At 70.5% G+C, this 57,417-nt stretch carries 51 protein-coding genes, 1 tRNA gene and 1 riboswitch (2 of these 53 only partly in view); of the genes, 26 read left to right on the top strand and 26 right to left on the bottom strand.

Features of this window, described 5'->3' with window-relative positions; genetic code table 11:
• Positions 1-29, bottom strand: the 5' end (the start) of a protein-coding gene (locus EDF40_RS16670; RefSeq protein WP_123340930.1) for a DUF2017 family protein. 448 nt of this gene lie to the left of the window's left edge; 29 of the gene's 477 nt are visible here — the first part of the coding sequence; the start codon lies at positions 27-29; its stop codon lies beyond the left edge, outside the window.
• Complete coding sequence (gene clpS, locus EDF40_RS16665) at positions 26-331, bottom strand: ATP-dependent Clp protease adapter ClpS (RefSeq protein ID WP_185003162.1); 306 nt, start codon at positions 329-331, stop codon at positions 26-28. Before clpS ends, EDF40_RS16670 begins: the two co-directional genes overlap by 4 nt.
• A 37-nt stretch (positions 332-368) precedes the next feature.
• A riboswitch (ZMP/ZTP riboswitch) is annotated at positions 369-454 on the top strand.
• Between the two features lie 53 nt (positions 455-507).
• Here clpS and glyA point away from each other — a divergent pair.
• The 3 genes from glyA (at position 508) to EDF40_RS16650 (ending at position 3,462) form a co-directional block, all read left to right on the top strand.
• Entirely contained in the window at positions 508-1,812 is a 1,305-nt protein-coding gene (gene glyA, locus EDF40_RS16660) for a serine hydroxymethyltransferase (RefSeq protein WP_395862915.1), read from the top strand.
• Positions 1,809-2,741: a bifunctional 5,10-methylenetetrahydrofolate dehydrogenase/5,10-methenyltetrahydrofolate cyclohydrolase gene (locus EDF40_RS16655; protein WP_243837126.1), complete on the top strand. Its 933-nt coding sequence runs from the start codon at positions 1,809-1,811 to the stop codon at positions 2,739-2,741. The genes glyA and EDF40_RS16655 overlap by 4 nt, the downstream gene beginning before the upstream one ends.
• 217 nt (positions 2,742-2,958) lie before the next feature.
• On the top strand, positions 2,959-3,462 hold the full coding sequence (locus EDF40_RS16650; RefSeq protein ID WP_123340929.1) for a hypothetical protein: 504 nt from the start codon (positions 2,959-2,961) through the stop codon (positions 3,460-3,462).
• A gap of 123 nt (positions 3,463-3,585) precedes the next feature.
• Here the strand turns inward: EDF40_RS16650 and galK are convergent, their stop codons facing one another.
• On the bottom strand, positions 3,586-4,722 hold the full coding sequence (gene galK, locus EDF40_RS16645) for a galactokinase (protein ID WP_123340928.1): 1,137 nt from the start codon (positions 4,720-4,722) through the stop codon (positions 3,586-3,588).
• Positions 4,719-5,816, bottom strand: a complete 1,098-nt coding sequence (galT, locus tag EDF40_RS16640) for a galactose-1-phosphate uridylyltransferase (RefSeq protein ID WP_123340927.1) — start codon at positions 5,814-5,816, stop codon at positions 4,719-4,721. Before galT ends, galK begins: the two co-directional genes overlap by 4 nt.
• Positions 5,817-5,880: 64 nt before the next feature.
• Between galT and EDF40_RS16635 the strand changes: the two genes are divergently transcribed.
• Positions 5,881-6,726, top strand: a complete 846-nt coding sequence (locus EDF40_RS16635) for a DeoR/GlpR family DNA-binding transcription regulator (RefSeq protein WP_185003156.1) — start codon at positions 5,881-5,883, stop codon at positions 6,724-6,726.
• On the top strand, positions 6,723-7,655 hold the full coding sequence (locus tag EDF40_RS16630) for an aldose 1-epimerase family protein (protein WP_123340926.1): 933 nt from the start codon (positions 6,723-6,725) through the stop codon (positions 7,653-7,655). Before EDF40_RS16635 ends, EDF40_RS16630 begins: the two co-directional genes overlap by 4 nt.
• A gap of 189 nt (positions 7,656-7,844) precedes the next feature.
• Here the strand turns inward: EDF40_RS16630 and EDF40_RS16625 are convergent, their stop codons facing one another.
• Together EDF40_RS16625 and EDF40_RS16620 are read right to left on the bottom strand one after the other, a co-directional pair.
• Positions 7,845-8,165, bottom strand: coding sequence for a hypothetical protein (locus EDF40_RS16625; RefSeq protein WP_111085292.1), 321 nt, complete (start codon positions 8,163-8,165; stop codon positions 7,845-7,847).
• Between the two features lie 187 nt (positions 8,166-8,352).
• Positions 8,353-9,168 carry an SGNH/GDSL hydrolase family protein gene (locus EDF40_RS16620; RefSeq protein WP_148053892.1) on the bottom strand — a complete coding sequence of 272 codons (816 nt, stop codon included), beginning with the start codon at positions 9,166-9,168 and terminating at the stop codon, positions 8,353-8,355.
• 143 nt (positions 9,169-9,311) lie between these two features.
• Here EDF40_RS16620 and EDF40_RS16615 point away from each other — a divergent pair, with 143 nt between their 5' ends.
• A complete protein-coding gene (locus EDF40_RS16615; protein ID WP_185003154.1) occupies positions 9,312-9,866 on the top strand; it encodes a GDSL-type esterase/lipase family protein in 555 nt (184 codons plus the stop codon).
• Positions 9,867-9,984: 118 nt separating this feature from the next.
• On the opposite strand, the gene EDF40_RS16610 is transcribed toward EDF40_RS16615, so the two are convergent.
• Positions 9,985-10,057, bottom strand: a tRNA-Lys gene (locus EDF40_RS16610).
• A gap of 53 nt (positions 10,058-10,110) precedes the next feature.
• Complete coding sequence (locus EDF40_RS18970; protein WP_146249745.1) at positions 10,111-10,272, bottom strand: DUF2207 domain-containing protein; 162 nt, start codon at positions 10,270-10,272, stop codon at positions 10,111-10,113.
• A gap of 126 nt (positions 10,273-10,398) precedes the next feature.
• Between EDF40_RS18970 and EDF40_RS16605 the strand changes: the two genes are divergently transcribed.
• The 3 genes from EDF40_RS16605 (at position 10,399) to EDF40_RS16595 (ending at position 13,128) form a co-directional block, all read left to right on the top strand.
• Positions 10,399-11,028: a DNA-directed RNA polymerase subunit beta gene (locus EDF40_RS16605; protein WP_111085288.1), complete on the top strand. Its 630-nt coding sequence runs from the start codon at positions 10,399-10,401 to the stop codon at positions 11,026-11,028.
• A 634-nt stretch (positions 11,029-11,662) separates the two neighbouring features.
• Positions 11,663-12,262, top strand: coding sequence for an ECF RNA polymerase sigma factor SigK (gene sigK / locus EDF40_RS16600; protein ID WP_123340923.1), 600 nt, complete (start codon positions 11,663-11,665; stop codon positions 12,260-12,262).
• Positions 12,259-13,128, top strand: a complete 870-nt coding sequence (locus EDF40_RS16595; protein WP_123340922.1) for an anti-sigma factor domain-containing protein — start codon at positions 12,259-12,261, stop codon at positions 13,126-13,128. Before sigK ends, EDF40_RS16595 begins: the two co-directional genes overlap by 4 nt.
• A 265-nt stretch (positions 13,129-13,393) precedes the next feature.
• On the opposite strand, the gene pstB is transcribed toward EDF40_RS16595, so the two are convergent.
• The 7 genes from pstB to EDF40_RS16560 form a co-directional block, all read right to left on the bottom strand.
• Positions 13,394-14,173, bottom strand: coding sequence for a phosphate ABC transporter ATP-binding protein PstB (pstB, locus tag EDF40_RS16590; protein ID WP_123340921.1), 780 nt, complete (start codon positions 14,171-14,173; stop codon positions 13,394-13,396).
• 34 nt (positions 14,174-14,207) lie between these two features.
• A complete protein-coding gene (pstA, locus tag EDF40_RS16585; protein ID WP_123340920.1) occupies positions 14,208-15,293 on the bottom strand; it encodes a phosphate ABC transporter permease PstA in 1,086 nt (361 codons plus the stop codon).
• A gap of 12 nt (positions 15,294-15,305) precedes the next feature.
• The gene (gene pstC, locus EDF40_RS16580; protein WP_123340919.1) at positions 15,306-16,256 is read right to left on the bottom strand and encodes a phosphate ABC transporter permease subunit PstC; all 951 of its coding nucleotides are present in this window, start codon (positions 16,254-16,256) and stop codon (positions 15,306-15,308) included.
• A gap of 173 nt (positions 16,257-16,429) precedes the next feature.
• Positions 16,430-17,533 (bottom strand): phosphate ABC transporter substrate-binding protein PstS, encoded by a 1,104-nt coding sequence (pstS, locus tag EDF40_RS16575; protein WP_123340918.1) that lies wholly within the window; start codon positions 17,531-17,533, stop codon positions 16,430-16,432.
• Positions 17,534-17,743: 210 nt separating this feature from the next.
• Entirely contained in the window at positions 17,744-18,691 is a 948-nt protein-coding gene (locus tag EDF40_RS16570; RefSeq protein WP_123340917.1) for an NUDIX domain-containing protein, read from the bottom strand.
• A complete protein-coding gene (locus EDF40_RS16565) occupies positions 18,688-20,853 on the bottom strand; it encodes an RNA degradosome polyphosphate kinase (RefSeq protein WP_123293277.1) in 2,166 nt (721 codons plus the stop codon). The genes EDF40_RS16570 and EDF40_RS16565 overlap by 4 nt, the downstream gene beginning before the upstream one ends.
• A gap of 75 nt (positions 20,854-20,928) precedes the next feature.
• Positions 20,929-21,924: a DUF418 domain-containing protein gene (locus EDF40_RS16560; RefSeq protein ID WP_123340916.1), complete on the bottom strand. Its 996-nt coding sequence runs from the start codon at positions 21,922-21,924 to the stop codon at positions 20,929-20,931.
• Between the two features lie 214 nt (positions 21,925-22,138).
• Here EDF40_RS16560 and EDF40_RS16555 point away from each other — a divergent pair, with 214 nt between their 5' ends.
• From EDF40_RS16555 to EDF40_RS18965, 3 genes are all read left to right on the top strand, one after another.
• On the top strand, positions 22,139-22,420 hold the full coding sequence (locus tag EDF40_RS16555) for a hypothetical protein (protein ID WP_027466625.1): 282 nt from the start codon (positions 22,139-22,141) through the stop codon (positions 22,418-22,420).
• A gap of 106 nt (positions 22,421-22,526) precedes the next feature.
• Positions 22,527-27,920 carry a DUF6531 domain-containing protein gene (locus EDF40_RS16550; protein ID WP_123340915.1) on the top strand — a complete coding sequence of 1,798 codons (5,394 nt, stop codon included), beginning with the start codon at positions 22,527-22,529 and terminating at the stop codon, positions 27,918-27,920.
• Between the two features lie 20 nt (positions 27,921-27,940).
• Complete coding sequence (locus tag EDF40_RS18965; RefSeq protein WP_148053891.1) at positions 27,941-28,309, top strand: hypothetical protein; 369 nt, start codon at positions 27,941-27,943, stop codon at positions 28,307-28,309.
• A 66-nt stretch (positions 28,310-28,375) separates the two neighbouring features.
• On the opposite strand, the gene EDF40_RS16540 is transcribed toward EDF40_RS18965, so the two are convergent.
• On the bottom strand, positions 28,376-28,789 hold the full coding sequence (locus EDF40_RS16540) for a hypothetical protein (protein WP_123340913.1): 414 nt from the start codon (positions 28,787-28,789) through the stop codon (positions 28,376-28,378).
• 258 nt (positions 28,790-29,047) lie between these two features.
• Between EDF40_RS16540 and EDF40_RS16535 the strand changes: the two genes are divergently transcribed.
• Positions 29,048-29,488: a hypothetical protein gene (locus EDF40_RS16535; protein WP_148053890.1), complete on the top strand. Its 441-nt coding sequence runs from the start codon at positions 29,048-29,050 to the stop codon at positions 29,486-29,488.
• Positions 29,489-29,506: 18 nt separating this feature from the next.
• On the opposite strand, the gene EDF40_RS16530 is transcribed toward EDF40_RS16535, so the two are convergent.
• Positions 29,507-30,100, bottom strand: a complete 594-nt coding sequence (locus EDF40_RS16530) for a hypothetical protein (RefSeq protein WP_123340911.1) — start codon at positions 30,098-30,100, stop codon at positions 29,507-29,509.
• Positions 30,101-30,352: 252 nt separating this feature from the next.
• On the opposite strand from EDF40_RS16530, the gene EDF40_RS16525 reads away from it, so the two are divergent.
• From EDF40_RS16525 to EDF40_RS16515, 3 genes are read left to right on the top strand one after another with little or no spacing between them, the layout of a single operon-like run.
• Positions 30,353-33,109 carry a hypothetical protein gene (locus EDF40_RS16525; RefSeq protein WP_123340910.1) on the top strand — a complete coding sequence of 919 codons (2,757 nt, stop codon included), beginning with the start codon at positions 30,353-30,355 and terminating at the stop codon, positions 33,107-33,109.
• Positions 33,106-34,512: a hypothetical protein gene (locus tag EDF40_RS16520; RefSeq protein WP_123340909.1), complete on the top strand. Its 1,407-nt coding sequence runs from the start codon at positions 33,106-33,108 to the stop codon at positions 34,510-34,512. The genes EDF40_RS16525 and EDF40_RS16520 overlap by 4 nt, the downstream gene beginning before the upstream one ends.
• Before the next feature lie 36 nt (positions 34,513-34,548).
• Complete coding sequence (locus EDF40_RS16515) at positions 34,549-38,802, top strand: FtsK/SpoIIIE domain-containing protein (RefSeq protein ID WP_123340908.1); 4,254 nt, start codon at positions 34,549-34,551, stop codon at positions 38,800-38,802.
• 88 nt (positions 38,803-38,890) lie between these two features.
• Here EDF40_RS16515 and EDF40_RS16510 read toward each other — a convergent pair whose 3' ends face one another.
• From EDF40_RS16510 to EDF40_RS16500, 3 genes are read right to left on the bottom strand one after another with little or no spacing between them, the layout of a single operon-like run.
• Complete coding sequence (locus EDF40_RS16510; protein ID WP_123340907.1) at positions 38,891-40,897, bottom strand: serine/threonine-protein kinase; 2,007 nt, start codon at positions 40,895-40,897, stop codon at positions 38,891-38,893.
• A gap of 56 nt (positions 40,898-40,953) precedes the next feature.
• Positions 40,954-41,793, bottom strand: a complete 840-nt coding sequence (mshD, locus tag EDF40_RS16505) for a mycothiol synthase (RefSeq protein WP_123340906.1) — start codon at positions 41,791-41,793, stop codon at positions 40,954-40,956.
• On the bottom strand, positions 41,793-42,476 hold the full coding sequence (locus EDF40_RS16500; RefSeq protein WP_123293289.1) for a winged helix-turn-helix domain-containing protein: 684 nt from the start codon (positions 42,474-42,476) through the stop codon (positions 41,793-41,795). The genes mshD and EDF40_RS16500 overlap by 1 nt, the downstream gene beginning before the upstream one ends.
• A gap of 157 nt (positions 42,477-42,633) precedes the next feature.
• Between EDF40_RS16500 and EDF40_RS16495 the strand changes: the two genes are divergently transcribed.
• The 3 genes from EDF40_RS16495 to EDF40_RS16485 all read left to right on the top strand — a co-directional run bounded on the left by EDF40_RS16495 (position 42,634) and on the right by EDF40_RS16485 (position 44,749).
• The gene (locus EDF40_RS16495; RefSeq protein ID WP_123936868.1) at positions 42,634-42,915 is read left to right on the top strand and encodes a hypothetical protein; all 282 of its coding nucleotides are present in this window, start codon (positions 42,634-42,636) and stop codon (positions 42,913-42,915) included.
• A gap of 137 nt (positions 42,916-43,052) precedes the next feature.
• Complete coding sequence (locus EDF40_RS16490; RefSeq protein ID WP_123293291.1) at positions 43,053-43,655, top strand: FABP family protein; 603 nt, start codon at positions 43,053-43,055, stop codon at positions 43,653-43,655.
• Positions 43,655-44,749: a folate-binding protein YgfZ gene (locus EDF40_RS16485; protein ID WP_123340905.1), complete on the top strand. Its 1,095-nt coding sequence runs from the start codon at positions 43,655-43,657 to the stop codon at positions 44,747-44,749. Before EDF40_RS16490 ends, EDF40_RS16485 begins: the two co-directional genes overlap by 1 nt.
• A 99-nt stretch (positions 44,750-44,848) precedes the next feature.
• Here the strand turns inward: EDF40_RS16485 and EDF40_RS16480 are convergent, their stop codons facing one another.
• Positions 44,849-45,625 (bottom strand): class I SAM-dependent methyltransferase, encoded by a 777-nt coding sequence (locus tag EDF40_RS16480; RefSeq protein WP_123340904.1) that lies wholly within the window; start codon positions 45,623-45,625, stop codon positions 44,849-44,851.
• 45 nt (positions 45,626-45,670) lie between these two features.
• Between EDF40_RS16480 and EDF40_RS16475 the strand changes: the two genes are divergently transcribed.
• The gene (locus EDF40_RS16475) at positions 45,671-46,417 is read left to right on the top strand and encodes a phosphoglyceromutase (protein WP_123340903.1); all 747 of its coding nucleotides are present in this window, start codon (positions 45,671-45,673) and stop codon (positions 46,415-46,417) included.
• A gap of 192 nt (positions 46,418-46,609) precedes the next feature.
• On the opposite strand, the gene EDF40_RS16470 is transcribed toward EDF40_RS16475, so the two are convergent.
• On the bottom strand, positions 46,610-47,149 hold the full coding sequence (locus EDF40_RS16470) for an AAA family ATPase (RefSeq protein WP_123340902.1): 540 nt from the start codon (positions 47,147-47,149) through the stop codon (positions 46,610-46,612).
• A 45-nt stretch (positions 47,150-47,194) separates the two neighbouring features.
• A complete protein-coding gene (gene phoU, locus EDF40_RS16465; RefSeq protein ID WP_123293296.1) occupies positions 47,195-47,863 on the bottom strand; it encodes a phosphate signaling complex protein PhoU in 669 nt (222 codons plus the stop codon).
• A gap of 146 nt (positions 47,864-48,009) precedes the next feature.
• On the opposite strand from phoU, the gene EDF40_RS16460 reads away from it, so the two are divergent.
• On the top strand, positions 48,010-49,176 hold the full coding sequence (locus EDF40_RS16460; protein ID WP_111085243.1) for a cell wall metabolism sensor histidine kinase WalK: 1,167 nt from the start codon (positions 48,010-48,012) through the stop codon (positions 49,174-49,176).
• Positions 49,173-49,853 carry a response regulator transcription factor gene (locus EDF40_RS16455; RefSeq protein ID WP_123340901.1) on the top strand — a complete coding sequence of 227 codons (681 nt, stop codon included), beginning with the start codon at positions 49,173-49,175 and terminating at the stop codon, positions 49,851-49,853. The genes EDF40_RS16460 and EDF40_RS16455 overlap by 4 nt, the downstream gene beginning before the upstream one ends.
• A 107-nt stretch (positions 49,854-49,960) precedes the next feature.
• On the opposite strand, the gene EDF40_RS16450 is transcribed toward EDF40_RS16455, so the two are convergent.
• Positions 49,961-50,479 (bottom strand): DNA modification methylase, encoded by a 519-nt coding sequence (locus EDF40_RS16450; RefSeq protein WP_123293297.1) that lies wholly within the window; start codon positions 50,477-50,479, stop codon positions 49,961-49,963.
• 155 nt (positions 50,480-50,634) lie between these two features.
• Between EDF40_RS16450 and EDF40_RS16445 the strand changes: the two genes are divergently transcribed.
• Genes EDF40_RS16445 through rlmB form a run of 4 tightly spaced genes read left to right on the top strand, consistent with a single transcriptional unit; the run spans position 50,635 to position 54,816 of the window.
• Entirely contained in the window at positions 50,635-51,117 is a 483-nt protein-coding gene (locus EDF40_RS16445) for a CarD family transcriptional regulator (RefSeq protein WP_017888066.1), read from the top strand.
• A 41-nt stretch (positions 51,118-51,158) separates the two neighbouring features.
• Positions 51,159-52,349 carry a 2-C-methyl-D-erythritol 4-phosphate cytidylyltransferase gene (ispD, locus tag EDF40_RS16440; RefSeq protein ID WP_123340900.1) on the top strand — a complete coding sequence of 397 codons (1,191 nt, stop codon included), beginning with the start codon at positions 51,159-51,161 and terminating at the stop codon, positions 52,347-52,349.
• Positions 52,350-52,367: 18 nt separating this feature from the next.
• Complete coding sequence (gene cysS / locus EDF40_RS16435; protein ID WP_123340899.1) at positions 52,368-53,777, top strand: cysteine--tRNA ligase; 1,410 nt, start codon at positions 52,368-52,370, stop codon at positions 53,775-53,777.
• Positions 53,778-53,805: 28 nt separating this feature from the next.
• Positions 53,806-54,816, top strand: a complete 1,011-nt coding sequence (gene rlmB / locus EDF40_RS16430) for a 23S rRNA (guanosine(2251)-2'-O)-methyltransferase RlmB (RefSeq protein WP_111085235.1) — start codon at positions 53,806-53,808, stop codon at positions 54,814-54,816.
• 263 nt (positions 54,817-55,079) lie between these two features.
• On the opposite strand, the gene EDF40_RS16425 is transcribed toward rlmB, so the two are convergent.
• Positions 55,080-56,390 (bottom strand): DUF4032 domain-containing protein, encoded by a 1,311-nt coding sequence (locus tag EDF40_RS16425; protein ID WP_123340898.1) that lies wholly within the window; start codon positions 56,388-56,390, stop codon positions 55,080-55,082.
• Positions 56,391-56,478: 88 nt separating this feature from the next.
• On the bottom strand, positions 56,479-57,417 hold the 3' portion of the coding sequence (locus tag EDF40_RS16420) for an ABC transporter ATP-binding protein (RefSeq protein ID WP_123293301.1). 162 nt of this gene lie beyond the right edge of the window; the window shows 939 of its 1,101 coding nt (coding positions 163-1,101); the start codon falls outside the window, past its right edge; the stop codon is at positions 56,479-56,481.

Here is a 57,417-nt window from a genome sequence, read left to right as displayed (position 1 = left end):
CCGTCGGCCCGGCGGACGAAGGGGATCACGCTTCGGGGGCCTTGTCGACGGTCGCCTGCAGGCCGTAGCCGTGCATCGACTGGACGTGGGCCTCCATCGCCTCGCGCGGACCCGTCGCCACGATGGCCCGACCCTCCGTGTCCACTTGGTGCATGAGCCGCTCCGCCTGCGCGCGACCGAAACCGAAGTGCCGCTGGAAGACGTAGGTGACGTACGACATCAGGTTCACCGGGTCGTCCCACACGACGGTGACCCACGGGGTGTCCGCGCGCGCACTGGTCCGTTCGTCCGGGGTGGTCCGTTCGTCCACGTCGGGCGAGGTCAGGGTCATGCATCCAGGGTGACACAGGGCGGGCGGCTCGGTACGATCGTCACGTCGCGACTGGCGTTGGATGGGTCACCATCGGGGAGCGACACCTGACACGGTGCGCGGCCGTACGCCTGGGCTGCACCGACCGATCGTCCGTGCGCGACCCACCGGTCGTCGCCAACCCACGTAGGAGAACCGTGTCCATCACCGATCTGCCCGCCGTCGACGGCTCCGTCGACACCGACCGCACAGCCTTCAACGCCCCGCTCACCGAGGTCGACCCCGAGATCGCCGCCGTCCTGCAGCAGGAGCTCGGCCGTCAGCGCGACACCCTCGAGATGATCGCGTCCGAGAACTTCGTGCCGCGCGCCGTGCTCGAGTCCCAGGGCTCCGTCCTCACCAACAAGTACGCCGAGGGCTACCCCGGCAAGCGCTACTACGGCGGCTGCGAGTACGTCGACGTCGCCGAGCAGCTCGCCATCGACCGTGCCAAGGCGCTGTTCGGGGCCGAGTACGCCAACGTCCAGCCGCACTCGGGCGCCACGGCCAACGCCGCTGTCCTGCACGCCATCGCCTCGGCCGGTGACACCATCCTCGGCCTCGAGCTCGCGCACGGCGGTCACCTGACCCACGGCATGAAGCTCAACTTCTCCGGCCGCATCTACAACGCCGTGGCGTACGGCGTCGACCCCGAGACGTTCGAGGTCGACTACGACGACATCCGCGCCAAGGCCATCGAGCACCAGCCGAAGGTCCTCATCGCCGGCTGGTCCGCGTACCCGCGCCAGCTCGACTTCGCGAAGTTCCGTGAGATCGCGGACGAGGTCGGCGCGAAGCTCTGGGTCGACATGGCGCACTTCGCCGGCCTGGTCGCCGCCGGTCTGCACCCGTCCCCGGTCCCGCACGCCCACGTCGTCTCGTCGACCGTGCACAAGACCCTCGGCGGCCCCCGCTCGGGCATCATCCTGTCCAACGACGAGACCCTGTTCAAGAAGCTGAACTCCGCGGTCTTCCCGGGTCAGCAGGGCGGCCCGCTCATGCACGTGATCGCCGCCAAGGCCACCGCGTTCCTGCTCGCCGGCACCCCCGAGTTCAAGGCCCGCCAGGAGCGCACCATCCGCGGCGCCCGCTTGCTCGCGGATCGGCTCACGCATCCGGACGCCCGCGCTGCCGGCGTCGACGTCCTCACCGGTGGCACCGACGTGCACCTGGTGCTCGTCGACCTGCGCACCTCCGAGGTCGACGGCAAGCAGGCCGAAGACCTGCTGCACGAGGTCGGCATCACCGTGAACCGCAACTCCGTGCCGTTCGACCCGCGTCCGCCGATGGTCACCTCGGGCGTCCGTATCGGCACGTCGGCGCTCGCCACGCGTGGCTTCGGCGACGCCGAGTTCACCGAGGTCGCGGACATCATCGCGCTCACCCTCATGCCGAACCCGGACATCGCAGCGCTCTCGGCCCGGGTGAAGACCCTGACCGACGCGTTCCCCCTCTACGCGTGAGCGACGCCCTGAGCCCCCTGCCCGTCGAGCGATGGGCGGGGGAGGGCACTGCCGTCCGCATCGACGGCACCGCCCTCGCCGCCCGGACCCTCGACGAACTGCGGGTCCGCATCGACCGGTTGCACGAGCACGGCATCCGTCCGGGGCTCGGCACGATCCTCGTCGGCGAGAACCCGGGCTCGCTGTCCTACGTCGCGGGCAAGCACCGCGACTCGGCGCAGATCGGGCTCGACTCGCACCGCATCGACCTGCCCGCGACGGCGTCCGCCGCGGACATCCGCGCCGCGATCCTGCAGATGAACGACGACCCCCGGGTCACCGCGTTCATCGTGCAGCTCCCGCTGCCGGAGGGCATCGACCCGACGCCGATGCTCGAGCTGATGGACCCGTCGAAGGACGCCGACGGCCTGCACCCGACGAACCTCGGTGAGCTCGTGCTCGCCGTGCCCGGTGGTGCCGGCACGATCGACGCCCCGCTGCCGTGCACCCCGCGGGGCATCGTCGCGATGCTCGAGGCATACGACATCCCGATCCGGGGCGCGCACGTCACGATCATCGGGCAGGGCCTCACCGTCGGGCGTCCGCTCGGCCTGTTGCTGACCCGCCTCGAGGCAACGGCGACGCTCACACACTCCCTGACGGCGGACGTCGCCGCGGAGTGCCGTCGCGCCGACATCGTCATCGCGGCCGCCGGGGTCGCCGGGCTCGTCAAGCCGGACTGGGTCCAGCCTGGTGCGGCCGTGATCGACGTGGGCATCACCCGCGTGGTGAACGAGGAGACGGGGAAGGCCAAGCTGCACGGTGACGTCGACCCCGCCGTCGCGTCCGTCGCGGGCTTCATGTCGCCGGTGCCCGGCGGCGTCGGCCCGATGACCCGCGCGATGCTCATGAAGAACGTGGTCGAGGCGGCGGAGCGCCACCTGAAGTAGGCGCGCGGCGGTCGGTTCGTCCGTCCGTGCCGCGGTTCGTGCCGCGGTTCGTGCCGCTGTCCGTGCCGCGAAAGCGACAGAATCCCGCGAACAGTTCGCGGGATTCTGTCGCTTTGCGGGGCCGTTGCGTCCAGATGCGGCCGGGAGGCGCGGCTCGCCCCCGCCCCGCGCGTTCGGGGGACGGGTGCGGAGCCAGTCCCAGTGCTACGGTCACCGCATGGGGGAGAACGTCCAGACCGCGCCCGTGATGGCGCATGCCGGTCGGAAGCTGCGTCCGCGTGCGTGGGGACTCGCACTCGTCGGGATCGTCGCACTGGTGCTGTCCCCGAACTTGGTGCTCTGGAGCACGTCGTCGGGGTACGGCGGGGTCGACGCAGACGACAACTGGATCGACAACGGCGGCAAGGTCCTCGAGACCGCGCCGGTCACGGTGCAGGTCGAAGGGCACGTCGCCCCGGCCGCACTCGCACTGCTGCTGCTCGTGGTCGTCGTCGGGATCGTCCTGCCGCCGACGCTCGCGCGCTCCGGGCACCGCACCCTCGGCGACATCGTGCGGTACTCGGCGTACCTGGCCGTCCCGGTGTGCATCGTCGTCGGCGTGCTGGTCTACACGGTGTGGCAGGGCCACGTCGTGATGGACCAGGTGCAGCACGAGGTGCTGCACCCGCACGGCTTCCCGTGGGGCGGCGTCACCGTCACCACGGGACACATGACCCGCTGACGCCCGAGTCTCGGCCGCGCGGCCCCGAGTCTCGCGGTGAGCGACCGTTCTCGGGGGCGGCACCGCGAGAACGGTCGCCCAGCCCGAGTCTCGCCCGTACTGGCCCGAGACTCGGCGAGGGGCTCAGTCGCGGCGGGCGCCCTGCGCGGCGTGCACCGTGAAGACGTTCGGTTCGCGGTACCCGGCGGCTGCGAAGGCGGCGGTGACGGCCTCGGTGATCGCACCACGGGCCTCCCGGCCGACCAACGCGATCGCCGCACCACCGAACCCACCACCGGTCATCCGCGCACCGACCGCACCGTGCTCGACCGCGGCCGCGACGGCCAGGTCGAGTTCCGGAACGGAGATTTCGAAGTCGTCGCGCATCGACTCGTGCGACGCGACGAGCAGCGAACCGATCGCCCGCGGGCCCTGTTCGCGCAGCGTCCGGACGGTGTCGAGGACGCGCTGGTCCTCGGTCACGACGTGGCGCACGCGGCGGAAGGTCTCGTCGTCGAGCAGCTCCTGCGCACGGGGCAGGTCGTCGACGCTCAGGTCACGCAGGGCCTCGACACCGAGCACCTGCGCACCCTTCTCGCACGAGGCCCGACGAGCTGCGTACCCACCGGTGGCGTGGGCGTGCTCGACCCGGGTGTCGATGACCAGGACCTCGAGCCCGTTCGCCTCGAGCGCCAGGTCGACCACGGCGGTGTCGAGCGTGCGGCAGTCCAGGAACACGACGGCGTCCTGCTCGCCGAGCAGGGAGGCGGACTGGTCCATGATCCCCGTGGGGGCACCGACGGCGTGGTTCTCGGAGTACTGGCCGACGCGCGCCAGGGTCTTGCGGTCGAGGCCGAGCTCCCACAGGTCGTTGAAGGCGAGTGCGACACCGCACTCGATCGCGGCGCTGGAGGACAGGCCCGCACCGACGGGGACGTCGGACTCGATGAAGACGTCGAACCCGGTCTTGTCGGACAGGTCCGCGCCGGCCTGCTCGCGGAGCGCCCAGGCGATGCCGAAGACGTACGCCGACCATCCGGTCATGTTCGACGGGTCGAGGTCGTCGAGCGACAGCTCGAGCACCGTGTCGGCGTCGAACGCAGACGAGACGCGCAGCAGACGGTCCGGCCGCGGGGCGATCGACGCGGTGGTGCGCCGGTCGATCGCGAACGGCAGGACGTACCCGTCGTTGTAGTCGGTGTGCTCACCGATCAGGTTGACCCGACCGGGGGCGGAGTACCGCACCGCCGGCTCGTACCCGTAGACCTGCTGGAACGTCATGCTCGCTCGATTCCCTGTCGGATGAACTCGGCGGCCTTCTCGGGCACGAGGTCCCCGATCCAGGCGCCCATGGCGGCTTCACTGCCGGCCAGGAACTTCAACTTGTCCGCCGCCCGACGCGGCGACGTGATCTGCAGCATGAGCCGCACGGTGTCCCGCCCGACGTGCACCGGTGCCTGGTGCCAGGCGGCGATGTACGGGGTCGGGTCGCCGTAGAGTTCGTCGATGCCCCGCGTCAGGCGCAGGTGCATGTGGGCCAGTTCGTCCTTCTCGGCCTCGGTCAGACCGGCGAAGTCGGGGACGTGGCGGTGCGGCAGCATGTGGATCTCGATGGGCCAGCGTGCGGCGAACGGCACGAAGGCCGTGAAGTGCTCGCCCTGCAGGACGACCCGGTCCGAGGCCCGCTCGTTCGCAAGATGCTGTTCGAACAGGTCCGGCCCGAAGCGCTCGATGGAGTCGAGCAAGCGCTGCGTGCGGGGCGTGACGTACGGGTACGAGTAGATCTGCCCGTGCGGGTGGTGCAGCGTGACGCCGATCGCTTCGCCGCGGTTCTCGAACGGGAACACCTGCTGGATGCCGGGCATGGCGGAGAGCGCGGCGGTCCGGTCCGCCCAGGCCTCGACCACGGTGCGGGCACGCGACTCGGAGATCGACGCGAAGGACCCCTCGGTCGCGGGCGAGAAGCACACGACCTCGCACCGGCCGACGCTGCGGAGCTGCCGGTTCAGGCCGACGTCGGACAAGGACTGGAGCGAGGACGGAGCGTCATCGGCCTCGAGCAGGGGGCCGAACGACGGCGACCGGTTCTCGAACACGGCGACGTCGTAGGTGCTCGGGATCTCGGACGGGTTCTGCGGTGTCTGCGGCGCGAGCGGGTCCTGGTCGGCCGGCGGCAGGAACGCACGGTTCTGCCGGCTCGCTGCGATGGAGACCCACTCGCCGGTCAGGACGTCCTGGCGCATCCGCGCGGTCTCGGGCCGAGGGTCGAGCGCGCGCTCGTCGATGGCACGCTCAGCGGGCAGGGTGCTGTCCGCATCGTCGAAGTAGAACAGGTCGCGGCCGTCCGCGAGCTTCGTCACGCGCTTGGTGATCACCGGAACAGCCTAGCGTCGATCCGAAGCGTTGCGAAAGCCTTCGGAAGCAAGCGAAACTAGAGCCGTGACCGACGACGACCTCTCCTTCCTGGCCGGATCGCTGCCAGCGCCGCTGCGGCAGGACCGCATCGTCTCCATCGTCGAGGGTGCACCCGGCATGGTCCGGACCGCCGCGCTGGCCGCGTCGCTCGGCACGAGTGAGGTGACGGTCCGGCAGGACCTCGCGGTCCTCGACCAGGAGGCCCGGATCCGCCGGGTGCACGGCGGAGCGGTCCGCCTCGGGGCCGGGTCCACCGAGCGCCCCTTCGAGGAGACCGCCGTCGAGCACCAGGTGGCCAAGGCCGCCATCGGCCGTGCGGCCGCAGCGCTCGTGCGGTCCGGCGAGTGCGTCGTGCTCGACGTCGGCACCACCCCGGCCGCGGTCGCCGAGGCGCTCGTCGCCCGCACGGAGCTGTCCGACGTCACCGTCGTCACGAACTCGCTGACGACCGCACTGGCCCTCGAACGCGCCGTGCCGCGGTTCACCGTGATCGTCACCGGCGGCACCCTCCGGCCGCTCCAGCACTCGCTCGTCGCACCGTTCAACAACACCCTGTTGCCGATGATCGCCGCCGACATCGTGTTCCTCGGTGGCACCGGTGTAGACGTCGCGCACGGTCTGACCAACGTCAACCTGCCCGAGACCGAGGCCAAGCGGGTGCTCGCGGCCACGGCTCGGCGTACCGTCGTCGTCGCGGACGGGTCGAAGTTCGGCCGGGCCCACATCGGGGTCGTCCGCGCGCTCGAGGACATCGACGTCGTCGTCACCGCCGAGGCCGAGGCGGACGCGGTCGCCACGATCCGGGCGGCCGGCGTCGAGGTCGTCGTCGCGGACGGCGAGGACACATCCGGAAGGAACCACACCCCATGACCGCAGCACCCACCGGTGGCCAGTACCGCCTGCACCACGCCGGACCGGACGGCGTCGTCGAGGCCGTCGTGACCGAGGTCGCCGCCGGCATCCGAGAACTCCGCGTCGCCGGCTTCGACCTGACCGAGCCGTTCCCCGTCACCGAGCAGCCGCCCGGCGCCAACGGCATCGTGCTCGTACCGTGGCCGAACCGCGTCGCCGGCGGGGTCTGGGAGCTCGACGGCAAGCGGCAGCAGCTGGACGTCTCGGAGCCGAAGTACGGCAACGCGTCGCACGGCCTGCTCCGCTTCGCGCCGTACCGCGTGGTGTCGCAGACCGAGACGGGGATCGTGCAGGAAGCCACGATCCACCCGCAGCACGGCTGGCCGTTCACCCTCGAGACCCGCGTGCACCACGAGCTCGTCGACGACGGCATCCGGGTGACGCACGAGATCACGAACCGCTCCGGTGTCCGTGCGCCCTTCGCCGTGGGGGCGCACCCGTACCTGCGCGCCGGCGACACCCCGGCCGACGACCTCGTCGTCACGCTCGACGCCGCCACCGCCTTCACCGTCGACGAGCAGAAGGTGCCGAACGGGTCCGTGTCGGTGGAGGGCACGCCGTTCGACCTGCGACGGGGGCGGCGTGCCGGTGACGCAGATCTCGACACCGCGTACTCCGACATCACCCCGGACGCCGACGGGGTCCGCCACACGACGCTGCACGGCCCCGAGGGCGACGGCGTGCAGCTCTGGCAGGACGCGTCGTTCCCGTACGTGCAGGTGTTCACCTCCCGGGAGTACCCCCGCGGCGACGGGAAGGGTCTGGCCGTGGCGGTCGAGCCGATGACCGCTCCGGCCAACGCCCTGAACTCCGGCGAGGGCCTGCGGTGGCTCGAGCCCGACGAGACCTGGACGGGCACCTGGGGCATCCGCCGCGTCTGGTCCTGACCGTCCCCCCGCAACCCGTCTCGCGAAAGCGACTCCGTCCCGCCGAAGGTTCGCGGCACAGTGTCGCTCTGGCGGAGTTGTCGCGGGTGGGGCCGGCGATCTGTCGTTTCGGCGGGGGAGTCACCGCTCCACTGGAACCACGAACGCCGCCCCGGTGCGGGGCGGCGTTCGTCGTCTCGGAGCTGCGGGTCAGCCGCGGCGCATGCGGAGCGCCTCGACCGCGAGGGACTCGCTGGCGTAGCGCCCGACCTCGTGCGCCCAGGCCGGGTCGTCCCCGCGCAGGGCGATGAAGTCCTTGCGCTGTCGGCACACGTAGCCGAGCACCGCGGTGGCCGTCGCGACCTCGATGAAGTCCTTGCGGATGTGCCGGGTCGTGACCTGCGCGTTGCGACGGAGCGTGTCGAGCAGGAGCTCGTTGCTCATCGTCGTGTTGGTCGCGGCGGCGAGCTCGACGATGCGGCGCGCGTCCCCGGTGCTGCTGGTCTGCGTGGCTTCGATGGGCTCGATCACGGTGTACCCCGTTCGTTCGTGGTGGTGCGGTGCTGCAGGATCCGGTGATCGGATCCGGGAACGACACTATCGGCGGCAGCCCAACAGTCGGCTGTGCGCAGGCTGATGTGTGCAGGGGATCTGCCATGAGCCAGCTGGGGGCGACTTGTACCCCGGTGTACTGATCGGGCGCTCGCCGATCACGCTGTCAGGAGCAGCGGTCGGACGGGTCGGCGCTGGCGAGCTGTTCGAGCGCGCCGTCGATCTTGTCGGCCAGGTACCGGTAGCCGTCGTCGTTGAGGTGCTGCCCGTCGCCCGCCGCGTAGCTGCCGCTGTTCATCGCCGTGAACCACTGCCGGTCGACCGCGTCCACGAACGGCACGCCGGCGTCCCGAGCGCCGGCCGCGACCGCCGCCGAGATGGCGACGGTGGTCTCCGCGCGGGGCTGCGGGGCCGACGGCCCGATCGCGACGACGACCGCATCGGGCCACTGCCGCTTCGCCGTCCGCAGTGCCTGCTCGACACGTTCCTCGAGTGTCGACGCGCTCACCAGCCAGTCGTTCTGGCTGCCCTGCACGATGACCAGCCGGGGGTCGAGCGATGCGTTCTGCTCGATCCGCGCACGGTAGGTCATGGTGGGGGAGTGCGACCTCCCGGTGTTCACGTAGCCGCTCCCGGCGACACCGTCGATGGTGGCGTCCCAGCCGCGCTCCGTCGCGAGGTCCTGCGCCCACCCGTGCACGCCGTCTGACGAGCCGCGGCCGACGGTGTACGAGTCGCCCACGATGAGCACCTCCGCGCCTCGGGCCATGGCCGACGACACCCGGGAAGCCGAGACGGTCGACGTCGCCGGGATCGTCAGGCACGCATCGGACACCGCCGGCAGCATGACGAGGAACCCGCCGACGCCGAGTGCCATCGCGCTCAGGGCGACGGCCGGCAGGTGCCGTCGCCTCTTGCGTCGTCGTCTGCGCGGCAACGAACGGGGACCGTCCGGCCATCCGCCGTCGGTTCGTCGGGCCACGGCCGGGATTCTACGCGGCACGGTCCGGACGCCTGCTGACCGGGGAAGGAGTGTCCTCGAACGCGGGCGAGCGCCCGCGGTCCGAGCCGCTGATCGTGGTTTGCTGATCGGGCTCGCACCTGACACCGATTCTTGGGGGCCCCGTGACGACCGTCACCTACGCCGGCGACAGCATCACCAACCCGGAGAACTCGTTCTCGTGGACACGGTTCCTGACCGGGACGGACCTGCGGCTCGTCGCGGGCGTCGGGATCAGCGGTGCGACGTCGGCGACGGTCCGCAACGCCGCCGCGCCCGTCGACGCGGACGTCCTCGTCGTCATGGTGGGGACGAACGACATCCGCCTCGGTGTGGGCCGGTCGACGATCCGCGACAACATCGCCGCGATCGTCGGCATCGTGGGCGCCGACCACGTCGTCGTCGCGCAGGTCGCGCCGTCGAACCTCACGGACTACGGCGCCGACCACATCGACCGCGCCGCCGGCGGCTTCGCGCACAACCGCGACCTGGCACGCTTCACCGCCGACAACGGCTGGCTGCTGGTCGATCCCTGGTTCCCGGTCCGTCGCCTCGACGGAACGTACGCGACCGGAGCCGCCGATGCTGACGGCGTGCACCCCACCGTGGCGACCGGCACCGCTGCCGGGGCGCTCCTGTCCAACACGATCCGCATCGCCGCTGGCGGGGCATCCGCCTGACGAGCGCGCTGCACTCCTGGTGTCCGTGTGCCCCGTGGGGGCGGCGTTCAGGAGAGTGTGGGCCCCGTGGGGCTCGAACCCACGACCCTCGGATGAAAAGCCGGCGTTCAGGAGAGTGTGGGCCCCGTGGGGCTCGAACCCACGACCCTCGGATTAAAAGTCCGGTGCTCTACCAACTGAGCTAGAGGCCCTCACCCGCAAGGCTAGCGGGTGAGGGCCTCTGGGAAGAACCTGGTGTCGAGGGTCAGCCGCGACGCCCGGTGAGCGTCCGCAGCAGCCACAGGACGACCGCCACGATGAGCAGCACGATGCCAACCCACAGCAGGAACTTGAGGCTCGCGGTGAAGCCACCGACGAACAGCAGGATGACCGCGATGACGGCCAGGATGATGAGCAACGGGTTCATGGGGGAGTCCTCTCCTTCACGTACGGGAGGAGCGCCCCCCGACGAGACACCGTACCCGCGGCGCTGCCGTTGCGTTCTGCGCGAACGGAAGGCGGGCGTGTCACCGGCCGTGCCTACACTGACGCGGTGCCTCGCGATCACCACCGTCCTGTCCACTTCACCGATGCCGAGTTCGCCGCGATCCAGGGCGGCGAGGACCCGGCCGTCGTGAACCGTGTCGCGCACGAGACCGCGAACGCGCTGCTGCACCGGGTGCGTCAGGACCCGGACCCCGCGGTGGTCGAGCGGCTCGTCACCTACACGGACGTGCACGGCATCGACGCGATCGCCGAACTCTGGGCACGGGTGGGTGCGCACACCCTGCCGGGTGCCCTGTGGCGGGTGTACCTCGTCCGCACGGTGATCCGGCAGAACCCGGAGGAGATCGCGTACTTCTTCCAGCGCGGCACCGAGCGCATCGGCACGATCGACCAGGCCGTCGCGGGGGCGGAGCAGCCGACCGGTCCTGCCGAGATCCTCACCCTGGCGGACCGCATCCTGCACGGGCTGTACACGGGCGACTTCGCCGTGGCGCTCGACCGTGGGGCGGCGTTCTGCCGGCTGACCGCGGCCGGTGCGACTGCGGTGGCGGACGACTCCGACCTCACCGCGACCGGCCGCGCGAGCGAGTTGACGACGCGCGCGCTCCGTCTGACGGAGCTGGCGGCCGACCTGACCGAGGCGGCGGCGCTCTGGCGTCGCGAGAGCCTGGACTAGCGAGCGAACGCGCCGGACCCGCACCGGGCCTCCCGGCAGAACGCGAAGGGCAGAACGCGAAGGGCAGAACGCGAAGGGCAGAACGCCGAAGCGCAAGCAGACAGCCGCAGGGCAGAGAAAAACCGGGCCGCAGAAGCGCCTCTCGGCGCGAGGCCGCTCGAAGCGGCGAATTTTGGAGCCCGGGGCTTGCTGCGGCCCGGCGACACCAACTCTACGACGCGTCGGCTGTGTCCGCTGCCCTGTTCACTCTCGGTGGACAGATCCGGACCCGGGCGTGCTCGACAGAGGGCCCGGACGCGGCGTCCCGACAACTTCTCGGCATCCGATCCAATCCACCACGGGCACCGCGCCGAATCATCAGCGTGACGGACTTGATGACCGTCACGAACGCGAGAGGCCCGGCGTGACCCGGACCGGTATCCGCCGGTCAATTCCCTGTGGGTCACGCTGGCCTCTCGTCTCGACCGCACGACGCGGCGGCTTCGTCCTACCCGGGGCGCGGCCGCAGCACAGCACCACCAGCAGCACCGCACCACCAGCACCACCGCACCACCAGCACCACCGCATCACGCAGCACCCCTGACAGAACGGCCACAACCGGTCGCCGACGCACCCGAGAGGAGGGAAACCTGCAATGCTTGCCCTCGTGGATAGCGACACCGAACGCTGGAGCTCGTCAGAGCCAGCCCAGGCATCGCCGGACGACCTCTTGGCGCGGGTTGCCTCCGGTGACCAAGCCGCCTTCGCGGACCTCTACGACGCCCTCTCCGGCCGGGTCCTCGGACTCGTGACGCGGCTCCTCCGGGACCGCGCCCAGTCCGAAGAGGTCACGCAAGAGGTCTTCCTCGAAGTCTGGCAACAGGCCACCCGGTTCGACCGGAAGCGCGGGACCGCCTCCAGCTGGGTCCTGACCATGGCGCACCGCCGAGCGGTGGACCGGGTCCGGGCGTCGCAGGCCTCGCACGACCGGGACACGAAGATCGGCATCCGCGACCTCGAGTCCGGTTTCGACCAGGTCTCCGAGTCGGTCGAGATCCGCATCGAACACGAACGTGTCGGCAGGGCCCTGGCCAAGCTGACCGAGTTCCAGCGGCAGGCCGTGCAGCTCGCGTACTACGGAGGCTTCTCGCACAGCGAGATGGCCGAACAACTCGGTGTCCCCATCGGCACCGTCAAGACCCGTCTCCGTGACGGGATGATCCGACTCCGAGACGAGATGGGGGTGACCTCATGACCGAACGACACGACGACCCCGCCCTGCTGACGGGTTCCTACGCACTCGACGCGCTGTCCGACGATGAGCGCATGCTCCTCGAGGACGTCCTCACGACGTCGCCCGAACTCCAGGCCGAGGCCGACTCGCTGCGCGAGACCGCGCTGCAGCTGGCCTTCGCCGCCGCTCCGATCGAGCCGCCGACGTCGCTCCGCGCGTCGCTGCTGGCTCAGATCGCGACGACCCCGCAGGCTGCACCACTGGCCGACACGGCTCCTGCCGGCGACACGACCCCCGTCCAGGAGGCCCGTCCCGAGCCCGCCAGGCACGTCGCCTCGATCGCCGACGGCTCCACCACCGGTGGCCGGGCGACCTCCGAAGCTCGGCGCCGCTGGTTCCAGCGTCCGGCAGCCATGCTCACCAGTGCTGCTGCGGTCGCCGTGGTCTTCCTCGGTGTCGGCCTGGGGGTCGGCGTCGCGAACGGTCCGGCCGACGGACCGGGCACCGGCACCACGCAGGCGTCGAGTGGCCTCGACCGCATCTACGCCGCGTCGGACTTCCAGCGCAGCACCACCAAGGTCGAGGGCGGCGGCACGGCCACGGTCGTGTGGTCGGGCGACCTCGGCAAGTCCGCGGTCATCCTCGACGGTGTCGCCCAGGCGCCGAAGGGCAAGACGTACGAGCTCTGGTACATCGGCTCCGAGAACGAGGGCGGCACGATCAAGTCGGCCGGCCTGGTCGACGGTGTCGCCGACGGCGTGCACTCGGCGGTGCTGACGGGCTCGATGTCCGACGGCGCGACGATCGGCATGACGGTCGAGCCGGCCGGTGGTTCGGAGCAGCCGACCACGACGCCGATCATGGCGGTCCCGACCACCTCGGCCTGACCCTCCCGGGAAGACCGACCCCGCCCCGGCTCCGACGCAGAACGACGAAACCGCTGTCATACGACAGCGGTTTCGTCGTTCCAGCGCGTATGCAACATGGAGCGCCTGCAACGAGCGACGAGGTCGACGTCGCACGACATCGAGGGTGTCGTTCTGCGTCGGCACGAGCACCGCCCCCAGCGCAACCACGAAGGCCCGGTGCGCGTCCGTGGCGGACGTGCACCGGGCCTCCCGGTCGTCCGTCAGCACGACGGACGGACAGCGATCAACCGAAGCGACCCGAGACGTAGTCCTCGGTGGCCTGGACGGACGGGTTCGAGAACATCGTGGTGGTGTCGTCGAACTCGATGAGCTTGCCCGGCGCACCGGTGCCGGCGATGTTGAAGAAGGCCGTCTTGTCGCTGACGCGCGAGGCCTGCTGCATGTTGTGCGTGACGATGACGATCGTGAACTCCTTCTTGAGCTCCTCGATCAGGTCCTCGATGGCCAGGGTGGAGATCGGGTCGAGTGCCGAGCAGGGCTCGTCCATCAGCAGCACGTCGGGCTGCACCGCGATGGCGCGGGCGATGCAGAGACGCTGCTGCTGCCCACCGGACAGGCCCATGCCGGGCTTGTCGAGGCGGTCCTTGACCTCGTTCCACAGGTTCGCGCCCTGCAGGGACCGCTCGACGATGTCGTCGGCCTCGGACTTCGAGACGCGCTTGTTGTTGAGCTTCACGCCCGCGAGCACGTTGTCCTTGATGGACATCGTCGGGAACGGGTTCGGACGCTGGAAGACCATGCCGACCTGGCGACGGACGAGCACCGGGTCGACCCCGGGGCCGTACAGGTCGTCGCCGTCGATCTTGACCGAGCCCTCGACCCATGCGCCGGGGATGACCTCGTGCATGCGGTTCAGGGTGCGGAGGAAGGTGGACTTGCCGCAGCCGGAGGGGCCGATGAAGGCGGTGACGGTGCGGGGCTCGATGGTGATGTCGACACCCTCGACCGCCTTGAACTTCGAGTAGTAGACGTTGAGGCCGTCGACCTCGATGCGCTTGGACACGTTGATCCTTCTGGTGGGTGGGGAAGTGGGTTCGCTAGCGCGAGAGCTTGGGGGCGAAGAGTCGGGTGACGAACCGGGCAAGCAGGTTGAGCACCATCACGATGAGGATGAGCACCAGCGCGGCGGTCCAGGCACGGTCGACGAACGGCTGCGGGTTGGCACCCTGCTGCGAGTACTGCGTGTACGCGTACACCGGCAGGGTCATCATCGGGTCCTTGAACAGGTCGTAGTTCATGCTCGCGGTGAAGCCGGCGGTGACGAGCAGCGGGGCCGTCTCGCCGATGACGCGGGCGATGGAGAGCATGACGCCGGTGGTGATGCCGGCGAGCGACGTGGGGAGGACGACCTTGAGGATCGTGAGGTACTTCGGCACCCCGAGGGCGTAGGACGCTTCGCGGAGCTCCATCGGCACGATCTTCAGCACCTCTTCGGTGGAGCGCACGACGATCGGGATCATCAGCACCGACAGGGCGACCGAGCCGACCAGGCCGAAGCGGGCACCGGGGCCGAGGAACAGCGCGAACAGTGCGTACGCGAACAGACCGGCGACGATCGACGGGATGCCCGTCATGACGTCGACGAAGAACGTGATGCCCTTCGCCAGTGCGCCGCGGCCGTACTCGACCAGGTAGATCGAGGTGAGCAGCCCGATCGGCACCGAGATGAGCGCCGCGAACAGCGTGATCTCGAGCGTGCCGATCAGCGCGTGGATCGCGCCGCCGCCCTCGGAGATCACCCCGCGCATCGAGTACGAGAAGAAGTTCGCGTCGAAGCGGGCGAGACCGTCGGCCAGGACCGTCCAGAGCAGCGACACCAGCGGCAGGACCGCGATGACGAAGGCGGTGATGACGAGCGAGGTGATGAGCCGGTCGACGGCCTGGCGTCCGCCTTCGACGATGCGCGAGACGACCACGATCAGGACGTCGAACAGGACGGTGCCGAGGAAGAGCGCTGCGACGACGTTGAAGTCCTTGACCGAGCCGCCGGCGTTGAGCAGGGCGAACACGGCCACCAGGGCGACCCAGCTGCCGACCAGCAGCAGCCACGGAACCGAGCGGTGCAGCTTGCCGTTGGCGTAGACGTTGCCGGCGGTGCCGGTCTGACGGAGGGCGAGGGACATCGGGTGGACCTCTCAGCTGACCCGCGTGCGGACGATGTACCGCGCGAGCATGTTGATGACCAGGGTGATGACGAACAGGATCAGACCCGACGCGATCAGGGCGTTCAGGGCGGTCCCCGATGCCTCGGCGAACTGCAGCGCGATGTTCGCGGCGATCGTCGAGGGGTTCTGCGAGGTCAGCATCTGGAAGGTGACGTTCGTCGAGACCGACAGCACCAGGGCGATCGCCATCGTCTCACCCAGGGCACGTCCGAGCCCGAGCATGATCGCGGACACGATGCCGGACTTCGCGAACGGCAGCACGGACAGTCGGATCATCTCCCAGCGCGTCGCACCGAGGGCCAGGGCGGCTTCCTCGTTGAGCGTGGGCGCCTGCAGGAAGATCTCGCGCATGACGGCCGTCATGATCGGGATCGCCATCACGGCGAGGACGATCGACGCGGTCAGGATGGTGCGGCCGGTGCCGGACACCTGGCCGGAGAAGAGCGGGAACCAGCCGAGGTACTCGTTCAGGAAGCCGTAGAACGGCTTCACGAACGGCGCCAGCACCACGATGCCCCAGAGGCCGTAGACGACCGACGGGACCGCGGCGAGCAGGTCGATGACGTAGCCGAGCACCGGGGCGAGGCGCCGCGGTGCGTAGTGCGAGATGAACAGGGCGATGCCGAGGGCGAGCGGGACCGCGATCACGAGCGCGATGAGCGCGGACCAGACGGTGCCGAAGACCAGGGGGCCGACGTAGTCCCAGAAGTTCGTGGCGTTGTTCGGCAGCTCGCCGACCTTGGCGGCGAACGCCGGGATGCTCTGCCAGACGAGGAACGCGGCGACGAGCACGAGCACGAACAGGATGAGGCCGCCGGCGATCACCGAGGCGGCGGAGAACACCCGGTCACCGACGCGGACGACGGCCTTCGGCTTGGTCGGGGTGACGGTGGCCCCTGGCTGGGCCGGTGCGGTCGTCATGGGACTCCTGTCGGAGGAACGCCGGGGGAGGCGACGGGTTCGGGTGGTGGAGCGTGGAACGGGGTGCTGGTCGGACGGGCGCTGGCGGTGGGGCCGGGCTGCTCGCGTCGCGACGAGCAAGGGCCCGGACGCCGGTCAGGTGGGTGGGACCGGCGTCCGGGCGCTTGGGGGTCTTACTTGATGGAGTCGACCGCGGCAGCGGCCTTCTCGGCCAGGTCGGACGACAGGGCGGCCGACTTGGCCTCCTTCGCCGCGGCGTCCTGGGCGTCGCCGGTGACGACGTAGCTCAGGAAGCCCTTGACCAGGTCGGCCTTGTCCGAGTCCTTGTACTCCTGGCACGCGATGGCGTAGGAGACGAGGACGAGCGGCCAGGCACCGTCAGCGGTGTCCTTGCGGTCGATGTCGATCGCGAGGTCGTTGTCCTCGCGGCCGGTGGCGACCTTCGAGTCGGCGACGACCTGCGCGGCGCCGTCGGCCGAGATCTCGGTGGCCTTGTCGCCGACCATCAGCTTCGCCTTGTCGAGGTCACCCGCGCCGGAGTCGTCGATGTAGGTGATCGCGTTGGAGGCGCTGCCCATGGCGGAGGCGACACCGGAGGTGCCCTTCGCGCTGTCACCGACCGAGTACGGGAAGGTCTGGCTCGGCTCTTCGGTCCAGACGTCGCCGGCGTTCGCGGAGACGTACTCCGAGAAGTTCTGCGTGGTGCCCGAGTCGTCGGAGCGGTGCACGACCGTGATGTTCGCGTCCGGCAGCTTCGCGTCCTTGTTCAGCGAGGCGATCTCGGAGTCGTTCCACTTGGTGATCTTGCCCGAGAAGATGCCCGCGATGGTCTTCGCGTCGAGGGTCAGGTCGCTGACGCCGTCGACCTTGTAGGCGATCGCGATCGGGGAGATGTAGACCGGGATGTCGATGGCCTTGGTGTCGGCCTTGCACAGGTCGAAGGAGCCCGAGAGCTCCTCGTCGTTCAGTGCTGCATCGGAGCCGGCGAAGTCCGCGGCACCCGAGATGAAGTTCTTGCGGCCGGCGCCCGAACCATCGGGCGTGTAGTTGACCGTGACGCCCGAGGCCTGGTCCTGGAAACCGGCGGCCCAGGTGGCCTGCGCGGTCTGCTGGGCGGACGAGCCGGAGCCGGTCAGGGTTCCGGTGAGGCTCGAGGAGCCGGAGTTGCTCGAGGAGGACTCGGTGCTGCCCGCGTCCTCGTTCGCCGCGCACGAGGAGAGCACGACTGCGCCGGCGATCGCGATTGCTGCGATCGAACCGATTCGCTTGATGTTCACAGGGGTCCCTTCGGGGATGGGGTGCAGTGGGACCACTGCGGTCCCTGGGCCGGTGCCGACCCGGGAGCGACTGTAGGGACGCGAGGTGACGGGGATCACGCGCGTTGGTGAACGGAAGGTGAACGAGGGGTTGTGCCGACCGGGAGGCGCGGATCGCGTTCCGGGCACGGCCGACGCCCGGCACGTGGCCGGGTGCAGGGCGTGCGGTCGCTACGCCGGGATCGTGTTGCGGTGCGTCTCGACGGCGACGAGGGTCTCGCCGGCGATGTGCATCACCGAGAAGTCGCCGACCGAGAGCATCGCGGCGCGGCGGAGGTCGAACCGGCCGGAGTCGTCGGCGGTCGCGGTGGCGATCCGGGCGATGATGTCCGGCAGCACCGGCCCGTGCGAGCACAGCACCGCGGTCTTGCCCTTGTCGAGCCGGCGGCGGACGACGCCCTTGACGTCGGCGGCGCCGCGGTCGTGGGCGTCCTGGCTGATGTCGGGGGTGCTCGAGACGCCGAGCTTCGTGGTCGCGGACAGCGGTTCGACGGTGGCGAGGCACCGGGCCGCGGTGCTGCTCACGATCTTCTTCGGGCCGAACGCGGCGACGGGCGATGCCGCGGCCTTGGCCTGCGAACGACCGACGGGCAGGAGTGGACGGGTGGCGTCCGGGCCGTTCCAGTCGGAGCCGGGCACGGTCTTCGCGTGTCGGAGCGCGATCAGGGCGAAGGTGCGGTGGTGGCCGACGGCGGCGCGCTCGGCGAACCGGTCGAGGATCGCCACGTCGCGCTCGTACGTCAGACGGTTGCGGGCGTCGTCGATCGTGACCCACTCGAGGGCGGCGACCTCGTGGTTCGGGGTGAAGTCACCCGCGCGGGCGTACTCCTTCGACGAGACACGGGCGGCCCAGTAGTGCACGACCTTGTCGCGACCGTTCGGCAGCACGTACTCCGCGGTGCCGAGCGGGGCGCCGAGGTGCACGCGGTACCCGGTCTCCTCGTCGATCTCGCGCACGGCGGTCGTCGGGACGGCCTCGCCCGGGTCCACCTTGCCCTTGGGCAGGGAGACGTCCTTGTGGTGGTCGCGGTGGATGAGCAGCACGAGGGGCGTGCCGTCCTGTTCGCGCCAGACGACTGCGCCGGCGGCGAGGACGGGGCCCGAGGGACCGCCGCTCACCGAGTGGAGCGCTTCCGAGCCGAGATCTTCCGCATCGTCACATTCTGCACGTCTTCGAGCGGGCGACCGTCATCGTCGGTCGAGTGGCGGGTCCACTCACCGTCGGACTCGAGGTGCCACGAGCTCGCGGTGTCGGCCATCGCCAGGTCGAACATCGCGAGCACCTCGTCGATGTGGTCCGGTGCCGTCAGTCGCACGAGTGCCTCGACGCGGCGGTCGAGGTTGCGGTGCATCATGTCGGCGCTGCCGATGAAGACCGCCGGGTCGCCGTCGTTGTGGAACGCGAACGCGCGGGAGTGCTCGAGGTACCGCCCGACGATGCTCCGCACGCGGATGGTGTCGCTCACGCCTTCCATCCCCGGCTTGAGCGAGCAGATGCCGCGCACCCAGACGTCCACCGGCACGCCGGCCTGGCTGGCCAGGTACAGGGCGTCGATGATCTGCTCGTCGACCATCGAGTTGACCTTGATCCGGATGCCGGACGGCTTGCCGGCGCGGGCGTTGTCGGACTCGGTCTGGATCCGCTTGAGCAGCCCCTTGCGCAGGTGCAACGGCGCGACGAGCAGCCGCTTGAACTTCTTCTCGATCGCGTAGCCGGACAGCTCGTTGAACAGGCGGGTCAGGTCCTTGCCCACGGTGTCGTCCGCGGTGAACAGGCCCATGTCCTCGTAGATGCGTGAGGTCTTCGGGTTGTAGTTGCCCGTGCCGATGTGGCTGTAGTGCTTGAGCGTGCCGCCCTCTTGCCGGATGACGAGCACGAGCTTCGAGTGCGTCTTCAGCCCAACCAGTCCGTAGACGACGTGCACGCCGGCCTTCTCGAGCTTGCGGGCCCACGTGATGTTGTTCTGCTCGTCGAAGCGCGCCTTGATCTCGACGAGCGCCAGGACCTGCTTGCCAGCGGCCGCCGCGTCGATCAGGGCCTCGACGATGGGGCTGTCACCCGAGGTGCGGTACAGCGTCTGCTTGATCGCGAGCACGTGCGGGTCGGCCGCGGCCTGCTCGAGGAACGCCTGCACGCTCGTCGCGAAGGACTCGTACGGGTGGTGCACGAGGACGTCGTTCGCCTTGATCGCACGGAACAGGTCGGGCTTCGTGTTCGGCTCACCCGGCTGGAACTGCACCGGGGTCGTCGGCACGTGCTTCGGGTAGTGCAGGTCCGGGCGGTTGATCTTCGAGAGCTCGAACAGGCCACCGAGGTCGAGCGGCGACGGCAGTCGGAAGACCTCCTGCTCGGTGATGTCGAGTTCGCGCACGAGCAGGTCGAGGGTCACCGGGTCCATGTCCTCGGTGATCTCGAGGCGGATGGGCGGACCGAACCGGCGACGCAGGAGTTCGCGTTCGAGGGCCTGGATGAGGTTCTCGGCCTCGTCCTCCTCGATCTCGACGTCCTCGTTGCGGGTGACCCGGAACACGTGGTGCTCGAGCACCTCCATCCCCGGGAACAGGTCGTCGAGGTGGTTCGCGATGAGGTCTTCGAGGGGGATGAAGCGCATCCGGCCGGAGTTGTCGTCCGGCAGCTTGATGAAGCGGGAGAAGTTCTGCGGCACCTTGAGGCGCGCGAACTCCTGCCGCTGCGACTTCGGGTTGCGGACCCGGACCGCCAGGTTGAGCGAGAGCCCGGAGATGTAGGGGAACGGGTGCGCCGGGTCGACCGCCAGGGGCATGAGCACCGGGAAGATCTGCTCGTTGAAGTACTCGCGCATCCGGAGCCGGTCGGCTTCGTCCAGGTCGGACCAGTGCTCGACGTGGATGCCGGCGGCGTCGAGGTCGGGCTTGAGCGACCCGATGAACGCCTGGGCGTGCCGGTCCTGCAGCTCGTGGGCCTTCTTCGCGATGTCGCGCAGGACGTCGCTCGGTGCACGTCCGACGTTGGTGGGCACGGCGATGCCGGTGTCGATGCGGCGCTTCAGGCCCGCGACCCGGACCATGAAGAACTCGTCGAGGTTGGACGCGAAGATCGCCAGGAAGTTCGCCCGCTCGAGCAGGGGCTGCGTGCGGTCCTCGCCCAGCTCGAGCACGCGCTGGTTGAAGCGCAGCCAGCTCAGCTCGCGGTCGAAGTAGCGGTCCGACGGCAGTGACTCGTGCTCGATCTCGACGACCTCGTCGAAGTCGTCGAGGTCGGGTGCGACGGATTCGCCGTCGAGCTGCGGTTCGGTGTCCATGTCCACATCCTGCCACCCGGGCCCGGTGGCCGGAGGGCCTCCGGTGGACGCTGTGGAAACACGCGGTGAACGCGCTCAGCCGGACGTCGACGGTCGGCGCAGGACCGGGACGCGGCCCCACCGCGTCACGACGCGCCACGACCACTCGACCGGGCCGTAGGTGAACCGGCGCAGCCAGAGCCGGCTCGCGATCGACTGCACCGTGATCGAGAGGACTCCGATCACGACGACCGGCCACGAATCGGCACTGTGCCGCAGGTCGAGGGCCGGTCCCGCGACCCAGGCGATGACGGCCGCGGCCACGAAGTTCGTCAGGGCCATCCGGCCGAGCGGCTCGAACACGGCTGCGAGCACCCGCTGCGCCGGAGTGTGCCAGAGCAGGGCGAACCCGGCCGTGTACGCGATCGCCATGACGACCCCGGCGATGCCGCCCGGTGTGGTGAAGCGCGGATCGCCGGGCGTGGTCGTCTGCCACAGCACTGCCGGGACCGCTGCGACGGCAGCGCCCCCGAACACCACGGCGATCCACCTGGTGCCGCGCTCGGCGACCCACGGCAGCCCGAACGCGGCCGACCCGGCGCCGAGCAGCATGAGTCCGGGCAGGCTCAGCACACCGCCGCCGGTGGACACGTACGCGGCGACCGTCCCCACGGCCCCGAGCAGCAGCACCGGGAGCCGGGGGAGCAGCAGGACGAACGGCATCACCACGAGACCGACCACGCCGTACTCCGCCAGGATGTTCCCGGGGTAGATCAGCCAGAGCAGGGCACCGATGGCGAAGAGGGCGACCAACCGGCGGACGAGCACCGCCCAGACGGCCGCACCACGTCGGCGCGCGCCGTCCTGCACGAACCACAGGCCCATGCCGAACAGGAACGCGAACACCGGGACGAAGCGCGTCTGCACGGTGAAGTCGAGCACGTCCCGCACGGGGTCGTCGTGCATCGGGTCGAGGGCGGCCCCGATCTCGGTGATGTCAGCGATGTTCACGGCGATGATGCCGGCGAGTGCGAACCCGCGGACGGCGTCGAGCAGGTGTGCGCGGTGGGGGAGCTGCGGCGAGGTGGTCATGCCTCCGATCTCAGCGGAGGGCGCACCGGTCTCGCGTCGTCCCGACGGATGATATTCCGTACATCACCAAACGTGCCGCGCTATGGCATGGAGGATTGGTCACGATATACGAACGGTGACATCTGCGCCGGTTTGTGGGTATGGTGGGTCCCGTCAGAGCCTCCGGGGGGATTCCACTGCGCGGGGGTGCAGCTACGAATGAAAGAGGTTCATCATGTCGCGTGTCCTTTCGACCGAGCAGGCCAAGACCGCCATCCGTCAGGTCCAGTCGATCATCAACGGTGGTTTCACCGACCAGATCTCGCAGCTCGACGCCCAGGGCCGGATCCTGTCCGACTCGAACGTCTGGGACGGCCCGCTCGCGGCGACCTTCCGTGGGTCGACCTGGCCGGAGACCAAGGCCGCCCTCGACAAGGCGAAGACCGAACTCGAGCAGCTCCGCACGCAGCTCGACAAGATCTCGCAGGACATCTTCACCGCGGGTGGCGGCGCGTAAGCAGCCACTCGTTCCGCCCGGACCGTCGCGCTCGCGGCGGTCCGGGCGTTCGCGGTCGGTGGGGCCGCGTGACCAGCACGACCAGTACGACTTCGGGGGATGAACCATGGCTGACCTGCACGGCAACGATCCGGTCAAGTTCGACAACGGCACGGCCGACGCACTCCGCACGGCGCTGAACAGCGCAGCCGAGTCGATCGAGGGGCAGGCCGGCTCGCGGCAGTCCTACGTCACCACCGCGTCGCAGGAGTTCCGCGGGCACTTCTCCGAGCTCTTCGCGCAGAACGCCGGCACCGCGAAGAGCGACGCCGAGGACATCGCCACGAACCTGCGCACGGTTGCGGGCTGGGTCGACCAGATGAAGGAAGCCGCCAAGAGCGAGAACGCTCGCCGCAAGACGGCGAGCGACTGGTACGAACACCACGAGAACCGCAACTTCATCGAGGTCGCCGTCGACTGGGCCAGCGGTAACGACAACCCGCCCGAGGTCAAGCACGAGGATGCTCCGACCTTCGCGCCTGCCAGCGCAAAGTCGACGACGCGTCAGACGCCCAACCCCGGCGCCGGTGGTGGCGGTGGTGGCGGGACGTCGTCGGCGAAACCGGAGGACCTCCGTTCCTTCGCCACCGGATCGACGTCGCTCAACAGCGACCTCGCCGGCAAGCCCGCGGGGCTCCGCGGCAAGCTCGACGACTTCGCGACGAAGTGCTCGTGGGGCACGATCAACGCCGACGGGCTCGTGTCGGCGTTCGACAAGTGGCTCGCCGCCAACGGCCAGGACGTCACCTGGGCGAACACCATCGCCGACGCGTTCGCTGCTGCCGGCGGTGAAGGCGCCGTCTCCACGGTCTCAGACGCCGCGCTCGCCGCAGCCCTGGCCGCCGCGGGGGTCTCGCAGTCCCGCACCGACCTGCAGTTCGATCCGCCGTCGGCCTACGGGGCCCAGCCGACGACCGGCTACTCGATGGACCCGGTCAACACCACGACGGGCAACTTCCTCGAACCGGAGCTCGACCTCGGGTTCACCGGTGCATCTGCAGCGCTGCAGGTCACCCGCATGTACAACTCCCTCGACCAGCACGTCGGGCTCTTCGGTCCGGGGTGGGCGTCGATCCTCGAGACCCGCCTGCTCCTCGACGACGAGGGCGCATCCTTCGTCGGGGCCGACGGCCGTCAGGTCCGGTTCCCGCGCGACGGCGAGGGCTGGGCGCGCGGAGTCGGCGAGAACCGCTGGCTCGCGGCCGAGGGCGACCGGCTCGTCGTCCGCGACAACCAGGGCGGGCGCATCGAGTTCTCGCCGTCCGGGCAGTGGCTCGGGCAGCGGGGCGGCGCCGGTACTGCGGTCCGCGTCGAACGGGACAGTGACGACGTCGTCGTGCGTCTGGTGCACGAGCGCGGACGCTCGATCGACGTCGACCACGTCGACGGCCGGGTCGCGGTGCTCCGCGCGTCCGACGGCCGCCGGGTCGAGTACGGGTACGACGACCGGGGCCGCCTCGTCACGGCGACCGATGCCGTCGGTACCCGGACCTACGGCTGGAACGACGACGACCTGATCACCACGGTCACCAGCGCGGCCGGTGTCGTCGAGGTCGACAACACCTACGACGACCAGCGCCGCGTCGTCGAGCAGGTCAGTCCGCACGGCCGAACAGTGCGGTTCGCGTACCTGCCCGGCCGGGTCACAGTGGTGTCCGACCACGACGGCTCGCGGTCGAACTCCTACATCGCCGACGCCAAGGGGCGTCTCGTCGGGGTCATCGACTCCGACGACCGCCGCCAGTCGATGAGCTACGACCGGCACGGCAACCTGGTGTCGGCGACCGAGCGCGACGGGTCGGTGACCGTCCACGCGTACGACGACCGCGGCCGGAAGACTCGCACCGTCACGCCGTCCGGCGGCGACCTGACCTACGGGTACGACGACCAGGACCGCGTCACGACCGTCGTCACCGAGGCCGGCGCCGTCGTCGCGTACGAGTACCTGGGCGACGACCGCGACCCGTCGGTCATCAGCGACCCGATCGGCGGCCGGACGGAGCTGACCTGGGAAGACGGCGCCCTCACCCACGTCGTCGACCCGACCGGCGTGGTCCTGACCTTCGACCACGACGCGTTCGGCGAGCTCGTCGCGACCACGAACGCCGTCGGCGACACCGCGCGGATCGAGCGCGATCCGGTCGGTCGCCCGGTCGCCGCGGTCAGCCCCTCCGGCGCACGGAGCGAGTACCGCTACGACGCAGCGGGGCTCCTCGTCGAACGACGTGACGCCGACGGAGCCGTCTGGCGCTTCGAGTACGGCGCCGGCTCCCGCATCGCAGCAGTCGTGGACCCGCTCGGCGCTCGGACCACGTTCGACTACGCCCCGAACGGCGAGCTCGCGACGACCACCGACCCGCTGGGTCGGCGTGTCTCGCGGACGTTCGACGACCAGGGGAACCTGGCGGAGCTCGCATTGCCGGGCGACGCGGTCTGGACGTTCGCGCACGACGCGTTGTCGCGCCTCCAGTCCGTCACCGACCCCGCGGGCGCGACCTGGCGTCGTGAGTACGACGTCGTCGGCGAGCTGACGGCGACCGTCGACCCGACGGGCGTCCGCCAGGAGTTCTCGGACGACGTCGCGACGGGCGTCGCGACCCTGCGCGACGCCTTCGACACCGCGACCGTCCGGTTCGACGAGTACGGCCGACCCGTCGAGTCCACGTCTGACGAGACCGGTTCCGAACTCATCACCTACGACGCCGCCGGTCGACCCGTCGAACTCGTCGACGGCGAAGGCGGACTGACCCGACTCGAACGTGACATCGCCGGTCGTGTCGTCGCGTTGATCGCTCCCTCGGGGGCGCGCTCCACGTACGAGTACGACGCCTGCGGTCGTCCCGCCGCGGCGACCGATGCCGCCGGGGCGCGGACGACGCTCGCCTACGACGCGGACTCCCGCGTCGTGGCCCGGACCCTGCCCACCGGCGAGGTCGAGGAGGTCACGTACGACGCCGTCGGACGCGTGGTCACGCAGACGACTCCGGGTTCCGGCACCGCGCGGTTCCGCTACGACCAAGCCGGGAGGCTCGTCTCCAGCCACGACGCACGCTTCGGCCGTCGTCGGTTCCGCTACGACCCCGCGGGGCAGCTGATCCAGGTCGTCAACGGTCTCGACGGAGTCACCTCGTTCGAGTACGACGAGCGCGGGCGCCTTGTGACGATCACCGATCCTGCCGGCGGGACCACTCGACGCGAGTACGACGCCGCCGACCGTGTGGTCGCCGTCACGGACCCGCTCGACCGCACCACCACCGCGGCCTACGACCCGGCCGGGCGCCAGATCCGCCAGACGGATCCCGACGGCCGCACGACGGAGTGGACCCACGACGCGGCTGGCCGACAGCGGGCCGTGCTCGTCGACGGTGCGGTGCAGTCGGAGATCTCCCGCGACGCCGTCCACCGCACGGTCGTCGTGACGGACCACACCCGTGGTGCCGGTCGGACGATCGAGCACGAGCTCCAGCACGACCGCCGTGGCCTGCTCGTCCGCCGTGCCCGAGGCGACCAGTCCGTCGCGTGGGAGTACGACGCCGACGGCAACCGCACGGCTCGGGTCGACCCGAACGGCACCCGCACCACCTACCGTCGCGATGCCGTCGGCCGCGTCGTCGGGGTGGAACGGGACGGCGCCCCTGCCGGCACGTTCTCGTACGACGCCTCGGGTCGGATCGTCCAGGCGGCCACGGGCGACCTGGTGCAATCGTGGTCGTACGAGGGTGGTGCCCTCGTCGCGCACACCTCGACGACGCTCGACGGTGCCACCACCACGCGCATCGAGCGCGATGCCGACGCGCGGATCACCGCGATCGACGGGCCGTCCGGAGTGGTGTCGTACGAGTACGACCCTGCCGGCCAGCTCGTCCGCGCCGGGGACTCGACGTGGACCTACGACGACCGTGGGCGACTCGTCGCCGAGACCGTCGGCGGTGTCGAGACGCGCCACGAGTACGACGCCGCCGGACAGATCATCGCGACGATCACCGAGGATGGCCGGACCGAGTACGTCCACGACGGTCTCGGCCGACGCATCCGCCGGACCGCCGCTGACGGGTCCACCACCGAGTACGCGTGGTCGGACCTCGGGTACCTCGCTGCCGTCGTCGACCGCGACGCCTCGTACGCTGAGACCGGCCGGCTCGACGTCTGGGTCGATGCCCTCGGTGAGCTCGCCGAGGTCGGCGGGGTCGCCGCGTGGTGGGACTCCGCCGCGGTCGTCCCGTCACTCATCAGCATCGCCGACACGTCGTTGCTCGACCTGCCGGGGGGTGTCACCGCGATCGGCGATGTCGTCGCGCAGCCCGCGTGGCGCAGTGCTCGCGCAACCGACGCTGCCGACCCTTGGGCGGCGCTCGCTGCCGTCACCGACGTCGGACTGCCCGCGGGGGTGGCACTGACCGGTTCCGGTGGGGTGTCCGTCGCGGGGCTGGAGTGGCTCGGCGCCCGTGTGTACGACCCGGCGGCGCGGGGCTTCCTGTCGGTCGATCCGCTCGCGCCGATCCTGGGTGCGGCGTGGTCGGGGAACCCCTACTCGTACGCCGGCAACGACCCGTTGCAGGCCGTCGACCCGCTCGGGTTGCGGCCGGCGACGGACAAGGACCTGCAGGCGTACCGGGATGCGCACCAGGGGGCGATCGCGGCTGCCGGGAGCTGGTGGAACGACAACTGGGAGTACGTCGCCGCAGGTGCTGCGATTGGACTGGGTGTCGCGCTCATGTTCACCGGGGTCGGCGGCCCTGCTGGAATCGCGCTCATGGCTGCGTCTGGGGCGTTGCTCAGCGGGGGCGTCTCGGTGGCGTCGCAGAAAGCACAGACCGGAAAAGTAGATTGGGGCAGAGTCGGAGTCGACACTGCTGTGGGCGGCGTGCTCGGTGCAGCCGGTGGCGGAGCAATGATGTTCGGCAAGGCTGCCATGGCAGGCGCACCTGCAGGCCAAGCGGCGCGAGCCGTCGCGGTCAACATGGGTGTCAACGGAGGGGTCGGTGCTGTGAGTGGTGGTGTGACCAACCTTCAGAAGAACGGCTGGCAGATCCGCAACGGGTGGGAGTTTGCGGGGGACGTCGTCGGCGGTGGGGTGTCCGGTGCTGCCGGAGGAATGGCTGGTCCGGCCGGGGGCACGATCGCTAAGGAAATCGGGTACTCAGCGTCCGGAGCGCTCGCTCAGGGGACGTCCTTGGTGCTGAGCGGCGCATCAACGGCGGCCGGGACGGCAGTCAGTCAGGTGATCAGCGGGGACGGAGTGGATCTCGGCACTGTGGCGCAGAACGGAGCCACGGGTATGGCGGGCACGTACGTCAGCGGGAGGATCCTCCCGGGTCAGCACGGAGTGGATACCCTTGCGCAGATGCCCTACTTCCACCCGCGAACCCCCTCCGGCGCGTTCAACTTCTTGCAGAAGAACACGAGCACCTTGTGGGGATCGGCCGTCGGCGGTTCGGTCGTGGGAGGTCTTTTCGGATGACGAGTCGATCAAGCCGTCGAATGCGACCTTGGTTCGTCGATGCTGTTGCAGCCATCGCTTGCCTGGTAATCGCCTGGTGGCGCTTGCGGAGTGGTCCCCAGGACATCAACGTCCCCGCGGCGATCATTGTCGGTGCCGTTGCACTCGGCTACGGGAGCGCCGTCGGATGCTGGTCGAAGCTGAACGATCGTCGCCCGGTGGTACTGGCCGCGCTGATGGTGGTTGTGGTCTTGGTCTTCATCGGCCTCGTCGGCGCTGCTCGGCCGATTGCGGGTCTTCAATGGTTGTGGCTGCTCACCGCCTTTGCCGGTCTGATCAGTGGCGCAGCGGTCGGCGATCGCGTGAGCGTACGGCTCCGGGGAACTGCGCAACCGAGGATCGAGCGCTGACCAATCCTGTGTGAGCTGCTTGGTGCAGACAAGCGGTGTCCGTTGCGGAGTCGACGGGGCAATGGGTCAGCGCGCACATTCTCGTAGCCAAGAATGCAGTCGCTCGACTTCGACCGCCGTGAGCGTGTGCGCGACGGCCTCGACGTTCGGCGTGATGACGAGAGCGATTGCGTCGCCCGGCACGTTCTGTCGCGCCGCATCGATGGGTGCTCCCGTGACCTGTTCTCCGCCGAAGAACAGGAATGCGGTCGGAGTCGAATCAGACTCGATCTGTTGCACCCGACGGTTGACAAGGCTCGAGAGCTCTTCGCCACGAAAGACGGCGACGACGCTCGCAAACTCCATTGTCACGATGAGCTGGAGGCGACGGGTCAAGCCGCGGGGTTCGGCGGAAGCTGTGATCCGAAGACCGCCGGAATCCCACGTCGACGGTGACGGCATCTGGATCGCTCCCGCCTTGGAGGCACGTTTTTCGAACATGCCGAAATGCTACTGACGTGTGCTGCTGGGCGGGCCGCCCGCGAGCAGGAAGGCCCTCGCAGGCCCCGATGAAACCAGTCAGATCGACGTCCAACGGCGACGGCTCCATCACCCTCGGCGCCGACGGCCGTCCCCTTGAAGCCGACGACGGCGCGGGCGGACTGACCCGCCTCAGACCTGATCTCGCAGGCCATCCTGGGAGGGTGGACTGCCTGCCGGCTGGCCAGATTGTCGGCACGACGGGCGTCGGAGTCACGGTTGACTGACACCGGCGCTGAACGAGTCGCGCGGAGAAGGCGCGTGCGGCGGGACAGGGTTGCGGCATCGATCGTCCTCGCTGTCGTTGTCCTCGTGCCCCTGCTGGGCTTCTTCGTCGGGCCGATCACGTTGAAGGTGTACGACGCAGGACACCGGGTGCATGCAGTCTGTACCGTCACTTCTGCCCACAGCAGCGCCGGATCGTCCCACTCTCTGAAGGGGATCGGTTCGTCGATGGCGCAGATCGTGTTCGAGACTTCGGACTGCGGAACACTCGTTCTGCAGCGGGGCGTCACCCGCGACAACGAGGACGACCTCGCCGAGAGCATCGTCCCGGGCGAGCGCTATGAGTTCGACGTCGGCGCGGCCTCCTTCGCCATGCGGAGCTTCCTCAACACGATTCGACAAGCCGTCTACGTCAACAGCTTCGAGCTGGCCTGAGGGCGGCTGAGGCGCTCGTCAGTGCCCGAAGACCCGGACGAATTCGTTCCACTGCGCCGGCGCACGCTGCTCGAGCCATGCGCACAGTTCCTGGTAGGCGGCATCGATCGACAGGACGCTGATCACACCCCGTTGGCCGTGCACCTTGATGTCGAGCCCACCGAAGCGGTTCGTGGTGGGTCGGATGTGCTTGATCGCCGCCGGGTCGACGGTCCGCGGGGCGCGGAACATCGGGGTGACCACCAGCTGCGAGTCGTACGCCTCGACGCGACGGCGTTTCTGCCCGACGCCGAGGTAGAGGAACAGGAGCCCGAACAGCACCATGCCGACGCCGGCAATGAGCATCCCGATCGCGTCGGGGTCGTCGAGCAGCGTGAGCGTGGCGAGGAAGAAGAACCCTCCCACGACGATGAACACGATCCCGATGATGCGGAGCAGCAGGTAGCTCCACCGGCGTGCGCGGACGGTGAAGAGCACGCCGTAGGCCTCGTCGCCGACGACGGTGGACGGTGGTCGCTTGCGATCGCTGCGGCGGACGAGCGCACTGACGGCGGCCGGGATCGCGATCATCGCGAGCAGCGCGATGAGGACCGGCGAGAGGTTGAGTGTCACCGATCTGCCCCCGTTCGTGCGTGCGGACGTCGTCGTTCGATGGGCCCGAAGCCCTGGTCCCCCTGGATCATGCGTGCAGAGTATCAGCGCGGTTGTGGACGGCGAAGGCGCAACTCGCTGGATGCGATACGTTGTATTCCAGTCGGGGCGTGTGGCCCGAACGGGGGCGGCCAGGGCGGCCGATCGACGCGAACCCGACGCCATCGAGCAACTAACATCGATGTGCTCGACGATTCTCTTGGGGGGAAGACCGTGATCAACCAGCGTGCCGGGAACACCGGAGCACGAAGCACCACTCGCCGGCTCGTGGGGGCGGTCGCCGTCACCGGCATCGCCGCGCTGGTGCTCGCCGGGTGCACGTCCGACGACAAGCCGGTGGCTGACCCGTCACGGATCCTGCAGACGGTCGACACGCGTCTGGCCGCGGACGGCTCGATCACGTCGATCTCCGACACCGCGATCTCGGTCGCGGGCAAGGACTCCTCGTCAGCGACGACCGACCACGACCCCGCGAAGGCGGCTGGTGACCTCCCGCTCCGCATCACGACGCAGTACTCGACGTCGAAGGAGACCGGTACCGACCTCGCCGACCTCGACGGGTACTCGGGCCGGATCGCGATCGACCTGACGATCGAGAACCTCACGGTCACGTCGAAGAACCTGACCTACGACGTCGCCGGGACCTCTCGCTCGACTCCGGCGCTCGTGGGTGCACCGTTCAGCGTCGCGGCCTCGACCGTCCTCACCGGCACCGCGGCCGACCGCATCGTCACCGATGCCGCTGACTCCGGTTCGTCCACCGACGGCGTCGTCAGCACCAACGAGGACGGGGACGCGGTCGTCCAGTGGGGTCGCCTGCTGGCACCGCCGACATCCGGCGCGAGCAGCACGCTGCACCTCGTCGCCGACGTCAAGGACTTCACGGCGCCGACGTTCGACGTCGCCGCGCAGCCCGGGCTGTCCACGGACCTGTCCTCGACCGGCGTGGTGAACGCGGCGTTCGGGTCCGACAGCGACTCCGAACTCGCGCTCCAGCGCCGCACCATCGACCTCATCTCGCAGGTGAACGAGGTGCTCGCACGAGCGGGCGGCACGATCACCGAGGTCCGGTCCAACCTCGAGACCACGTCGAAGACCCTCGGCGTCAGCACGGCCGAGCGGCTCAAGGAGAGCAGCTCGTCCCTGGCGGGCACCATGCGGTCCCTGTCCGGCGAGCTCGGCTCCCTGAACGGCGACCTCGGCACGACCGTCAAGGCGACGCAGTCCACCGTGCTGCAGCAGCTCCAGCAGACCACGACGAGTCTCGACAGCCTGCTCGGCGACACCTCGGCGACGGCCCCGGCCCCGGTGCTCGACGGCAACGGGTGCGCGGCGACGCCGAAGACCTCGACCGCGGGCGGCAGCGTCTACGGCAACCTGCTCCGCGTCTCGTCCCAGCTCAAGGGCTACGCCGACGCGAGCGAGGGGTGCAAGCAGCAGGTCAGTGCGCAGCTCTCCGCTGCCGTCGGCCCGACGGCCCCGGACGCGACGACCTGCGCCGCGACGGACGCGCGAGACTCGCTGACCTGCACGCTCTACGAGTCGTCCACCGCGATCAACGGCTCGCTGATCGGACTGGTGAGCACCGGACAGGCGCTCGCCGCGCGGTTGCAGCCGGAGACGGTCGACGACGCCATCGCGAGCGTCGCCGACCTGGACGAACAGCTCACGACCATCTCGACCACACTCGACGAATACGAGAACGGCGGGGACGGTGGCACCGGGGACGCCCTCCGCGCACTGTCGACGAGTGCGGACCAGATCGGCACGCGGCTCGACGCACTGGCGACGGCCGTGCAGACAACGCACGACCGTGCCGAGGCGGCACGTGACCTGGTCGACGGCGCAGGGTTCCCGCTGTCGATGCAGCGTCAGAACTCGGCGGTCGCGGACCAACTCTGCACCCTCGCGACGCTCGGACAGCTCGACCAGGCCGACGCTGATCGCCTCCGCGGCTACCTGACGGCCGAGCCCTGCGCCGGTGCGCCGGAAGGAACCGTGCTCCAGCCCGGTCTCGGGTTCACCGACCCGATGGACGAACGACTGGACGACCAGACGGCGCGCTGGCAGGACGTCGTCGACTCGACCAGCGCCGACGCGACGACCGAGGGCACCATCGGCAGCGCGATCGCCGGCCTGCGGACCGATCTGGACGCGCTCGACAACAGCATCCGCGCTGTCCGTGACGCCGTCCGTGGTGGGAGCGACGACGTGGGTTCCACGATCGAACGCCTTCGCGCAGCAGTCGCGGACGCCGACCGTTCGCAGGCGGTCGTCGCGACGCAGCTCGGGACGGTCCGCCAAACGCAGATCGACCTCGCGGCCGAGGTCGAGAAGACCTTCAAGGACGCTTCCGACCAGTCGTCGGAGACCTTCAAGAAGGCCATCGACGCGCAGGTCCGGAAGGTCTCGACCACGGCGTCCGAGAGCAACCAGGCCGTCCGCGACGCCTTCGACAAGTCGATCTCGGGCCTGCGGTCCACCGCTGACGAGGTCACGAAGGACTCGAAGGGCACGATCGACGAGCAGAAGAGCACTCTCGAGCAGGAAGGCTCGGAGCTCTCCTCCGCGGTCGACCGGCAGACGGTGTCCAGCCTCGAGCGCATCGCGGCCAGCACGAGCGCCTCGACGCGTGACGTGCAGGGCGCTTCGACGCTGCTGACCGGCGACCTCAACCGGGTGATGCTCGACCTGGGCGACCGCAAGGTCAACGGCTCCGGCATCCTCGGCGCCATGGCCACCAGCGCGGCGAAGTCCGACTCCGCCGACTACCAGCTCGCCCTGGCGTCGCAGAACGCCGCGGGCTACGCGAACGTCCGAGCAGAGGACGTCGCCGGCATCCTGCTCCAGCAGGAGCAGTTCCGTGCATCGCTCGATGCGGCGACGACGCTGCCGGCGTTCCAGCTGAAGGTCCCGGCCAGCGCGACGTCGACCACGCTGTACACCTTCCGGATCGGGGCCGACCGATGAGTGACCAGACGACCGAAGCCACTGCGTCCGAGGGCGCTGACGGAACGAGTCCGCGCAACCGCCGTCCGCTGCTCTTCGTCGGCATCGCGGTGCTCCTCGTGGCCGCGGTGGTCGCCGCCGTCCTGACGTTCCGGGCGTTCGGCAGCAGCACGCCGGCCGAAGCGGTGTCGGCGACCGTGCCGGTGGAGATCACGGTGGCGCACGTCCCGGCGAAGACGAAGATCGGCATCATCGTCACGCTCGGAGACGGTGAGGGATCCGAGTGGAACGAAGCGGCGCAGGGCGCGCTGGTGGCGGAACGTCGGCTCGCACTCGGTGGCACCGACGTCGCGCTCGTCACGAAGAACGACGGCGGGACCGCTGCCGGGGGCAAGGCAGCGGTGGACGCCCTGGCGAAGAGCGGCGTCGCGGGCATCGTCGTCGCCTCGTCGGGCAGCCACGTGTCCGGCGCCGTCACTGCAGCTGCGGCGGAGGGGATCCCGGTCGTCCTGCCCTACGCACCGGCGGAGGAGGACTCCTGGTCGACGGCGCCGGCCGCTGACTCGATGAGCAAGGCGATGACCACGGCACTCGGCGACGCGGACGCTCCACTGCTGGTCGACCTGGGCGGCGGTGCTCCGGTGGGCTTGCGGGTCGCGCACGTCCTGGACGGTGACGACACCGCGGACACCGCAGCGCTCGCCACGACCGTCGCCGAGCGCACCGGCGCGACGAGCAACGAGCAAGACGCGGACGCCGATGCCGACGCGAAGACCCCGACGCCGGACTCCGACACGGTCGTCGTCAGCGGCTCCGCGGAACGCCAGGGTGCCTTCGTCGCCGCGCTCCAGGCCGAGAACGTCACGGTGCCGGTCGTCCTGACGCCGGATGCGACGAGCCCGGCGTTCGGTGCCGCACTCGTCGAGGCCGGCGGCAGCCTGAGCGGCGCCTTCCGGACCGTGGGTGTCGCCACCGACGACGCCCGAGCACTCGCCTCCGACGCCGGGGGCCGCGCGATGTCCGCCTTCCTCGGCGGTGTCCGGGTGCTCGCCGGCGATCAGGACGCCGAGAACCTGACTGGTGACCAGCCGTTCTCGGCGGTAGCGGGCGCAGCGGACTCGCGTAGCCACGACGCCGTCATCGCCCTGGTCCGCGCCGTCGGCACGGCGCGGAGCGTCGAGCCGGCGGACGTCACCGACGCCCTCGCTGCGCTCGGCCTCGACGCCGATGCGGGCATCGCCGGTCCGGCGCTCGACTTCACGCAGCAGCAGGCACTCGGGACGCCCGCGACGGTGCTCGCGGCGTCGGCGCAGCAGCTCGGACTCCGTCCGGCCAGTACCGCGTCCGGCGACGGCACCGGCAGCGGAACCGACGCCGCCCAGACCGCGTCGCTCGTCTGGTTCGACGACTCCAGCACGGACTGACCCACCCACGCACCGACCCGGAAGAGGAACGCGAGCATGCGCCTGCTGATCGAGCTCGACGACCGACGTGAAGCGGTCGAGGTCGACGGGTGGTCCGGCGCGTCCTCGCTGGGGGAGCTCATCGCGGCGGCGATCGGCGTCGAACTCGACGCCGAGACAACCCTCGCGGTCGACGGTCACCGCACCAGTGCGGCGACCCCGCTGCGCGACCTCGTCCTGCTCGAGGGCTCCCGCATCGGCCGCGCACCGCAGGAGCGGCCGCAGACGATCGACGGGTGGAGCGTCACCCTCGCCGGGGGACTCGACGCGGGTCTCGTCGTACCGGTCCCGCGCAGCCGGAAGCTCGTCGTGGGCCGGGCTCCGCAAGCCGACGTCGTGCTGCCCACCGAGAGCGCTTCGTGGGAGCACTGCACGATCGAGCGCGAGGACGACGGGGTCCGGGTGCGTGACGCCGGGTCGACGAACGGCACCGTCATCGCCGGGGAACGCATCGATGCCGAGGGCGTCCTGCTCACCGGGACGACGAGCGTCATCCTGGGCGGGGCCGTGCTGCTCGTCCGGCCGGCGCTCGACGAGGTGCCCGTGCCCGCGGCCGGCTCGCTGGCGAACCTGACCCCGGCGGCGACGGCGCCGTTCAACCGACCGCCGCGCGCCGGACGGACCTCCGACGCCGAGATGGTCGTGCCCCCCGGACGCAAGGACGTGCCACCGGCGTCGAAGTTCAGCTGGATCACCGTCGCCGCGCCCCTGGTGCTCGCCGGGGCGATGGTGCTCCTGCTCGGCGACGCACGGTTCGCGCTCTTCGCCCTGCTCTCTCCGGTCACGGCGATCGGCATGTGGTTCGAGCAGAAGCACCGCCGCGCGAAGAACCTCAAAGAAGAGGAAACCCGCTTCGCCGAGGCCGTGGAGTCCTTCCGCGGTGAGATCTCCGAAGCCGCGGCCGTCGAGGCTGCTCGCCGCCAGGAGCTCGTGCCCGACCCGGCGACCGTGGTGCGGCGAGCCGAAGTGCCGACCACCCTGCTGTGGCAGCGTCGATCGGACGACGAGGACTTCCTGAGCCTGCACGCCGGCACCGGAGACGCTCCCTGGCGACCTGAGGTCGACCACCGTGCGGCGTCTGCGAAGCTCGAGGACGAGGCGAAGGCCGCCATCGCCGACAGCCGTCTGACGGCCGCGCCGGTGGTGGCCGACCTGTCCGACGCCGGCGTCGTCGGGATCGTCGGCGACCGCCAGGGCGCCCTCGCCCTGGCGCGCAGCCTGCTCACGCAGGCCACCGTGCACTGCGGTCCAGCGGACCTGACGGTGGGCGTCTTCTGCGACGCGGGCCGCGCGGAGGACTGGGGGTGGGCCTCCTGGCTGCCGCACGCGCGTGTGGCGGGGAGCAGTACCGGCGCCCGCTGGATGTCGGCGCAACGCGACCAGAGCGCGGCGATGCTGCGCGGCCTGCGGGAGTCGCTCGACGAGCTGCCGACGCCGAACCTGCTCGTCGTGGTCGATTCCGAGGTGCTCACCGAGGGTCGGGATGCCCCTGCCCGCAACCTGCTCGGTCAGGGCCGCTCGGTGCCCGGGCAGTCCCTGCGCCCGGGGGAGCGACCACGCCGGGTGAGTGGGATCGTCATCGCGACGAACGAGCAGCAGCTCCCCGCCGCCTGCACGTCGATCATCACGGTCGGTGCCGATGCCGCCGCCACGGTCTACCGACCAGAAGACCGGACCCGTGTCGAGGACGTCGTGCTCGCCGGCCTCAGCGTCGAGACCGCCGAGCGCAGTGCCCGGAGCGTCGCCCACTTCGACGACCCCGAGCTCACGGTGCCCGGCGCCTCGTTGCCGTCGCTCGTCCGCCTGCCCGAGCTGTTGTCGAGCGAGGGGATCCGGACGGCGTGGGACGCTCGCACGGGCTTCTCGACCCCGATCGGCTCCTCGGAGAGCGGTGTGCTCGAGATCGACCTGGTGCGCGACGGCCCGCACGGCCTGGTCGGCGGTACCACCGGCTCCGGCAAGAGCGAGTTCCTCCGGTCCCTCGTGGCCGGGCTCGCCGCGCGGAACGACCCGACGCGCCTGAACTTCCTGCTCGTCGACTTCAAGGGTGGTGCGGCCTTCGCAGCGTGTGAGCGTCTCCCGCACACCATCGGCACGATCAGCAACCTCGACGAACAGCTCGCCGACCGTGCGATCCGGGCACTCGAAGCCGAACTCGAACGACGCCAGCGGGTGTTCGCCGCAGCCGGAGCCGACATCGACAACCTCGATGCCTACCTGGCGACGAAGCCGGTCGAGCCGATGCCGCGGCTGCTGCTGGTCGTCGACGAGTTCGCGATGCTCGCGAAGGACTTCCCGGACGTCCTGACGTCGCTCGTCAGCATCGCGGCCGTCGGCCGAACACTCGGCGTCCACATGATCCTCGCCACCCAGCGGCCGGCCGGTGTGGTGAGCGAGGACATCCTCGCGAACACGAACATGCGGGTCGCCCTGCGGGTGCAGAGCCGCGAGGACTCGACGAACGTCATCGGTGTCCCCGCCGCAGCCGGCATCGGTCGACAGCAGACCGGCCGCGCCTACGTGAAGCTCGGGCAGGACGACATCACCCCGGTGCAGACCGCCCTGGTCACCGGCCGGGCCCGTGACGAGCGTGCCGAGCAGCCGGTCTCGGTCCGGCCGACCGACGTCTTCGGCGTCCCCGCTCCGATGCCGGCACCGGCTCCGACCGCGTCGGACGTCACCGACCTCGACCAGCTCATCGAGGCGATCGGGCAGGCCAACGCGGCAGCCGGGTACGCCCCGCCGCGCCCGATCTGGCCCGAGGCGCTCGGCGACCGCGTCGAACTGGCGGCCCTCACCGCCCCAGGCCCGGGAACCGCCCGGGGCCCGGGCACCGACCCGCGGCCCACGACGGTCACCGTCGCCCTCGCCGACGACCCGGACCATCAGCGCCAGGTCACCAGCGGCTGGGACCTCGACGAGGGCAACCTCATGCTCATGGGCATCCCGGGCAGCGGGACGAGCACCGCCCTCGCCACGATCGCGCTGCAGCTCGCGGCGTCGTCGAGCCCCGACGAGCTCGACCTCCTGGTGCTCGACATGGGCCCGGGGGACCTCGCTCCACTCGCGCAGCTGCCGCACACGACGGCCTACGTCGGCTCCGGTGCGGGTGCGGGGGAGCTGCAGACGCGGTTCCTGCGGCACCTCCGCGTCGAGCTCGAGCGTCGCCGTGCGGCACCCGGTGGGCGCCGTGCCGTGGTGCTCATCGACGGCCTCGCCGCCCTGCGCGACGAGTACCAGGAATTCGAGGGCCAGCAGCTGCTCGACGCGCTCTACCGGGTGTACGCCGAGGGTCCCGCGCTCGGCATCTCCTTCGCGGTCTCGACGACGCGCGCGAAGGCCGTGCCGTCGGCGATGGACGAGGTCACCACGCAGAAGTGGATGTTCCGCCTCGCGGACCCCTACGACTACGCGTCCATCGGGGTCCGCCCCAAGGACGTCCCGCCGCCGGTGCCAGGCCGCTTCATCGACTCGACCAGGCGGCTGCAGTCGCACGTCGCGACACCGGACGTCCCGCTCGCCGAGGCCGTCGCCCGGATCGCGGAGATCCGCTCGGGCAGCAGCAGGAAGGCGAGCGCGGTCGGTCGGCTGCCCGATGCCGTGCTCGTGGACGAGCTCGGCACCGGAGCGGTGTTCGCGGGTGAGCCCTGGCGGATCCCGATCGGCATCGCGGAGGACGACCTGCAGCCGGCGTCCGTCGAGGTCTACGACGGCGAACACGTGCTCGTCGCCGGGCCGGCCCGGTCCGGCAAGTCGAGCGTGCTCCTCGCCGTCGCCGAGCTCGCGCGGACAGCCGAGGGCGTTCGTCCGGCAGTCTGGGCGATCTGCGACCGCCGGTCGCCGCTCGCCTCGGGTTCGTTCGACCGGATCGCCGTGGGCCCGGACGAGGTCCCGGCCCTGTTGGCCGGGCTGCGGCTCGAGCGTGGACCGGTGCTGCTGTTGATCGACGACGCCGAACGCTTCGAGGACGGCGACCAAGCCATCGCGACACTGCTCACGACCGAGCGCCCCGGGCTCTGCGTCGTGGCGGCGGGCCGCTCCGCGGACCTCCGGTCGCTCTACAGCCACTGGACCCGAGCGGTCCGCAAGTCGCGGTGCGGCGTGCTCCTGCAGCCGGACGTCGACTACGACGGCGAGCTGCTCGGTGTCACGCTCCCGCGCCGCGCACCGGTGGCGCTGACCGTGGGTCGCGGGTACGCGTCCTCCGGCGGCGCCGTCCGCCTCGTGCAGACCGCGTCTGCCGGCAACTGACCGAGACGCCGAGACCGTCGACCTGGAGGCCCCTGGCCGCGTCCGCCACGGACGGCAGGGTCGACCCGCAGTCACGACCAGAGCGCGCTCAGTCGCGCGTCGTGATCCCGAAGGGCGAGCTCTCGAGGTTCGTGAAGTTCCCCACCGTCGCCCGGACCGTGCACGACGGCGCGACCGACAGCGCCGTGACGACCAGCCCGTCGGACGACACCGCCAACGCGCCCGAGCAGCCGTCGGCGAACCGCACGCCGGACTCCCCACCGGCCACGTCGACGAGCATCTGCGACGGACGCCCGGTGGCGGGACTGCGGTAGAGCGGGTTGAGCTCGTCGGCGCCGCTCGGCCACACCGGCACGAGCGTGACCGGCAGCGCTGTCTGGCTGACCGTGCGGTCGGGCGTCCGGACCTCGATGCCCTGCAACCGCTGCACCGGGTACGCGGTCCCCCGCACGGAGTCGTCGGTCAGGGCAGTGGTGGTCGCCTCGCCCACGCCGTCGAGCCACGTCTGCAGCGCCGCGCCGTCCGTGACGGAGGCGAGCGGCACCGAGGCCTCGACCGTGACGTCACCGCCGGCGGGGACCTCGACGCCGGAGAGACTCCAGGCACACGTGGTGTCGACACCCGTCAGCGAGGGTTGGTTGCGCTTCGCTGAGATGCCCTCGCCGGACCAGGTGACCGCGGGGCAGGACGCCCCCGAGCGGGAGCCCGGCACGACTTCGAGGAACGGACCGGTCAGGGCCGATGCCTGCGCTGCGTACGTGACGCGCAGGTCGACGGTGCCCTTCGCCGGGTCGATGGTGGCACGGCGGGTGGTCGCGAGGCCCGTGGGCAGTGGGCGGTCCTGCTGGTACGCGTTGGCGGCCTGGGCGGTCGCCGTGCCGCTACCCGGCGTCTTCCGCAGCGCACCGGGCAGCCAGACGACCCCGCCGACGACGAGCGCGGCGACGAGCACGACGCCGATGCCACCGAACAGGAGCGCACGGTCCGTCAGCCACTCGGGACGAGCGAACCGACGCGGCGGTGCCGACTCGGCAGCGGGGGCGGTGGGCAGCGGCTGTCGGGCCATCGGCCGGATGACCGTCTGCGACCCGGCGGGGCCGAGTTCCGGAGCCGGCCCGGCCACCACCGCTGCGTCTTCCGGAACCCCGGTGCCGCCCCGGTCGGCGTCGCCATCGGGGCGGAGCCCGCGGACCACGGTGGCGGGCCGTTCGACCTCGTCGAACGCATCCGGGTCGCTCGTCGCGGGCATCGCAGGGGCCGAGGCGAGGGAGCGCGCGAGGCGGCGCAGGGTCGCCGCGGCGTCCGCTGCTGCCGGACGGCTGTTCGGGTCCTTCTTCAGCAGGGCGGACACCGCGGACCACAGCGCATCGGGCACGTCGAGCGGCGGTGGGTTCGAGGTGACGTGCCGGTACGCGACGGCGAAGTCCGTGCCGGGCCCGGCGAAGGGCGTGCGGCCGGACAGCAGCTCGTAGAGCATCACGCCGGCGCCGTAGACGTCCGCAGCGGGACCGGCGCGGCCGTGACTGATCGACTCGGGGGCCATGTACTGCGGCGTGCCGAGGAGCCCGGTGGTGGTGCGCTCCCGCTCGGCGACCACCGACGCGATGCCGAAGTCGGTGACCCGGACGTCGCCGGACGCACCGGGGACCCAGGGGGTCTGGAGCAGGACGTTGTCGGGCTTGACGTCGCGGTGGGTCACGTCGCGCTCGTGCGCTGCGGCGAGGGCGTCGAGGGTCTCGGCGGTGATCGTCAGGGCGTCCCGCGGGGTCAGCGGCCCGGTCGATGCGAGCAGATCGCGCGCGGACCCGCCGGGCACCAGGTCCATGACGATCGCGAGCCGGTCGCCCTCGACCACGAGGTCGCGGACGCGCACGATCGAGGGGTGCTGTAGGGCGAGGAGTACCGAGCGTTCGCGGACGAAGCGTTCGACGATCTGCGGGTCGGCGGCGAGCTCGGCACGGAGCAGCTTCGCGGCGAAGTGTTCTCCGGTCGCGGTGTGCTCGGTCCGCCAGACCTCGCCGGTGGCACCGGTCCCGAGCAGCTCGACCAACCGGTACGACGCACCGAGTGGCTCACCCTGACCGTACTGCGCCACTGCGTCCCCGACTTCCCGATTCCCCCGCTGGCCGACCCCTCGCCGACCACGCAATGTTACCGGCCGGTCGGCGCCTCCGCCTGCTCCGGCGCGGCGTACTGCACGTCGATCGCGTACTGCTCGAACCCGGACCGTCGGTACAGCGCCAGCGCGGGTTCGTTGTCGCCCTCGACGTACAGTGCGGCGGCGGTCAGCCCACGCCCGGTCAGCCGAGCCGTCCCCGCGCGCATGAGCACCCCGCCGAGCCGCTGCCCCTGCAGGTCGGGCCGGACGGCGACGGCGTAGAACTCGCCGATGCCGTCCTCGACCTTGAGCCAGCACGAGCCGGCCAGCTGCCCGGAGGCGTCGCGGAGCAGCAGCAGGTCCTCGCCGGAGAACCAGGCGTCCGACTCGCGGGCGTGCAGGTCGTCGAGCGTCATGCGGCCCTGCTCGGGGTGGTGCGCGAAGGCCGCGGCGTTCAGGGCGAGCCAGTCGGCCTCGTCCTCGGTGCCGGGCCGGAACGCGGACAGGCTGTACCCGGCCGGCACGTCGGCAGGAGCCGCGTCCGGAGAGGGCCCGGCGCCGTCGATCGGCGCCCGGAGCTGCAGCAGTGTCCGAACCGCGCGCCAGCCGAACCGATCGGCCAGGGCCCGCGCTGCGGGGTGGTCCCCGTGTGCCCAGGCGAGCACGGGAGCGGCCCCGCCGCCCAGGGCGAGCGCCTGCGTGACGAGGGAGGTGCCGGTGCCGCGACCACGGGCCTCCCGGTCGACCACGAGTTCCAGCTCGCCGTCACGGACCACGGCGACCCCGTCGTCGACGGCGAGGACGGTCGCGCGCCCCGCGCGGACGTCGACCAGGGTCTGGTCCGAGAACGGCGGTGCTTCACCGGGCACGACGAACCGTGCGAGGTCCGGCACTACTGGCCCATCAGGCGCTCGGCCTCGTCGTCGTAGACGTTGAAGCGGTACCCGACGTTGCGGACCGTGCCGATGAGCGACTCGAGGTCGCCGAGCTTGGCGCGGAGACGTCGGACGTGCACGTCGACCGTGCGGGTGCCACCGAAGTAGTCGTAGCCCCAGACCTCGCTGAGCAGCTGCTCGCGCGTGAAGACCCGGGACGGGTGCGTGGCGAAGAAGCGCAGGAGTTCGAACTCCTTGAACGTCAGGTCGAGCGGCCGGCCGCGGACCTTCGCCGAGTAGCTGGCTTCGTCGATGACGACACCCGACGCCTGGATCTTCGAGCTGGACTGCCCCTTGGCCGCACGGCCCGCGGACAGCCGGATGCGGGCGTCGATCTCGGCGGGGCCCGCGCTCTCGAGCACCACGTCGTCGACGTTCCACTCGCTGTTGACGGCGGTCAGGCCGCCCTCGGTCACCACGAGCACGATGGGCGTCGTCGAGCCGGACGAGGCGAGGATCTTGCACAGGGCCTTCGCGCTGACGAGGTCGGTGCGGGCGTCCACGAACATCAGGTCGCTCTGCGGCGCGTTGACCAGCTGTGCGGCCTCGGCCGGCACGTGACGGATCCTGTGGCTCAGGAGACCGAGGCTCGGCAGGACGTCGCCGGGCGCGGTCGAGGTGAGTACCAGGAGCTGTGCCACAGGACCTCCGCAGGTGGATGACGTCGTGGACACATCCTAGTGATGCTCGGGAAGTCCTCATCCGGCCGGACGGTTTGCGCGGCAACCCGCAAGCGCGCGCCGGGCGCGCAGTCGCTGTGCCTGCGCGCCGGGCGTGACCCCTGTCATGATGGAACGCGTGACCCAGCCAGTGCAGCCCACCGACCAGCGGCGCCTCAAGCTGACGTCCGTCCTGCCGGTCTGGATCCTGGCCGTCGTCGGGGCGGTGCTCGTCCTGACACTCGCCGAGCGCGACGCCTTCGCCTGGCTGCTGCTCGTGTTCGTCGCCTGCGTGATGGTGAGCTTCGTGCTCCAGCTCATCACCGCGACGAAGGACGGACTGGTCGAGCGGATCAGCATCGCCTCGTCCGGTGCCTTCGTCGTGGTGCTCGTCACCGCGGTGGTGCTCCTGGCGCGTTGAGCCGAGCCGCGTAGACTCCGGGGCATGGATTCGCTGCTTGCGCTCGAGCTGTTCTACGTGGGCCTCCTCGGTCTGGCGTCGCTCGCGATCGCGTTCATCTCGGTCGTCGTCGTCGTGAAGCTGTTCAAGGGTCAGCGTTGATCGAGCTCCCCGAGGGCCTGGCGCCCGAACTGGTCCCGTTGTCGTGGCTCGTCGGCGTCTGGGAGGGCACCGGCGTCGTGGAGTACCCCGTCGGTGACGAAGAGGCGCCCCGCACCTACGAGTTCGGCCAGCGCGTGAGCTTCAGCCACGACGGACTGCCGTACCTCAACTACTCGTCCACCACGTGGCTGCTCGACGACGACCACACCCCGCTCGCCGCCGAGATGGGCTACTGGCGGATCGACCGTCCGACCGAACCCGGTGACCGCGGCCCCGCGATGCTCCTGGGCGAGGGGCCGACCCCGTTCACCACCGTCGAGAGCGTCGAGGCGCTGCGCAACACCACCGACGGCTTCGACGTCGAAGCCGCGATCGTGCACCCGACGGGCGTCAACGAGCTCTACGTCGGCCGTGTCCTCAAGGGTCGGATCGACCTGGCCACCGACGCCGTGATGCGCTCGCCGAACGCGAAGGACTACTCCGCCGCGACCCGCCTGTACGGCCTGGTCGAGGGCAAGTTGTTCTGGGCGTGGGACATCGCCGCGCTCGGCCGCGAACTCACCTCGCACGCCTCGGGGCAGCTCGCGAAGGTCGACTGATGTCGGCGTTCGCGGTGCGCGACGGGTTCGTCGCGGCATCTGACGCGCCCGGCGCGCCCGCAGCTCACTTCGGCAACCCCCTGGGTGAGCAGCGGCTGCTGGCCCGTGGCCGCGCGGTCGTCGAGCTCGGTCTCGGTGTCGTCACCGTCTCCGGCCCGGACCGCCTGTCCTGGCTCAACTCGATCACCTCGCAGCAGCTGACCGGCCTGCCGACCGGCGTCAGCACCGAGACCCTCGTCCTCGACCAGTCCGGCCGCGTCGAGCACGCCGCCCGCGTGGTCGACGACGGTGCGATCGCGTGGCTCCTCACCGAGCCGCAGGACGCCGCACCGCTCGCCGCCTGGCTCGACTCGATGCGCTTCATGCTCCGGGTCGAGGTCGCCGACCGTTCGGCCGACTTCGCGACCCTCGGCTGGTTCGGCGAGGCCGCCCCGTTCGCGTCGACCGTCCTGCCGGACCCGCCCGTCGTCGAGTGGGTCGACCCGTGGGCGGCCGTCACGCTCGGTGGGTGGAGCTACGCCGACCAGGAGGCCCACCCCGGCTCCGACTGGACCCTCCGCATCGCCGTGGTCACGCCCGGCACCTCGGCCGCGATCGCTGCGTCGGACGAACCCGTCGCGGGGCTGCTCGCGTACGAGGCGCTGCGGATCGCCGCCTGGCGTCCGACGCTGTCCGACGCCGACGAGCGCACCATCCCGCACGAGCTCGACTGGCTCCGCTCCGCCGTGCACCTGACGAAGGGCTGCTACCGCGGGCAGGAGACCGTCGCGAAGGTGCACAACCTCGGGCACCCGCCGCGTCGGATCGTGCAGCTGCACCTCGACGGCTCCGACGCCGTGCTGCCGGCCCCGGGGACTCCCGTGATGCTCGGCGACAAGGAAGTCGGGCGACTGTCGGCCTCGGCGGTCCACCACGAGCTCGGCCCGATCGGACTGGCCGTGGTCAAGCGCTCGCTGGACCCCACCGCGACGCTGACCCTCACCGCCGACGACGTCGTGGTGACGGCGGCGCAGGAGACCATCGTCCCGCCGGAGGCCGGCGCCACGGCGAACGTCCCGCGACTGCCCCGGCTCGGAGCTGTCAAGCGGTCCTAGGCTCCGTCCGGGGTCGATGCTGGCGCGAGACTCGGCCTGAGCGACACATCTCGGGCCCCGGAGCGCGAGATCAGTCGCTGAGCGCGAGACTCGCCCCCCTCAGGTGGCGGGCTCGACCGCGGCCCACGGCACGCTGAGCTCGCCGAGCCGCCACCGGGTCGGCCCGTGCAGCACCGGCCACCCGCGGTCGCGCATGCCCCGGACCGTGGCGATCCACCGCTGCCGGGGGCCGTACGTTCCGAGCGGCGCCGCGACCGCCCACGACAGGTCGAGGTCGCGCAGGAACGCGTGCACCCGCTCACCCGGCACGTTCCGGTGGATGAGCGCCTTCGGCAGCCGTTCGGCGACGATCGACGGCACGTCGAGTCCGGCGAGCCGCAGCGACACCGTGAACGACACCGGCGCGTGCTCGTCGAGCGTCACCCAGGAAGCCACCCGCCCGACCTCGTTGCACGTCCCCTCGACCAGCGCGCCGCCGGGCTGCAACCGGTCCTGCATGATCCGCCACGACGCCACCACCGCGGACTCGTCGTACTGCCGCAGCACGTTGAACGCCCGGATCACGGCCGGTCGACGCTGCCCGGGGGTGGGGGTCTCGAAGCCCCCGAGCCGGAACGTCACACCGTCGCGGGTGCCCGCGTTCGCGAACGCCACGCGCGCCGGTTCGATCTCGATGCCGGTGACCTCGACGTCCGGACGCACCAGGGCCAGACGGTCGCGCAGCTCGAGCGTCGTCGTCGGCGAGGCCCCGTACCCGACGTCGGCGACCAGCGGGTCGTCGGCCTTGCGGAGCGCCGGCAGCGACGCGATCCACCGGTCGACACGGCGGAGCCGGTTGTACCCGGTCGTCCCGCGCGTCACGTTCCCGATGGGCATGACCTCAAGGGTACGGGCCCGCCGACGCTCGGTAGACTCGGCAGCATGACCTCCACGCTCGTCCTGCTCCGTCACGGAAACAGTGACTGGAACCAGAAGAACCTGTTCACCGGTTGGGTCGACGTCCGGCTCAGCGAGCTGGGCGAGAAGGAGGCGAAGCGCGCCGGCGACCTCATCGCCGAGTCGGGCATCGTCCCCGACGTCCTGTACACCTCGCTCCTCACCCGCGCGATCCAGACGGCCGACATCGCGCTGCTCCAGGCCGACCTGGCATGGCTGCCGGTCAAGCGCGACTGGCGCCTCAACGAACGCCACTACGGCGACCTGCAGGGCAAGGACAAGGCCCAGACGCTGGCCGAGTACGGCGAGCAGCAGTTCATGGAGTGGCGCCGGTCGTTCGACGTCCCGCCGCCCCCCATCGCCGACGGCGCCGAGTGGTCGCAGGCCGGTGACCGCCGCTACGCCGACCTCGGCGACCACCTGCCGCGCACCGAGTCGCTCAAGCTCGTGATCGACCGCCTGCTGCCCTACTGGGAGTCGGACATCACGAAGGACCTGGGCGAGGGCAAGACCGTGCTGGTCACCGCGCACGGCAACTCGCTCCGCGCGCTCGTCAAGCACCTCGACGACATCTCCGACGACGACATCGCCGGGCTGAACATCCCGACGGGCATCCCGCTGGTGTACGAGCTCGACGACGACTTCCGTCCGACGAAGCCGGCGTACTACCTCGACCCCGAGGCCGCTGCAGCCGGCGCTGCCGCCGTGGCCGCCCAGGGCGCCAAGAAGTAGCACCGCACACACGAACGCCCCGCCCGGTCTCCGGGCGGGGCGTTCTTCGTGTCGCAGGGGCGGGGGCTTCGCGAAAGCGACAGTGTGCCGCGAACGTTCCGCCGGGTTCTGTCGCTCTGCCGGGAGGAACGGATCACCGCACCGACGACGTGTCGCTTCGACGGGGCGGTCGGCTCCTCGAGCCTCGACTGGTCAGACGAAGTGCGACGCGATCTCCTGCACGAGGGCACCGACGTCGTAGGGCTTCGTCGTGTCGACGCGGACGACGGGGAGCAGCCCGGTCGGCCCCGCGGTGGGGCCGAGGGTGTCCCAGGTGTCGAGGATCGATGCCAGGTCGCCGTGGACCTCGTGCCGGATCGGAGCGTCCGGCTCGTAGCGGTCGCGCAGGCGTTCGTCGGCCGTGGCGCGGTCGACGTGGCACCAGACCTCGACGGCACGGGGCGAACCGGCCGTCAGGAGCCCGGCGGTGAGGAAGTCCCGGCTCTCCGGGGTGACCCAGACGGCGTCCAGGACGACCCCGTTCTCGACCGCGCCGGCCATCGCCCACACGGTGTCCATCGCGATGCCACCGAGCGGACGCGACGCGATCATCGGCCCGACGATGTCGGCGAGGGGCTCCTTGATCCGGTCCTTCGACAGGAACGGGCAACCGAGCACCTCGGCCAGCGCAGCTCCGATCGTGCTCTTGCCGGAACCGGGCATGCCGTTGACGATGATCGCGACCTGAGCCATGCGTCGATCCTCGCAGACCGCGCAGCCGCGGTCAGACCACGGCGGTCAGACCGCGGCGGTCGAACTCGAGGCGCCGGTCCAGTCGCCGGTCGCCAGGTACTCGACCTTCTTGGCGATCGACACCGCGTGGTCGGCGAAGCGCTCGTGGTAGCGGGAGGCCAGGGTGGCGTCGACGGTGTCGATGGGTCCGCCCTTCCACGCCTCGCCGAGCACGAAGTCGAACACGCTCGCGTGCAGTTCGTCGACGGCGTCGTCCTCGTCGCGGATCTCCGCGGCCAGGGCGATGTCCTCGGTCGCGAGCAGCCGCGTGAGCTTCTGCGACATCGCGACGTCGTGCTTGCCCATCTCCTTGAAGGTGCCGCGGAGGCCCTTCGGCACGACCTTCTCGGGGAAGCGCTGGCGGGCGAGCTGCGCGATGTGCTCGGCCATGTCGCCCATGCGCTCGAGCGAGGAGCTCACGCGCAGGGCGGTGACGACGACGCGCAGGTCGCGGGCGACCGGTGCCTGGCGGGCCAGGATGTCGATGGCGATCTCGTCGAGGCTGTTGGCGGCCTCGTCGATCTTCTGGTCGTCGGCGATCACCTCCTCGGCGAGGGCGACGTCGGAGTCGCTGAAGGCCTGGGTGGCCCGGGTGATGGCGGACTCGACGAGTCCTGCGATCTCGGTCAGTCGCTCCTGGACGTCCTGGAGTTCCTGCTGGAAGACTTCGCGCATGGGGGAGTACCTCTCTCTGCGTACCGGTCGAGTGTCGTCAGCCCAGGTGAACGAACGGTGACGTGGGGCTGAACGCTTCGCGATCCGGCCTTCCGGGACGGGTGAACGGTACCGGAACCCCGCATGACCATCCCTACACTGGCGGCATGGACAACGCGTGGCTCGTGCCACTGTCGATGCTCCTCGGCGGGGTCTTCGGCGCGGGCGTCGTGGTGCTGATCATCACCGCCGAGCGCACGGCTCGTGCAGCAGACGTGGCGGAACGCACCCTGCCGGACGGTGTCGCAGCGGTGATCGCGACGATGCACAACCCGGCGGTGGTCATCGACCCGTCGAACACGGTCGTGGCCGCATCGCCCCAGGCACTGACCGTCGGGCTCGTCGTGCGGCGCCGGCTCGTGCACCAGGAACTCCTCGACCTGGTCGACCGGGTGCGCAAGAGCGGCGAGATGGGAGCGGAGGACCTCGAGCTCCCACGCGGACGACACGGGGAGCTCATCGGCTACCTCAGCTTCCGGGCCGCGCAGCTCGGCAACCGGTACGTGCTCATCACGGCCGACGACCTGACCGAGAGCCGGCGCATCGACGAGGTCCGCCGTGACTTCGTCGCCAACATCTCGCACGAGCTGAAGACCCCGATCGGCGCCATCGGCCTGCTGTCCGAGACCCTCGTGATCGCGGCCGACGACCCGGAGCACGTCAAGAAGTTCGCGGCGCAGCTCATCACCGAGTCCGAGCGGCTCGGCGCCCTGACGAAGGACATCATCGAGCTGTCCCGGCTGCAGTCGGTCGACGCGTTGGAGAACAGCGAGGAGACGGGTGTCGACAAGATCGTGCAGGCCGCGGTCGACGCGAACGAGGTCGTCGCGCGCGCCCGCTCGATCGAGATCATCCGGGCGAAGAAGTCGAAGCTCCGGGTGATGGGCGACCCGGGCCTGCTGCAGGTCGCCGTCTCGAACCTCATCGCCAACGCGGTGAAGTACTCGCCCGACGGCACCCGCGTCGGCGTGGGCGTCCGGTCCGCGAAGGGCTTCGTCGAGATCGCGATCACCGACCAGGGCGTCGGCATCCCCGAGGCCGACCTGGACCGCGTGTTCGAGCGGTTCTACCGTGTCGACCCGGCACGGTCACGGGCCACCGGCGGCACCGGCCTGGGGCTCGCCATCGTCAAGCACGTCGTCGGCAACCACGGCGGCGACGTCCGTGTCTGGTCGCAGCCCGGCAAGGGCTCGACCTTCACCATCCGCCTGCCCGAGGCGGACACCGAACTGACCACCGCACTCGAAGAGCAACTGGAAGAGCAGCCATCGTGACCAAGATCCTCATCGTCGACGACGAGCCGGCCCTGAGCGAGCCCCTGGAGTTCCTGCTGCAGCGGGAGGGGTACGAGACCTCCGTCGCGGCCGACGGCGTGACCGCGCTGTCGAAGTTCGACTCGGAGAACCCGGACCTGGTGCTCCTCGACCTCATGCTGCCGGGGCTCTCCGGCACCGAGGTCTGCCGCCAGATCCGCACCCGGTCGAACGCGCCGATCATCATGCTGACGGCGAAGGACTCCGAGGTCGACATCGTCGTCGGGCTCGAGCTCGGCGCGGACGACTACGTGACGAAGCCGTACTCGACGCGCGAGCTGCTGGCCCGCATCCGTGCGGTCCTGCGCCGACGCACCGAGGACGACCCGACGGACAGCGGGATCCTGCAGGTCGGCGGCATCCGGATGGACGTCGAGCGGCACACGGTGTCGGTGGACGGGTCGGAGACGGCGATGCCGCTCAAGGAGTTCGAGCTGCTCGAGTTGCTGCTCCGGAACGCCGGCCGGGTGCTCACCCGTGGGCAGCTCATCGACCGGGTGTGGGGCTCCGACTACTTCGGCGACACCAAGACCCTCGACGTGCACATCAAGCGCATCCGCTCGAAGATCGAGCGCGTGCCGTCCACCCCGGAGATCCTGGTGACGGTCCGCGGTCTCGGGTACCGCATCGAGGCCTGAGACGCACGGACAGGAGGCCCGGTGCGAGTCCCAGGGACTCGCACCGGGCCTCCTGTCTGAAGCGGTGGCGCTGGCGCGTCTGACGCGGTGGCGCTTGCGCGGTGCGGCTACTCGCCGTCCGTCGGCGTGGCCGACGGGGTCTCGACCGGCAGCGTGATCTGGCCGGACGGCTCGGGGGTCGAGGTCGGCGCGAGGGTTGCGTACTCCTCTTGCGAGGTGGTCAGCACCGGCACGTTGGCCGAGACGCCCTCGGCGTCGGGGTAGGAGAAGTACACCTTGACGAGCGAACCGGGCTTCGCGTCCGCGCTGTCGAAGTCGAGGGTGTCGTGCTGCGAGTCGTTCGCCAGGTCGACGTGCGAGTTCGCCGGCACCAGCACGGTCTCGGTGTCGCCACCGATCTCGACCGACACGGTGATGCCGTCGGTGTCGGAGTTGTTCACCAGCGTGCCGATGAACCGCGCACCCTCGCCGTCGTCCGAGATGAGGATGGCGTTCCGCACGTCGACCTTGCCGGTCGAGACGTTGACGCCGTCGGTGATCTGCTTGATGTCGACGGTGTGCGCGGGCGACATGAACTCGCACCCGGTGGCGCCCAGCGCGATGGTTGCCGCAACGGCGACGGACACGAGTACCCGAGCTCGCAAGAGATTCCTCCGTAAGTCGATGAGGACCAGACGGTCCCGCTCCATCTTAGCGATCACCGGGAAGGCCCAGTGCTGAGGGTCCCCTTACCCGAACACCCCTTGTGGTAAACTGGAAGTCTGGGAACGGAGCCTGATACATGCAATTCGAGGTCGGCGAGACCGTCGTCTACCCCCACCACGGGGCGGCAACCATCTCTGAAGTCAAGACGCGCGTCATCAAGGGCGAGGAAAAGGTCTACCTGAAACTGCGGGTCACGCAGGGTGACCTGACGATCGAGGTACCGGCGGACAACGTCGACCTGGTCGGAGTCCGCGACGTGATCGGCAAGGAAGGGCTCGACAAGGTGTTCGAGGTCCTCCGGGCGCCGTTCACCGAAGAGCCCACCAACTGGTCGCGCCGGTACAAGGCGAACCTCGAGAAGCTCGCTTCCGGGGACGTCATCAAGGTCTCCGAGGTCGTGCGCGACCTCTGGCGACGCGATCAGGACCGCGGCCTGTCCGCGGGCGAGAAGCGGATGCTGGCCAAGGCGCGGCAGATCCTGATCTCCGAGTTGGCCCTGGCCGAGAAGACCGACGAGGACAAGGCATCGACCGTCCTCGACGAAGTCCTCGCGTCCTGAGCGCACTGCACACCACGACGACCGCACGGTTCCCCGAAGGGGTGGACCGGGCGGTCGTCGTCGTTGCAGCCGGGTCCGGAACCCGGCTCGGCATCGGCACCGCGAAGGCGTTCGTGCCCGTCGCGGGGCAGCTCATGCTCGCGCGGGCGCTCGAGCCGCTGTTCACGTTGTCGGCTCCGACGCTGGTCGTCGTGGTCGCGCCGTCGGCCCTGCTCGAGGACTGCCGTCAGGTGGTCGCCTCGGTCGCGGGTGCTGCGGTCGTGTACACGGCGGTCGTCGCCGGAGGCACGGATCGCCACGGCTCGGTCCAGGCCGGCCTGCGCGTGCTGCCGGACTCCGTCACCGCGGTGCTGGTGCACGACGCGGCGCGGTGCCTCACGCCGGCTGCGCAGTTCGACCGGGTGTTCGACGCGGTCGAGGGTTCGGTCGCGACCGGCACCGGTGACGGCGTCGTCCCCGCGCTGCCCGTCACCGACACGGTCAAGCGGGTGTCCGGCGACGCGGTCGTCGAGACCGTCGACCGGTCCGCGCTCGTCGGGGTCCAGACGCCGCAGGGCTTCCCGCTCGACGCACTCCGGCGGGCGTACGCGGTGTCGACGCAGCCCGAGACCGATGACGCGGGCGTGTTCCAGGCGGCCGGTGGAACGGTGCGTTTCGTCCCGGGCGACGCCGACGCCTTCAAGATCACGACGCCGTGGGACCTCGGACGAGCAGAGTCGATCGTCCGGTCACGCGCGACGGCCTCGGGAGTCCCGGATGCCTCGGCGGTCCGGCTCGGGCTCGGGGTCGACGTGCACGCGTTCGACGTCGAGTCGCCGTGCCGCGTCGGCCTGCTCGACTTCCCCGGCGAACCCGGCCTCTCCGGGCACAGCGACGGTGACGCCGTGGCACACGCGGTGTGCGACGCCCTGCTCGCCGCCGGTGGCCTCGGTGACATCGGCGGGACGTTCGGCACCGCGGACCCCGCCTACGCCGGTGCCGCCGGGGACGTCTTCATCCGCGGTGCCGTCGGGCTGCTCGCCGACGCCGGCCTCGTACCCGTGTCGGTCACCGTCCAGGTCATCGGGAACCGGCCGCGCATCGGGGCCCGTCGCGCCGAGATGCAGGACGCCCTGTCCGCCGTCGTCGGCGCCCCCGTCGCGGTGTCCGGCACCACGACCGACGGCCTCGGCTTCACCGGCCGGGGCGAGGGGCTCGCCGCGATCGCCACGGCAGTCACCCGACCGGCCTGACGTCCTAGGCTTGGGATCGTGACCGTTCGCCTCTACGACTCCCGCGCCGCAGCCGTCGTCGACCTCGTCCCCCTGGTCGACGGACAGGTCAGCGTCTACGTCTGCGGTCCGACGGTGCAGTCGTCGCCGCACATCGGACACCTGCGCTCGGCCCTGGTCTACGACATCTGGCGCCGCTGGCTGACGTACCGCGGTCTGCGCGTCACCCTCGTGCGGAACGTCACCGACATCGACGACAAGGTGCTCGACCTGGCCGCCGGCACCGACGAAGCGTGGTTCGCCCGCGCCTACCGCGTCGAGCTCGAGTTCACCGCCGCGTACAACGCCCTCGGCATCCTGCCCCCGACCTACGAGCCGCGGGCAACAGCGAGCGTGCCGCAGATGCACGACATCATCACGAAGCTCATCGACCGCGGTCACGCCTACGTCGCCGTCGACGACTCGGGCGACGTCTACTTCGACACCGGCAGCTGGGAGTCCTACGGGGCGCTCACCCGGCAGCGTCGCGAGGACATGGTCGAGGCCGCCGACGCCGACCCCCGTGGCAAGCGCGACGCCCGCGACTTCGCGCTCTGGAAGGGTGCGAAGCCCGGCGAGCCGTCGACCGCGTCGTGGGACTCCCCCTGGGGCCCCGGTCGTCCGGGCTGGCACATCGAGTGCTCCGCCATGTCACGGCGGTACCTCGGTCCGGCGTTCGACATCCACGGCGGCGGACTCGACCTGCGGTTCCCGCACCACGAGAACGAGCTCGCGCAGTCCACCGCAGCGGGCGACCCGTTCGCGTCGTACTGGTTGCACAACGGGCTCGTCACGGTCGAGGGCCAGAAGATGTCGAAGTCGCTCGGCAACTCGATCTTCGCCGCCGACTTCCTCGCCGCTGCCCGTCCCGCCGTGGTGCGGTACTTCCTCGGCGCCGCGCACTACCGCTCCTCGATCGACCACCACGACGGCTCGTTGGCCGAGGCCGAGGCCGCCTACGACCGCATCGACGGGTTCCTGCAGCGGGCCGAGGTGCGGCTCGAAGGCGTGCACCTCGCCGACGCCCCCGCCGTGCCGGACGCCTTCGCCGCCGCGATGGACGACGACCTCGCAGTGCCCCAGGCGCTGGCCGTCCTGCACGAGACCGTGCGCACCGGCAATGCCGCCCTGGATGCCGACGATGCGGAAACGCTCGGGGTCGCGTACCATCAGGTGGCCGCCATGGTAGAGGTCCTCGGCATCGACCCGCGAGCCGCCCACTGGTCGGGGGGCGGTCAGGACACCTCGGCAGGCCCGCTCGCCGCTCTCGTCGAACGCCTCGTGCAGGAGCGCGCGGACGCCAGGGCAGCACGGGACTTCGCTGCGGCCGACCGCGTGCGCGACGACCTCGCCGCCGCGGGCATCACGATCGAGGACACGCCGTCCGGAACACGCTGGAGCATCGCCTGAACACGGCAGTGCCGAACAGGAGCTACGCATGAAGAACGTCTCGGGAAGCAAGAAGGGTCGGCCCGGCGCCGTCCGCACCGGTCGCAAGGGCAACAAGCAGGTCGGTTCCGGTGGTCAGGGTGCCCAGGCGCTCGAGGGCCGCAAGCCGACCCCGAAGGCCGAGGACCGGCCGTACCACCCCGCCGGCAAGCGCAAGGCAGCGAAGGACCGCTTCGAGGCAGCCAAGGGCCGTCACGGTTCCTCGAGCACCCCGCAGGGCCGCACCGGTCGCCCGCCGGCCCGGAAGACCGATGACTCCGAGCTCGTGACCGGACGCAACTCCGTGCTCGAGGCGCTGCGCACGAAGACCCCGTCGACGACGCTCTACATCGCGTCGCGCATCGAGGTCGACGACCGCGTCAAGGAGATCCTGACGCTCGCGAACCACCGCAGCGTGCCGATCATCGAGCTCATGCGCCCCGAGCTCGACCGCATCACCGGCCACGACAGCGTGCACCAGGGCGTCGCGCTCAAGGTGCCCGCGTACGAGTACGCCGTGTCCGAGGACATCGTCGAGCAGGCCTTCTCGCGCGACCAGGTCCCGCTGCTCGTCGCGCTCGACGGCATCACCGACCCGCGCAACCTCGGTGCGATCATCCGATCGACCGCCGCGTTCGGCGGACACGGCGTCATCGTGCCGCAGCGTCGCTCGGTCGGCGTCACCGCGTCGGCGTGGAAGACCTCGGCCGGTGCCGCGGCCCGCACGCCCGTCGCGATGGCCCCGAACCTCACCCAGACGCTGAAGTCCCTCAAGTCGATGGGCCTGTTCGTCCTCGGTCTGGACGGCGACGGCGACGTGGAGCTCGACGGCCTCGCGCTCGCCGACCGCCCGATCGTGATCGTCGTCGGTTCCGAGGGCAAGGGCCTGTCGCGCCTGGTCACCGAGACGTGCGATGCGATCGTGTCGATCCCGATCTCGAGTGCGACCGAGTCGCTCAACGCCGGCATCGCCGCGAGCGTCACCCTGTGGGAGGTCGCCCGGCGCCGTCGCGCCGAGTAGCCGCACCGGCGTCCGCCCCGTCGCTGCGGGCCGTCGACGTCACTGCTTGGAGGCCCGGTGCCGGTCCGCGAGACCGGCACCGGGCCTCCTGTGCGTCCGTCAGGTTCCTCGACGCGCCGCGTGCGTCGTGCTGAGGTTCCACGACTCGCCGCGTGCGTTGTGCCGGGGTTCCGCACACGGCCGTCTTGCGTGTCGAGGTTCCGAGATTTCGGAACCTCGGCGGAACGGCGCGGGACGGAGGCGGGCGCGCGGGCGCGGGCGGGTCAGACGGTGCTGCGCCAGTCCTGGACGTCGGCGTCGTCGTCCGCGGGGTCCGCGTCGTCGACCACGGGGATCGGCAGCGTCATCGACGACGTCGGCGGGTTGATGAGCAGGCGCTCGTCGCGGCGGTGGCGCAGCACGTCGTTGATGTACGCCGTGGTGGCCTCGGGCAGCGAGACCGACCGCTCCTCTTCCTGTGACATGAACCAGCGGTGCTCGAGCAGCTCGTGGAAGACCTCGGCGGGCTCGAGGCGACCGCGCAGGTCACGGGGGATCGAGCGGACCACGGGCTCGAAGACCCGCGAGACCCACTCGTGCGCCACCATCTCCTCGTCGAGCTCGTCGCGGCCGTTGCGTGCCCGGTACGAGTCGAGGTCGTTGAGCAGGCGTCGGGCCTGGTTCTCGCCGGCGTCCAGGCCGGTCAGCCGCAGCAGGCGTCGCTGGTGGTGTCCGGCGTCGACGACCTTCGGCTGGATCCGCACCTGCGAACCGCCCTCGGTCGTGTGGATCGAGAGCTCCTCGATGTCGAAGCCGAGCTCGTTGAGCCGCTCGACGCGGTCGTTGATGCGCCAGCGTTCCTTGATGTCGAACTGCTCGGTGCCCGTGAGCTCGGTCCAGAGCGTCCGGTACTGCGCGACGATCCGGTTGGAGACGTCGACGGGGTCGGCGTTCTCGTCGAGCCGGCCGCCCGCCTCGAGGTCGAGGAGCTCGCCGGCGATGTTCACGCGCGCGACCTCGAGGTCGTTCTCGCGCTGCCCGTTCGACAGACCACCGGGGTAGAGCTTGCCGGTCTCGGCGTCGACCAGGTACGCGGCGAACGAGCCCGCGTCGCGACGGAAGAGCGTGTTCGAGAGCGACACGTCGCCCCAGTAGAAGCCGATGACGTGCAGCCGGACGAGCAGCAACGCGAGGGCGTCGACGAGACGGGTCGCGGTCTCCGGGCGCAGGGTCTGCGAGTACAGCGCGCGGTACGGCAGCGAGAAGCGCAGGTGCCGCGTCACGAGCACGGGGTGCAGCTGCTCGCCGTCCGCGTCGACCCGACCGGTGATGACGGCGACGGGGTCGACGCACGGCACGTCCATGCGCTGCAGCGTGCGGAGCATCTCGTACTCGGAGCGCGCGATCTCCTCGCCCGTCTCCTTCACGGCGGCGACGTACCCACTCAGGTGCACGAAGCGCACCAGGTGCCGTGAGATGCCCTTCGGCAGGGCCACGATGGTCTCGTCCGGCCAGTCCGCCAGCGGCAGGTCCCACGGCAGGTCGAGCAGGCCGGGGTCGACGGTTGCTGCGGTGATGGACATCGAGTCGGGCACGGTGGATCCTTCGGTGTCGTGGGGGACAGCCGAGAGCCCGCGACCCGCCCTTGTGAGGCGGCGCGGGCTCTCGGGGAGTGCGCTTCGGTTACGCGCTGACGACGGCCTTGTCGTCCAGGCGCTCGCCCGACTCGGTGTCGAAGGCGTGCACGTGGCCCGACTTCGGCGTCACCACGATGGTGTCACCGATCGACGGGTGCGAACGGCCGTCCACGCGGGCGACGATGTCGACGCGCGTGCCCTTGACGTCGGCGTGACCGTAGAGGTAGCCGTCGGCGCCGAGTTCCTCGACCACGTCGACCGTGACCGGCAGGCCTTCGCCCGACTGCGCCACGACGACGTCCTCGGGGCGGATGCCCACGGTGATCTGGGCGGAACGCGCGTTGGAGAGCGTGTCGCGGTCGATCGCGTGGTTGAGCGTGCCGAACTTGATGCCGCCCTCGACGACGTCGGCCGGCAGCAGGTTCATCGCCGGCGAGCCGATGAAGCCCGCGACGAAGACGTTGTTCGGCTTCTCGTACAGGTCGCGCGGCGTGCCGACCTGCTGCAGGATGCCGTCCTTGAGCACCGCGATGCGGTCACCCATGGTCAGTGCCTCGGTCTGGTCGTGCGTGACGTAGACCGTGGTGACACCGAGACGACGCTGGAGCGACGCGATCTGCGTACGGGTCTGGACGCGGAGCTTGGCGTCGAGGTTCGACAGCGGCTCGTCCATGAGGAACACCTGCGGCTGACGGACGATCGCACGGCCCATCGCGACGCGCTGACGCTGACCACCGGAGAGCGCCTTCGGCTTGCGGCCGAGGTAGTCCTCGAGGTCGAGGAGCTTGGCGGCCTCCTGCACGCGGGTGGCGCGCTCGTCCTTGCCGACACCGGCGATCTTGAGCGCGAAGCCCATGTTCTCGGCGACGGTCATGTGCGGGTACAGCGCGTAGTTCTGGAACACCATCGCGATGTCGCGGTCCTTCGGCGGGACGTCCGTGACGTCGCGGTCGCCGATGCGGATCTGACCGGAGTTGACCTCTTC

This window comes from Curtobacterium sp. PhB170 (genome assembly GCF_003752345.1).
GTDB lineage: Bacteria > Actinomycetota > Actinomycetes > Actinomycetales > Microbacteriaceae > Curtobacterium.
Note: the sequence above shows the minus strand (reverse complement) of the source record. Positions and strands in the feature narration are given on the sequence as shown.

Bases quoted from the DNA above. Each gene is read 5' to 3' on its own strand.
- pstA (WP_123340920.1), bottom strand. From the start codon at position 15,293: ATGTCCCTCGCCCTCCGTCAGACCGGCACCGCCGGCAACGTCTACGCC.
- EDF40_RS16560 (WP_123340916.1), bottom strand. From the start codon at position 21,924: ATGACCACCTCGCCGCAGCTCCCCCACCGCGCACACCTGCTCGACGCC.
- EDF40_RS16470 (WP_123340902.1), bottom strand. From the start codon at position 47,149: ATGGCTCAGGTCGCGATCATCGTCAACGGCATGCCCGGTTCCGGCAAG.
- EDF40_RS16515 (WP_123340908.1), top strand. From the start codon at position 34,549: ATGCGCCTGCTGATCGAGCTCGACGACCGACGTGAAGCGGTCGAGGTC.
- rlmB (WP_111085235.1), top strand. From the start codon at position 53,806: ATGAAGAACGTCTCGGGAAGCAAGAAGGGTCGGCCCGGCGCCGTCCGC.
- EDF40_RS18970 (WP_146249745.1), bottom strand. From the start codon at position 10,272: ATGAACCCGTTGCTCATCATCCTGGCCGTCATCGCGGTCATCCTGCTG.
- EDF40_RS16650 (WP_123340929.1), top strand. From the start codon at position 2,959: ATGGGGGAGAACGTCCAGACCGCGCCCGTGATGGCGCATGCCGGTCGG.
- clpS (WP_185003162.1), bottom strand. From the start codon at position 331: ATGACCCTGACCTCGCCCGACGTGGACGAACGGACCACCCCGGACGAA.
- phoU (WP_123293296.1), bottom strand. From the start codon at position 47,863: ATGCGCGAAGTCTTCCAGCAGGAACTCCAGGACGTCCAGGAGCGACTG.
- EDF40_RS16565 (WP_123293277.1), bottom strand. From the start codon at position 20,853: ATGGACACCGAACCGCAGCTCGACGGCGAATCCGTCGCACCCGACCTC.
- EDF40_RS16595 (WP_123340922.1), top strand. From the start codon at position 12,259: ATGACCGAACGACACGACGACCCCGCCCTGCTGACGGGTTCCTACGCA.
- EDF40_RS16555 (WP_027466625.1), top strand. From the start codon at position 22,139: ATGTCGCGTGTCCTTTCGACCGAGCAGGCCAAGACCGCCATCCGTCAG.
- EDF40_RS16485 (WP_123340905.1), top strand. From the start codon at position 43,655: ATGTCGGCGTTCGCGGTGCGCGACGGGTTCGTCGCGGCATCTGACGCG.
- EDF40_RS16540 (WP_123340913.1), bottom strand. From the start codon at position 28,789: ATGTTCGAAAAACGTGCCTCCAAGGCGGGAGCGATCCAGATGCCGTCA.
- EDF40_RS16475 (WP_123340903.1), top strand. From the start codon at position 45,671: ATGACCTCCACGCTCGTCCTGCTCCGTCACGGAAACAGTGACTGGAAC.
- EDF40_RS16480 (WP_123340904.1), bottom strand. From the start codon at position 45,625: ATGCCCATCGGGAACGTGACGCGCGGGACGACCGGGTACAACCGGCTC.
- galK (WP_123340928.1), bottom strand. From the start codon at position 4,722: ATGACGTTCCAGCAGGTCTACGGGTACGAGCCGGCGGTGCGGTACTCC.
- EDF40_RS16550 (WP_123340915.1), top strand. From the start codon at position 22,527: ATGGCTGACCTGCACGGCAACGATCCGGTCAAGTTCGACAACGGCACG.
- EDF40_RS16460 (WP_111085243.1), top strand. From the start codon at position 48,010: ATGGACAACGCGTGGCTCGTGCCACTGTCGATGCTCCTCGGCGGGGTC.
- pstC (WP_123340919.1), bottom strand. From the start codon at position 16,256: ATGACGACCGCACCGGCCCAGCCAGGGGCCACCGTCACCCCGACCAAG.
- sigK (WP_123340923.1), top strand. From the start codon at position 11,663: ATGCTTGCCCTCGTGGATAGCGACACCGAACGCTGGAGCTCGTCAGAG.
- EDF40_RS18965 (WP_148053891.1), top strand. From the start codon at position 27,941: ATGCGACCTTGGTTCGTCGATGCTGTTGCAGCCATCGCTTGCCTGGTA.
- EDF40_RS16445 (WP_017888066.1), top strand. From the start codon at position 50,635: ATGCAATTCGAGGTCGGCGAGACCGTCGTCTACCCCCACCACGGGGCG.
- EDF40_RS16520 (WP_123340909.1), top strand. From the start codon at position 33,106: ATGAGTGACCAGACGACCGAAGCCACTGCGTCCGAGGGCGCTGACGGA.
- EDF40_RS16630 (WP_123340926.1), top strand. From the start codon at position 6,723: ATGACCGCAGCACCCACCGGTGGCCAGTACCGCCTGCACCACGCCGGA.